The sequence below is a fragment of the Hymenobacter mucosus genome, assembly GCF_900188255.1.
Classification (GTDB): domain Bacteria; phylum Bacteroidota; class Bacteroidia; order Cytophagales; family Hymenobacteraceae; genus Hymenobacter; species Hymenobacter mucosus.
The window spans coordinates 1-56,768 of record NZ_FZNS01000001.1; the positions used below are offsets into that span (position 1 = coordinate 1).

Here is a 56,768-nt window from a genome sequence, read left to right on the forward strand (position 1 = left end):
CTTCGCCCCGGCGCAGGGCGTGCTCAACGAGGGCGGCGGGCGGCAGGTTTAGGTGGGCAGAGACGCCAGGCGCAAAGCCTAACGACGCGAGGCGGGTGGTTACGGCAGATTGCATCATAAAGCCGAAAACAGGGGGTTGGGTGGGAGTTGGAAGTGTAAGGGCGGAGGGTTGGCTACACGCATCGGTAGCCGATTGGGTACGAAAAGTAGCGAAAATTCGCTAACTAACAAATGGTAGTTAGAGCCATGCCTAACAAAGGGGGCCTGCTACTCAGGGTTAGGAAACTTTTGTAGCTTTACCCAACTGCCTTGCAGATATGGCTGCTTGCTTTTCCCTCTCACTTCTTTTTATTGCCTTTCATGCAAACAACCTCCGCTGTTCAGGAGCCACCCGTAATGCGGCAAAGTCACCCGCCTGGCCTCTATTTGTTGTTCTTCACCGAAATGTGGGAGCGGTTCAGCTACTACGGCATGCGCGGCTTGCTGGTGCTGTATCTAACCAAGACTGCCCTCGAAGGAGGACTGGGCATTCCGGAAGCTAGTGCAACGCTCCTGTATGGCTACTTCACCAGTTTTGTTTACTTCACACCTATTATTGGTGGCTGGATAGCTGATAAGTTTATTGGCCAGCGCCGCGCCATTCTCATTGGCGGTTTAACGATGGCAGTTGGGCAGTTTTTCCTGTTCATGCAGCCGTCGTTGTCTACGCAAGCCGCTGCCTTTGGCATGCCCTGGCCTACCATGCTAGGGCTACTGCTGCTAATTTTAGGCAACGGCTTCTTCAAGCCCAATATCTCGACTATTGTGGGTAAGCTCTACCAGCAGGGTGACCCGCTGCGCGACGCTGCCTTCACGATTTTCTACATGGGCATCAACACGGGGGCCTTTATTGCACCACTAGTATGCGGCTTCCTAGCTGAAAACCTGTTTGCTACCAAAGACGCTAGCGGCGCCATCCTCAGCTACGGGTTCCGATATGGTTTCTTGGCTGCTGGTATCGGTATGCTCATTGGTCAGTTGGCATTTAACCTGCTGGGCCGCAAGTACCTCGGCGACGTGGGAATGTACCCCGAGGGCCAGAGCGCGGATTCCACTAAAACCACTGTAAAAGAGCCGCTTACCAAGGAAGAGACCGACCGAATGGCGGTAGTTTTCATCATCACCTTGTTTGTAGTGTTCTTCTGGGCTGGCTTCGAACAAGCTGGTTCTTCGCTTACGCTCTATACAGATAAGTACATCAACCGTGAAGTAGCGGGCTTCCTAATTCCTACCTCATGGTTCCAGTCAGTTAATGCAGGCTTCATCGTACTGCTAGGCGCGCCCGTAGCGGCTCTATGGGTAAGCCTTGGCCGGCGTGGCAAAGACCTGAGTATTCCCGTGAAAATGGGCTTGGGTATGGTGTTGCTCGGGGTAGGCTTCCTATTCATGGTAGGAGCCGTTATGCAACGCGGTGGCGATGTTGCTGATCAGACTATCAAAGCCAGCATTTGGTGGCTGATAGCTACCTACTTCTTTCACACGGTAGGCGAGTTGTGCTTATCGCCGGTAGGCTTGTCCATGGTGTCACGCCTGTCGCCGCCGGCACTTACCTCAATGCTGATGGGCGTGTGGTTTTTGGCTCCCTTCGTGGCGCAGATTGCTGGCGGCTACATCGCTAAGTATGTAGAAGAACTGGGCGCCCTTAAGGTGTTCGGCCTCATTGCTGCCTTCGTAATCTTGGCCGGTCTCATCCTGATTGCCATTGCCAGAAAGCTGTTCCGTATGATGCACGGACGCGGCTAAGCGTCTGCATTACGCACGCAAAGAAGGTCTGCCAGATGCATCTGGCAGACCTTCTTTTTAGAAGCACCCAGCAAGACAAGTAAGGGGGATGTTCAACTTCCTTGCCCAAACCATTCTTTCCGTGTAGTTCTAAGTGCTTGCTGTACATCCAGCATGATATAAAAAAGCAAAAGGCCCGCCGGATTCCTATCCGACGGGCCTTTTTACTAGTTAGCGTACTGACAGGGAAGCTGATTACATCATGCCGCCCATGCCGCCCATGCCGGGAGACACGGCGCCAGCGCCTGCTTTCTCATCTTCTGGCTCATCCGAAATCACGCACTCAGTGGTCAGGAGCAGGCCGGCAATAGAAGCGGCATTCTCCAGGGCCAGACGCGTTACCTTGGTTGGGTCGAGGATACCAGCAGCCATCAGGTTCTCGTAGCGGTCTTCGCGGGCGTTGTAGCCGTAGTCGGCTTGGCCTTCGCGTACTTTCTGCACTACTACCGAGCCTTCACCACCAGCGTTAGCTACGATAGTGCGCAGGGGCGCTTCAATGGCCGTACGAATGATGTTCACGCCAGTACGCTCGTCGCCATTCAGGGTGTCAACGCTTTCCAGCGCATCCAGGGCACGCACTAGGGCTACACCACCACCAGGAACAACACCTTCTTCTACGGCAGCACGGGTAGCGTGCAGGGCATCATCAACGCGGTCTTTCTTTTCCTTCATTTCTACCTCAGTGCTAGCACCGATATAGAGGATAGCCACGCCGCCCGACAGCTTAGCCAGACGCTCTTGCAGCTTCTCTTTGTCGTAGTCAGAAGTAGTAGTGCCGATCTGCGCCTTAATCTCGTTTACGCGGCCGGTGATACCATCCTTGTCGCCACGGCCGTTTACAATGGTCGTGTTGTCTTTGTCGATGATAACTTTCTCAGCCTGACCCAGGTACTCCAGGGTAGCGCTGTCCAGCTTGTAGCCGCGCTCTTCCGAAATTACGGTGCCACCAGTCAGCACAGCAATGTCTTCCAGCATGGCCTTACGACGGTCGCCAAAGCCAGGAGCTTTCACAGCAGCAATTTTCAGCGAGCCGCGCAGCTTGTTTACTACTAGGGTAGCTAGTGCTTCGCCGTCTACATCTTCCGAGATGATAACCAGGGGCTTGCCAGTTTGAACAACCTGCTCCAATACGGGCAGCAACTCCTTCATGGTGCTCACCTTCTTGTCGTAGATGAGGATGTAGGGGTTGTCGAACTCAGCCTCCATTTTCTCCGGATTGGTCACGAAGTAGGGAGACAGGTAGCCACGGTCGAACTGCATGCCTTCCACCGTTTTCACTTCGGTTTCAGTACCACGAGCTTCTTCTACCGTGATAACGCCTTCCTTGCCTACTTTGTCCATGGCGTCAGCAATCATTTTGCCGATTTCCATGTCGTTGTTGGCCGAAATAGCGCCTACCTGGGCAATTTCTGACGAGTTCTCAATTTTTTTAGACTGGGCTTTCAGGTTAGCAACAACAGCCAGTACAGCTTTGTCGATGCCACGCTTCAGGTCCATGGGGTTAGCACCAGCGGCTACGTTTTTCGAGCCAGCGGCATAGATAGCCTGGGCCAATACAGTTGCAGTCGTCGTACCATCACCAGCCTGGTCAGCCGTTTTGGAGGCAACTTCTTTTACCAACTGAGCACCCATGTTTTCAACGGGGTCTGAAAGCTCAATTTCTTTGGCTACTGTTACACCGTCTTTGGTGATGCTTGGGGCGCCGAATTTCTTGTCGATAACCACGTTGCGGCCTTTGGGCCCCAGGGTTACCTTCACAGCGTTTGCTAGCTTATCAACGCCGCGCTTCAGTTTGTCGCGGCCTTCGGTATCGAATTGGATGTTCTTAGCCATCTTGGGTTCGGGTGTTTAGAGTCGGGAGGGGGAAAGCTTACAGTACGGCGAAAATGTCCGACTCCTTCATAATGAGGTAGTCTTGGCCATCAACGGTGATTTCAGTGCCGGCATACTTGCCGTAAAGCACTTGGTCGCCGGCTTTAACCTGGGGCTTAATGGTGGTACCGTTGTCGGCTACCTTGCCTTCGCCTACGGCAACTACTTCGCCACGCTGGGGTTTCTCCTTGGCCGTGTCGGGGATGATGATGCCCGATTTGGTTTTTTCCTCGGCAGCGGCCGGCGCGATGATTACGCGGTCAGCCAGCGGTTTGATGCTAAGCGACATATTGTACGTTTTGGTTGAAAGATTTACTTGAAGTAAGACGGTGACGGCGGTGCTGCACTTCTTATGCCAGCCCTTGCAAACCTGACAGAATGGACACAGGCAGCCGTTTTTCGGTCAGGTTTGCACCTTATCGTTGTCAGACGTGGCAGATAAGAAGGCAGCAAGCATCCGTGACAGCCCGCGCGGCTGTACGCCTGGCAGGCGCTAGGGTTGGACTTGGCGGGGTAGAAAATTCGGGGCTGTATGTTAAGTGTCGCTCTGATTTGAAATTGCCGCTAAAGCAACAAGCCGATAGCTCCAGCTAAGGAACTACCGGCTTGCGCGCCGAAGCAAAAACTAGGTTACTGACCTGGAGCCGGGGCCGGCTGGGTAGTAGCAGGAGTAGTTTGGGGAGTACCTGCTGGAGCAGCAGCACCAGGAGCGGTAGCACCACCGGGGATGGCTGGAGCAGGCGTGGCAGGAATACGCGTTTCCAGAGCCTTCTGCTGGTTTACGCTGCGTACAGGGCCGGATTGGTTGCCATCATCGATAACGTGGCTGCCAAGGCTAAGCACCATCAGGCCGATGGCAAAGCCCCAGGTTAAGCGCTCAAGCAGGTCACCCGTCCGCTTCACACCCATTAGCTGGGCTGCGCCACCCGAGCCAAATTGGCTAGAAATTCCGCCGCCTTTGGGGTTTTGAGCCAGCACCACGAGGCCTAACAGCAGGCATACGAACAGAATCAGAACAATAAGGGCAGCGTACATCTACTCTGAAGGTTGTTTCAATTGTTGAATTAGATCGGCAAAGTACGCCATTTTTTCTGGCTGGCGTTGCATCAGCACCTCATATATTTCAATGGCCTTGTCGGTTTTGCCCTGCTTCACCATGATTTTGGCTAGGCTTTCGGAAGCCAATGTGGGAGCGGGTCGCGTGCTCCGCACCGACAAGTCGTCCTGCTCCGTTGCTGTCGGTGGAGGCGGACCCGTCGTCGTTTTAATACGCGGCTTTGCCTGCAAGAAGCGGTTAATCAAATCAATAGAAGAAGCGGATGGCTTAGGACGATTTGCTTTCAAGTAAGCCAGTAGCAAAGGATCTGGCTCAAAGAACGCATCGGCCGGCAAATTCAGGGTGTACCCATCATGCGGCTCCAAGTCGTACCCGAAGCGGCTGCCAGCACTGAGCGCGTAACCAAGTTGCTCATCGGCTCGGAAGGGAGGAATTTCCGCCCGAGGTAGCTCACCTGTTACTGTCGAAGGCTCATCCTCATCTTCAAGCCCAAGAAGTTGATAACTAGAAGGGGGAGGCAGCGCTGGTTCTACTAAGCCAAACTCGAAGCGTGAGATACCGGCTTCTACAGGTGGGCGGATAGGCGGTGCCGTAGCGGGCAACAGATCGTCCACCACAGGAAACAACTCCAACGCCTGTTCTCCTACGGTAGCAGCTTCCTCGCCTACAGACGTGGTTTGCTCAGATAGTTGGGTGGCTAGGGTTTCAGCAGCGCCATCACCTTCTACTCCTAGGCTAGGTACAACATATGCCGGTTCTTCTTGCTGGTTTACTTCAGTGGTAGGTGCTTCAGCCTCGTGTTGTGCTATTGGCAGTAAGATGACCTCCGTTTCTTCTGAAATGAAGGTAACTGTCTCAATGATAGCCGTTTCTACAGATGTGTCGTCTGTATCGGTGCCAGGCGAGAGAGCAGGTGTATGGTCATTCCGCTGTTCTGGCTGTTCTTGTTCCGACGTTGCGGGTATTACAAGCAGGTCCTCAGAGGCAAGTGGCAGGTAGGCTTTGAATATTTCGTCTGGCTCGGTAAGCGCAGGCTCTGCCAGTTCTGGTTCTGTAGCTGAGGGTGCTAAATGGTCGGCCGCTTCCTGCTCTGGGTCAGCTGCCGGGCGTGACTCGGCAAGCGCTTCATGCGGCGCCGTAGGTGGTTGATCTGCTTCTAGCTCTGTAGCTGCCTCTGGAGTAGCTTTGGCAAGGGTAGTTGCAACTGCCGCGTCATGAACAGATTGTTCGAGCACGGGTGCAGACTCCCGGACTGATGGAGCTGGGGTTTCCAACAACTGACGCAGGAGGTCCCGGTTGGCCGCGTACGTAGCCGCTCGGCGCAAGCGCTGACTCGCTAGCATACTGCCCCGATCATGCGCTGCCTTCGCGAGTAAAACGTGTGCTGTCTGGCAGTACGGAAATGCGGCCGCCAACTGTTCCAGCTCCCGGGTTTCGGCGTCCGAAATCTCGCTTACGTGGTTCAGAATATGTAAAAGCGACGCGCGAGTCATTCAGACTGAAGTTGAGCAGGTGAAATAAGAAAAGAAGCCTAAACCTAAACTGCGGCCGTGCTAACTATGTGTTTTTCAGCGAAGCGCGGGAGCATACCACTATGTCAAGCTCTGCCGTACCCGCTGATAAGGGCGACAAAGGTGGCTATTTTAGCCCGTAACAGCATTGCCCAAACTATATAGCGGCCCGAAATCTTCCGCATTTGGGTGTTGCTTGGCTTCTCTGTTCGCTGGGTGATGAGTGCGTAGTCTACCAGTTGGCTACCGATTTGTTGAACGTATCGGTAATGATATTACGGAATAGCTCCCGCAACGCCGTGGGGTCGTTGTTGATGCTCGTAATGTCGCGAGTGGCTGGGAATGGGCGCGTGGTTTGGAAGGTCTCCTCAAAGTCCTGCTTCGGGTCTTTGGTGTTGGTGAATTTCACACGCACCTGGATAGTCAACTGGTTGGCACCCGCTAAATCTTGACCGTTTTGCTGCTGAATGGCCGCGGGCGCAAAGTCATAGGCAATAATCTGCCCATCAAACTGCAAGTCTCCATCGCGCGGCACGAGCTTGAGCGAGGTATTGCGTTGAAAGTAATCCTTGTATTCTTCCGTGAAGCGCTGGGCTAGAAAGGAAGGACCATTGTTGGCGTTGTTGGCAAACGTCGAGATGGAAATAGTTTTAATGGAGGGGTCGATGTTGGTGCCGTTGAATGAATACACGGCGCATCCACCCAGCAAAGGCAGCAGGAGCACTAGTACGCCCAGCAGCCAGTTACGCTTGTTCCAGGTCATATTGCTTGAGTTTGCGGTACAAGGTGCGCTCCGAGATGCCTAGGTCGTGGGCCGCGTACTTACGCTTGTTGTTGTGCTTTTTCAGCGCCTTAATAATCATCTCCTTTTCCTTGGCTTCAAGGGAAAGGGTTTCCTCTTCCGTCTCGTGCGTAATATCCTCCACCCGATGGGCTTCGTCTTCATAATCAGCCGCATCATCCACGGTTAGTTCCCGGGAGTTGAGGATGTAGTCAGAGGTCGCCCCATCGGTGGGAGCCGGGCGCAGGGGCCGGGCTGCTGCGGGGTTACCGTCGTAAGGTGCTACGCTCACGTTGGTAAACAAGTGGCTGTTTTGGCGCAGGAGCTCCTGCGCTTCCTGGGGGCGCTGCCCACCAGCCAAATCCAGCACTAGCTTCTTGAGGTCCGTCATGTCGCGACGCATGTCGAACAGCACTTTGTAGAGCAAGTCCCGCTCGGAGTATGCGTTGCCAGCTCCATCGGTGGCACTGCCCGCGGCGCTTACCAACATGGGCAGGCGGCTGCTCTGGTCGGCGGGCAGGTAGTTGCGTAAGCGACGCGAATCTACCTCGCGCTCCGTTTCTAGCACCGACATTTGCTCGGCCACATTCTTGAGCTGGCGGATGTTGCCGGGAAAGCGGAAGCGCTGCAATTCTTGTACCGCATCGGATGTGAGACTAATCGGTTTCACCCGATATCGGTCAGCAAAATCGGTAGCAAACTTTCTAAACAATAGATAGATATCATCGCCACGTTCACGTAGTGGTGGAACTGTAATAGGTACCGTGTTGAGACGATAGTACAGGTCTTCGCGGAACCGGCCTTCGCGCACGGCATCCAGTAAATTTACGTTGGTAGCGGCCACCACACGCACGTCCGTCTTCTGCACCTTGGAGGAGCCAACCCGGATGAATTCGCCGTTTTCTAGCACGCGCAATAGGCGGGCCTGGGTGCCCAAGGGCATCTCCCCAATTTCGTCGAGGAAAATGGTGCCGCCGTTCGTGACTTCAAAATAGCCTTTGCGGGCTTCCTGCGCCCCGGTGAAGGAGCCCTTTTCGTGCCCGAAAAGCTCGGAATCAATGGTGCCTTCGGGGATGGCCCCGCAGTTGATGGCGATGAACTGCCCGTGCTTGCGCGGAGACAGGGCGTGAATGATCTTAGAGAAGGATTCTTTACCGGAACCGCTTTCGCCCGTAATGAGCACGGTCATGTCCGTGGGGGCTACTTGGGCCGCCACCTGGATGGCATAGTTCAGCGAAGGTGCATTGCCAATAATGCCGAACCGCTGTTTGATGGATTGTATTTCGGAAGGAGTCAAGGTCGATGATTGGTTTTCGTGGGGAAGACGAAAAGCGGAGGCAGTTTATTTTGGGAGGCCCGGATAAAACATCATCCTGAGCCGTAGCCGAAGGCTCCCGCCGTGCCGATAACTGGTTACCTAATAACCGTTGGCAGTAGCAGAAGGTCGTGCACTAGACTCAGGATGACAGAAAGTTATACCGCCTCGCCCAGCAGGGTATTGGTTGTAGACTCATGCACTAGCACATCTACATAGTCGCCTTTTTGATACTGTTTTTTGGGGAAAATAACGACCTGGTTCTGGCTATTGCGGCCGCTCAGGTGCTCCTTGCTACGCTTGGAAAAGTTCTCGACCAGCACGCGGTGCACCCGGCCTACGCTGCGTAGGTTACGCTCACGGCTATGCTGCTGCTGCAACGCAATGACCTCTGCCAAGCGACGCTTCTTCACTTCCAGCGGAATATCGTCCTCCAGCTTCCGGGCGGCCAGGGTACCGGGGCGCTCGGAGTAGAAGAACATGTATGCCATGTCGTACTTGACGTACTCCATGAGGCTTAGGGTATCCTGGTGTTCTTCCTCATTCTCAGAGCAGAAGCCCGAAATCATATCGGTACTGATGGCACAGTCTTCGCCCAAAATCCGGCGGATAGCCTGCACGCGGTCCTCGTACCAGGGGCGATCGTAGGTGCGGTTCATGAGCTTGAGGACACGGGAGTTACCGCTCTGTGCCGGCAAGTGAATGTACTTGCAGATGTTGTCGTGGCGCGCCATGGTGTACAGCACCTCATCGGTGATGTCCTTGGGGTGAGAGGTGGAGAAGCGCACGCGTAGTTCGGGGCTCACGAGGGCTACACTTTCCAGCAACTGGGCAAAGTTCACGTGTTCCAGACCGTCCTCGGAGGCCCATTTGTAAGAATCTACGTTCTGCCCCAGCAGTGTTACTTCCTTGTACCCTTGAGCAACTAGGTCGCGGGCTTCCTGCACAATGCTGTGGGCGTCCCGGCTTCGCTCACGGCCCCGAGTAAAGGGCACCACGCAGAACGAGCACATATTGTCGCAGCCGCGCATGATGCTGATAAAGGCCGTGATACCGTTGCTGTTGAGGCGTACGGGAGTAATATCGGCGTAGGTCTCCTCCCGGCTCAGCAGCACGTTCACGGCCTTTTGGCCGCCATCTACTTGCTGAATAAGCTGAGGAAGGTCGCGGTACGCATCGGGGCCTACCACTAGGTCTACAATTTTTTCTTCTTCTAAGAACTTGGTTTTCAGGCGCTCGGCCATGCAGCCTAGCACCCCCACTAGTAAACCGGGGTTACGCTTTTTGTGGCCGTTGATTTGCGAGAGACGCATGCGTACCGTTTGCTCGGCCTTCTCCCGGATGGAGCAGGTATTCAGCAGCACCAAGTCAGCTCCTTCTAATTCCTCCGTGGTGTCAAAGCCTTGCTCGTATAGAATGCTCGAGACGATTTCGGAGTCGGAGAAGTTCATCTGGCAGCCGTAGCTCTCAATATAGAGCTTGCGGGTACGGCCCGTGCGGGTAGCCGGATTCACGCGTACCTCACCCGAGGGTTCGTGGGCATGCGTGGTTGCGTCCACGGCCGGCGTGGGTAAGGAGGGAGTATCGAGGAAATCGAGGGTAATCAGTGGTTGGGACATGGGAAAAGCCTCAAGCAGGCGTCAGCTTCACAGTTCGGAGAACGGCAAAGGTAGGGGTTTTAGCCTAAAAAATGACAGAATGGCAGAGCTCAAAGGGGCGGATTTCCGGCCGGGGGCCCTAAGGCAGGTAATCGAGTACGGCGCGCACGTCACTGACTTGGTGAAAGGCGAGACCTTCTAGCTGCGCGGGGTCAACGTACTCAAAAATCCAGTTGGCGTGGTAAGGTACGTGCACAGCCCGCAGCCCCAGCCGTGCTACTGGTAGAATATCAGATTTAAGAGAGTTGCCAATCATGATAAAATCGGCGGCGGTAGCTCCGTAGCGCGCCAGCAGGCGGCTGTAGGTGGCCTCATCCTTTTCACTGACTACCTCCACGTGGTCGAATAAGTCGCCCAAGCCCGAGCGGGCAATCTTACTTTCTTGGTCAAACAAGTCGCCTTTCGTGAGCACCATGAGGCGGTGGCCACGGTGGCGCAGTTCCGTGAGCGCCTCTACCACGCCAGGCAGCGGCTCAATAGGATATCGTAGCAAGTCTTTGCCCATGTCCAGGATTTGCTGAATATCGTGGCCCGTCACTGCACCTTCCGTTAGCTGGATGGCAGTTTCAATCATGGACAGCATAAACGACTTGGCGCCGTAGCCAAACAACTGCATGTTGCGGCGCTGCACATCATTGAGCTGGGTGCTGATGCGAACTACGTCGCCACAATGGGCCAGAATCTCAAACAAGCGGGCCTCCACTTGGTCGAAATGGGGCTGGTTGGGCCAAAGGGTATCGTCAGCGTCGAAGGCAATGAGGAGGGGAGCAGCCATAGCAGGAGCAATAGGAAAAAACGCGGGAAGTACCCCGCAAAGGCGTCAAAGTTATCGAACTTGCCGCCTATGAAACAGCAGATCGACTTAGCTACCTGGAACCGTCGTGAGCATTTTACTTTCTTTTCGAGCTTCGACGAGCCGTTCTTTGGGCTGGTGGCGCCGGTAGAATGCACGCGGGCGCAGGCCGAAGCCAAACGACTTGGGGTGTCCTTCTTCTTGTACTACCTCTACCACTCGGTGCAAGCAGCCAATCAAATACCTGAGTTTCGCTACCGCATTGAAGACGGGCATGTGTACTGCTACGACCGGGTGCACGCCTCCGCTACTATTGGCCGGCCCGACCATACGTTTGGGTTTTCCTTTATTGAACAGCACGATTCGTTGGAGGAATTTGTGGCAGCAGCCAAGGCGGAGGTGGCCGCTGTGCAGGCTAGTACCGGCTTACGTCTGAGCGAAACCACCGCCCGCCCCGACGTGCTGCATTGCTCGGCCCTGCCGTGGGTGCGCTTCAGTGGTCTTACCCATGCCCGTAGCTTCAGCCACCCCGACAGCTGCCCCAAGATTTCGTACGGCCAGACCTACCAAGAAAACGGCGCCACCTGGATGCCCGTATCGGTAAATGTGCACCACGGCCTAGCCGATGGTTACCACGTAGGACAATTTCTTGCGGCCTTCCAGGAGCGGCTAGCGTAGCAAGGCCCACGGGCAAGCCCCAAGCTTGCGTTGCCCTTCGGCCGACGCGAAGGTTGGCGACCTACTCGCGTGTAACGCCCAGCACGGCTAGCAGGGCGCGAGCTTTCAGCAGGCACTCCTCATATTCATGCTCCGGTACAGAGTCGTAAGTGATGGCAGAGCCCACTTGGAAGCTGACATGACCAGTGTCGGACCGGTACTGCAAGCTGCGAATAACCACGTTGAAGTCGAAGTCCCCATTGGGAAGCAGGTAGCCAATGCTGCCGCTGTAAAGGCCTCGGCGGCTGTGCTCGTAGTGCTCAATGAGTTGCATAGCCCGTATTTTCGGGGCCCCCGTCATGGAGCCCATGGGGAAGGTCGCCCGCAGTAGGTCTACTACGTCGGCGGTGGGCTGGGCCTGTGCTTGCACCGAGGAAATCATCTGCCACACGTGCTGAAACGGGTACAAGCCAAATAGCTCCGGTACCTGCACACTGCCGGGCTGAGCCACGCGAGCCAAGTCGTTGCGAACCAGATCCACAATCATCAGGTTTTCAGCCCGCTCTTTCTCGTTATGAAGCAGGGCGAGGCGCTGAGCATCATCCTCGGCCGGAGTGGTGCCGCGCCGGCTAGTGCCTTTGATGGGCTGAGAAAGGAGGGTGCTACCCTCGCGGCGCAGAAACCGCTCGGGTGAGGCGCACAGGAGAAACTGCTGCTGCTGACGGTAGAAACCCGCGAAAGGAGTAGGAGATGCTGCGTTGAGACGAAGAAAGACATCAACGGGGTCAAGGTGTACTCCTTCAGCGGTAAATTCCTGGCACAAGTTAAGTTCGTACACTTCCCCATTGAGGATGTCTTCCTGCACGGCCCGTACAGCCGCCAGGTAATCAGGCCGCGGAAACCGGGGTTGTAGGGCTACCCCAGTTAGCGGGGTAGCAACTGGCAGGGGCGTAGCTATAATCTGTTGGAAAACAGCAGCCGGAGTTAGTGCGTCAGCCGCATCCGGCGCCACATGAATTTCTACAGTATTGGCCTGCCAGCACAGCCAAGCGCTAGCATGGAAGAAGTGCAGCATTGGCCACGCTAGGCCCGTTGGGTGGCTGCTGCTTAGCGCTTCAATTTCATCTTTCACCTCATAGGTGAGGAATCCGCAGCGGGGTGCGGTAGTTGGTTGCTGAAGCCAGGGCCGCAGCTCAGCCAGGGAAGCTGGGCCTGCGCTGGCATCGGTTGCAACGGCTAGCAACTGGCGAAAAGCGCCTTGCGGGTAGGAGAGGCCGCTGGGCTCGAAGTACGCACAATACGTAAACTCGGCGGCCCAGTGTAGGGCCTGGGCACGAAAAGAAACAGGGAGTTCGGAAAGTGGAATTGAAAGCACGTGACAAAAGTACGATGCCGCCGGCCCAGGACCTTGAGGCGCCCCTTCGCAGAAACAAACGGTTGTCCATTACAAACAACACAAGCTGCCGAATCGGATAACGTAATCAGGTAGTAGGATGATTGATTGCCCTTGGTCTAGCGCTGATTAGGGCTGCTGAAGCTCGCGTAAGGCTAGTTTAGCCTTGGTATCGGTGCTATTCTTGTATTCGTGCCGGGGGTAGCTTAGGGCCTTCTGAAAGTACATCTTAGCTGTATTCTTCTGCCCCTCAGCCTGGTATAAGTACCCCAACTGTAAGGCCGATTGTGGGGCAAAGTAATAGGGCGCATTGCCCGCTCGGGCTACGGTTTGGGCATAAAATAGCCGGGCCGAGTCTAAGCGCCCTAGCAAGTGCCAGGCGCGGGCGCGGCGGTAGGGTTCCTCTAGCTGGTTGCGGAGGGGGGTGCTTGTCGTAGGGCGGAAGCCATTGAGGGTATGCAGGGCTTCTCGGTAGTAGCCACCATCAATTTGCAAACGGGCGCGGGTGAGCTGCCTGTTTAGTGGAAGCTTGTCCTCGAAGAAACGGTGGGCATAGTGATCCTCCTCCAAAATAGTGCGCCCACCCGTGCCGATCTGGCGGCGGTACTGCTCGGCTGCCGCGGCATCGCCCCCCAACCAAGCCGCCAAATACAGTTTAAAGGCTGCATCCTTCTGGTAGTGTTGTCCGTGGTATTCCTGTAGAAAGAGCTGATTGGCTCGTAGCGAGGCCGCATATTGCCCCTGGTACAATAGCAGGTCGGCGGCCATGTGGTGCAGGTAGGGAAGGGGCAAGTAGCCCGAACCGGTAGGACGCGCCCGATACGCCGCCAGCGCAGCATCGGTGTGGTGCTGCTTTTTCTGGAGGCTAATAAGTAGGTAGCTAACCAGCAAATTGTCGGGCTGCTGCCGCCGCAGGTTCTCTACTAGGCTCAGAGCGGCCTCCGGTTTCTTGTAATAGGTTTCCTCTAGTACGGCTAAAATTAAGCGAGCTTCTAGTTGAAAGTCATTGGGCTGAGTAGCCGCTAGGCGCAGGTTGTGCAGGCCTGCCTCCACACTGCCCGGCAGGCCTAGCAGCTTCAGAAACCAGCGGTACGACTCAGGCAAGGAGCCGATGAAGAACTGCATCATGCCCAATGTTTTGCGCGCCGGTACGTAGTGGGGGTAGCGCCGTACTACCTGCTGCATCTGCTGGTAGCTCTGGCGCAAATTCCAAGCTCCCTGAGCTTCGTGGCTGAACACTACCTGGGCGGCGGCTTTGTGCAGGCGAATTTCGGCTTGGGCGTATTCAGCCAGGGCACTGCCCTCGGCGGCCTGCTCTAATAAGCGAAGCCGACGGTCTTGGGCAGTTACTATGGCCTCGTAGCGACTGGCGTTCTGGCTGATTAAAAGCTCCGTTATTTCTAAGCAGTCGTAGACCAGCAATGTGCCAGGCGCAGTCGGAGGAGCATCTTGCAGCAGCGCGCGCGCCGGGGCAGGCCGCAGCTTTAACACCTCGGCGTAAGCCCGCGCCTGCATTGTAGTAAACCCAGGCGTAGCAACTCGCTCAAGCTGAGGCTGCACCGCTAGCCCGGAGCGAAAGGACGCGCAGAGTAGTAATATCAACAGCCCAAACAGCCGGCTGGCCCTACGGCCCCTTTCCTTACGCGCTACTGCGGAGAACACACTCATAAACAAAAAAAGAACGGCGCGAGGCCGTTCTTTTTAAAGGGTCAGGAAGTGGTTGCTACGCGTTGCGGGCCTCCACATCGGCCAGCACGCGGCCGCAGTGCTCACATACGATAATCTTCTTGTGGGCAATGATGTCGGCTTGGCGCTGGGGAGGTACTGTGTTGAAGCAGCCGCCGCAGGCATCACGCTTTACCGTTACCACGGCCAGGCCGTTGCGTACGTTGCCGCGGATGCGGGTGTAAGCCGTCAGCAGGCGTTCCTCAATGGGCTGGGAGGCGCCGCCGCGCTCATCCATCAGCTTCTTCTCGTCGGCCTCACTCTCGCTTACGATGACGTCCAACTCGCCTTTCTTGTTTTCGAGGTCCTTTTTACGGTCTTCGAGGCGCTGCTTGGTGCCGGCGATGTCGGTATTTTTGAGTTCGATCTGGTACTGAGCTTCTTTGATTTTCTTCTCAGAAATCTGGATTTCAAGCTTCTGTAGCTCGATTTCCTTGCCAATAGCCTCGTACTCGCGGTTGTTGCGTACGTTCTGCTGCTGCTCTTCGTAGCGCTTAATCAGGCCATCCGCATCCTTGGCGGCTTGCTTGCGCTGCTTGATCTGGTCGTTGAGGGCGGCAATTTCTTCGTCGAACTTGCTCACGCGTACTTCATAGCCGGCAATTTCGTCCTCCAGGTCGCGCACCTCTTCGGGCAGGTCGCCCCGTACGCGCCGGATTTCGTCGAGCTGCGAGTCAATACGCTGCAGGTTCAGAAGGGCTTCCAGCTTGCTAGAAACGGGAGTTTCCGTGGAGGGATTAGAAATCATAACGGACGGGGTTGGTGAGGGTCTCAGCAGTTAAGAGCGCAAAAGTACTCCCAAAGTTGTCGGCAAGCAAATCCCGAAAGATTTCGCCGGTGAATTGCTCGCTCTCAAAATGGCCAACGTCGCAGAGGAGCAGGCGGCCTTCTGCCTGGAAGTATTCGTGATATTTCAGGTCGCCGGTTACGTAGGCGTTGGCACCAGCGGCGCGGGCTTTGCCAATCAGAAAGCTGCCCGCCCCGCCGCAAAGTGCAACGCGGGTGATGGGTTGCCCAAAATCGGTGTGCTTTACTACGGGCACGCCCAGGGCGGCCCGGAGCCGCTGCCGGAACTCCTGTGGGCTCAGATGTTCGGGTAGGTCGCCTACCATGCCCGCGCCGACACCTTGGTGCTCGTTTTCTAGCTTTAGCAGTTCGTAGGCCACTTCCTCGTAGGGATGAGCCTGGCGCAGTGCCCGCAAGGCCGCGCGTTGTAGGTGCAACGGCAGCAGTACCTCCACGCGCTGCTCGTGGGTAGTCTCTGGCTGCAAGGGCGTGCCGGTGTGGGGGTGGGTGCTGGCACCAGGCGTGAATGTTCCGGTGCCATCCATGCGGAAGCTACAGTCAGAATAGTCACCAATCTGGCCCGCACCGGCCTGATACAGGGCATGCAGCACAGCTTCGGTGTGCGTGTGGGGCACGTACGTCACAAGCTTACCCAGAATACCTGTTTTGGGGTCGAGGATACGCAGGTTTTGGAGGCCCAGTTTCTCGGCCAGCTTTCGGTTTACGCCCTGATGTACGTTGTCGAGGTTGGTATGGGCGGCATAAATGGCTACGTCGTGCTTGATGGCCTTGATGAGGGTCTGCTCTACCTCGTTGGCTCCCGTAAGGCGCTTGAGGGGGCGAAATACCACCGGGTGGTGGGCCACTACCACGTTGCAGCCCCGGCGTACCGCTTCATCTACTACGGCTAGCGTGCAGTCGAGAGCAATAAGTACGCCTCGCACCTCCATCTGGGGGTCGCCGCATTGCAGGCCGGCATTGTCATACGATTCTTGGTAGGCGAGGGGAGCAGCGCGCTCGAGCACGCGGGCTAAGTCTTGAACAGTGGGCATCACTACTATACTAGGTGAAAGACGACACAAAGGTGGTAAAGGAAATAGAAGGCTGGCGCGGCAGGAGTAGCCCCCTAACCAGTACGGCTGGTTCGCGTTGTGTTATCGTCGCCTGTCAGCAGTGTACTCTGCAGAATTTCCACATAGTGAGCCACGTTTTCGGCCAATGCCTTCCGCTTGTATTGCATCAAAAACCGAGGATGGTCAAGGATGTGGATTTGCTGGAATAAGCCTAGCTCGTTGTTTAGCTTAGTGAAGTACTGTCCATTGCGGCGGCCAAGGCAGATGGCCGCGTGCTGGGCCAGTCCCACCTCATGCACCTGACGCCGCACCGAGTCCTGGATGCTGGGCCAGAGTGCCGCCGTCACGGCCGGGGAGTCGTAGAAATTATAGTTTAGCCCTTCACGCAGGAGCACCAGAGGGTAGAGTGAGCCCAGAAAAAAATGCTGATAAAAGGCCTGTGGCCCGCCCATGGCTTCAATAACGGCCTGCACAAATTCGCTCGATGGTTCTCGTCGGCGCGGCAAGTCGTTGGCAATTCCCCACGTAGTTAGGGCTACGGGGTCCGTGAAGGCTACACCAGTGCGGCCATTGCCGAGACGGCCAGGGTTAATGCCCAAGAGCGCCACCCGGGGTTGGTTGCCGGTGTAGTAGCGCTGAGCAAATTGCCAAAAAAGCTCCCGTGGGGTAGACTCTTGGTATGGACTGTAAGCATGCACGCTTTCCGGTAGCGGCGTAGCCGGGGTAGGAAATTGCGTTAGGAAGTGTAGGAGCCGGTCGGCGAACATAGAGGTAGGGAGCAGAGTGGAACTGCTTGTACGGGGCAGGTCTCAGGTGGTGCCCATTCAAACCAGCCTAATTCTAACCACGGCCAAGTCGTCCATAGGTACAAGCGAGTACCTGTTTTCTAGCCGTTTAAGCTTGATGTTCAACATTTCACTGCGCTCAGTAAGCTCGTCATCTACCAAGAGATAGTGCGCAATAGCACGGGTGTCGGAAGGAGAGGAATCGGTCGATTGAAAGCTGTCGATGCCATCAGTAGCCAGGCCCAGGTTGGTGCAGGAAGTGGAGTGGAATGACTGCTTGTGTTGAGCCAGCCACTCTTCAAAGTGCTGGCCCAAATGATAAGCTAGGTAGTCGGGCTGGTTGTCCTGCTCAAAGCGGGTGATACGCTCATTAATGGCCACGGTAGCATCGCCCACTGCCAACCCATATACCTCCCCCGTGTTTTGGTCGAGCAGCGCCATGACCAGGGTCGTCAGCAATTCGTTGGTGTCGAGCAGCAGGTAGTTACGCGCCTGCTGAAATTCTCCAAACAGGGCCGCCATAATCTCAACCAGTTCCTGCTGCACGGAGGTAGCTGAGATATCTTCGTGAAATTGCTGGTACTGCCGCTCCTTCACCACTTTGCGAATGATTTTGGCCGCCAGGGTAGAGGCAAAATGACTTTCTCGCCCCATCGTACAGCCGTCCATCACGGCGCATAGCCAACGGCCGCTGCCCATTGGCTGCACCACGCTGAAATCTTCGCAAAAGTCAGCGTGGTATTCTCCTCTCCTGAGGAGCTGATATACTTCCATGCAGATACTACCTTCAAACAGCCGGGCTACTGCAGTAGCGGAGAAAAATCGGGAAACTGATTAGGCCATGAAGTGAAGCAAATATCTGGCTTTTCAGGAGCTTTTATGCCTGCCTCTAACGAGCTTCTTGCGCAATATGTAAGGGCAACCCGCCGGAAGCTTTGCGCAACCCGCTATTTTTGCGGCTCCCGTCGCTTCTTTGCCTGCAATGCCTTCTCTGCTCACGCTTGTGCTCTTACCATTCAGCTGGCTGTATGCCACAGTGATGGCCGTGCGCAATGGGCTATATGCCACGGGCATTAAACCCTCAACTAGCTTTGCGGAGGTGCCCGTTATCAATGTGGGCAACCTGCGGGTGGGAGGCACCGGCAAAACGCCCCACGTAGCGTGGCTAGTGAATTGGCTGCTAGCCCAGGGGCAGCGCCCGGCCATGCTGAGCCGGGGCTATGGGCGTCGTACCCAGGGCTACCGCCTGGCCAGCGCCGCCGATACGGCCGCCACAATAGGCGACGAGCCTCTGCAGCAATGGCGCCACTTCCAAGGGAGCGTGCCGGTAGCCGTATGTGAGGACCGTACCGCAGGCATTCGTCAGCTGCTGCGAGACGCGCCTGCAACCAGCACTCTGGTGCTAGACGACGCCTACCAACACCGGCGGGTACAACCCTCCTTCAACATTCTGCTTACGGAACAGGCCCGACCTTTCTACCAAGATTTTGTGCTACCCGCCGGGCGCCTACGGGAACGCCGTGCCGGGGCCCGCCGGGCCGACTTGGTTGTTGTAACGAAGTGTGAGCCAACACTGTCGGAAGCTAAGCGCCAGGAAATGACGCGCTGCATCCGGCGCTACGCCCGGCCCACTACTGCGGTGCTTTTTTCAACTTACGAATACGGTGCGCCGGTGCCGCTAGCTGCCAACGCCCCGGCAGAAGGCAAGGAAATAGTGCTACTCACTGGCATTGCCCAACCTGCTCCCTTGCGTGAGTTCCTCGAAACGGCGGGCTACCGGATTGTACAGCACGCCCGCTTTTCTGACCATCATACCTTTAGTGTGGCAGAGCTAGAAGCGGTAGCTGCGCAATTACAACCTGGACAAAGCGTTTTCACTACGGAGAAAGACGCCGCCCGCCTGCGCGAACCTGCGCTAGCGGCCGTAGTCGCTCGGTTGCCCCTATTTTACCTCCCCATTCACGTCCGGTTTCTTGCTGATGGTGCCGTCCGTCTGCCCGAACTGCTGATGCCCTACTTTCAGCCCCACGCTGTTGTCTGATTTGCTATTGATTTCGCTTCTTCGGGCCGTGGTGCCCACCTTTTGGCTGACGAGAATGTACCGCCAGGGCCTAGCTGTTGGGGCTACGCTGCTGCTGCTGCTGGGGCTCTTGCCCAATGCCCGCGCCCAGGTGCTCGACGACTCTACCAAAAACCGCTACGGTGCCCGCACCACCTTCATCATTCGGGAGGCCGATGTGCTACGCCAGGATACGGTGGGGCGCATGATTGATACCACGCTTACTCGCCTCCCGCAGGTGCGCTACTGGGTGCACGACTCCACGTTTTACCAAGACCTAGGCAACTTCGGCACTGCTGCTCGTCCGTTGCTCTGGCAGCCTAATCTAGAGTTGGGGGCCCGCCTGGGTCGCAACGTATTCGACCGGTACACCCGTAATTCGGCCACCATTCCTTACTACGATACTCGCTCGCCCTATACTTTCTTTCGCTTTAATCAGGGAAATCCCTACGAGCAAGTATTTGAACTGTCTTACACGCGGAGCCTCAAGAAGGCGTTCAACGTGGGCTTTGCCTACGAGCGGTTTGGTGCCAATAAAGCCCTAGCCGTCTCGAACACTAGGTCGTCGCAGGTAGAGCACAGCAACTTCCTGTTGTTTGTGCGTTACCAGTCGCCAAACGACCGTTATCACATGGTCGCCAACCTGAATACGTCGCGGCATCGGGCAGTTGAACAGGGTGGCATTCAGCCCTTGGCTAGTGACACCCTGGAAAATGGGCGCACCGACTTAAGTAAGCTCTTCGAGTACCAGCGGGAAGTAGTCAACCTAACCAATGCTCTTAACCGCGACGACCGGGATGAATTCCGGCTGACGCATACCTATCGCCTCTTAGGCCGTGGCCTCACCGTGTATCACACCTTCGACTGGCGGCGACAGCAGAATAAATACGTGGATACGAAGTTGGAATCTCCCGGTGGTACCCCACTGTTCTATCCGCAATTTTTAGTCAGCAACGTGGCTACCGATGACCGGACCACGATGCGGCAGGTAGAAAATACTGTGGGCCTTATGGGGCGGACGGCCGCGGTAGAATATCGCCTGTACGGCCGTCAGCGCTACCTCACCCTCACCGATCAGTATCGGCAGGGCAGCACGGAAGGGGTGGAAGTAACCGCTTTCAACATCGACACCTTGCAGCTGTTTGTGGGTGGTACGGCCGCTTTCAGCTACCGGCAGTTCGCCATTGAAACGGCTGGAGAGCTAAAGCCCTCGGCCCAGCTTGACCAAACTGAGTACTGGCTACGCGGGGCTGCTCGCTTGGGACCATTGGTGGGTGAACTGCTGTTGAACAGCTACTCGCCCACCCTCACGCAGCAGCGTTTCAGCGGCAACCACTACGCTTGGGATAACACGGGTGCAACTGCCTTCCGCAACACCAATGTGCAGCAGTTGCGCGTGAGCATTAGCCAGCAACTGGGGGGGCAATACTTGGAGGCATCGGGCACGGCAGCGCGCATCGGAAACTTGGTGTACTATAACCAGTACGGCGTGCCAGCCCAAGCCGACTCGACCAACAACCAACAGCTATTCATTGCGGCTCTGCGCCACCGCTTTCACGTAGGGCATTTTTACTTCGATAATCAAGCAACCTACACCGCCGGGGCTGGCGAAGACAAAGCCCTGCGCATCCCAGCGCTAGTGGCCGAGTCGCGGATTTACTACCAGGGCTACGTATTCAAGCGTGCTCTGTTCGGGCAGGTAGGAATGCAGACCTACTTCCAGTCGCGCTGGAAAGCCTACAATTACAGCCCCAGCACGCAGCAATTTTATCTGCAGGACTACTTCACCATTCGCAACACGCCTCTGGTAGACGTATTCCTGAGTGCCGATATCAAGACACTGAGCATCTTTCTCAAGATGGCGTACATCAACCAGTTTCTTCCGCAGTCCGGTTATTACACCACCCCGTACTATACTGGGCTACCCCGACGGTTCCAATTCGGCATCCGTTGGCAGTTCTTCAACTAATCACTTGGTAGCTTGCTACGGGGGCTAGCAGAAACCCCGCCTGAAGCCTACTTGGCCCATTACCATTCGCTTAGCCACATGCAACCCGAAGGCAAAGAAAAAACCATCCTCAAGCTCAAGCTCAATACTGACCCGCGGTGGGTAGATATTGCCAGCAAAAACATAGAGGATATTCTCGTTGACCATGCTTACTGCGAGCAGAAAGCGGCCAGCACAGGCATTAGCCTAATTGTAAAGTATCCCGAGAAAACGCGCCTCGTGGATGAGCTCACACTTCTGGTAGCCGAGGAGTGGGCCCACTTTGAGCGGGTACTGCTAGAGCTGCGCAAGCGCGGGCACGAACTGGGTCGTCAGCGCCGCGACGAGTACGTGGTGCAGTTGATGACCCACGTGCGCAAAGGTGGAGCCCGCGAACGGCAGCTCATGGACCAGTTGCTGGTAAGTGCCCTGATTGAAGCCCGCAGCTGTGAGCGGTTCAAGCTTTTGTGGAAGCATATTCCTGACCCCGAGCTATCCAAGTTCTACTATGAACTGATGGTGTCGGAGGCAGGACACTTTGTGAGCTACGTGGACTTAGCCAAAGAATATTGCGACCCGAAGGAAGTAGACGTGCGCCTGCAGGAGCTACTCAAGATTGAAGGTGAGATCATCACCAACCTACCCGTCCGCGACGACCGGATGCACTAGTAGTAGTCAAGAGACTGCCAGGAACAAGGGGCGTAGTTCTGGGGTAGCACCAGGACTACGCCCCTTGCTCGTGCAAAGAGACTAGGGAGTGATACCAGGGCTGATAGCATGAGCTACAGCAAAGAGAAGCTTGGGAAAATTTTCTTCAAATGGGACACATACCCAGCAGTAAAAGTACTGTTCTATGGAAAGCAATGATATATTCGCTTCTTCCCTCACTGTACTTGTTCCCGAATGAAGAAACTTCTACTGCTGTTGACTTTAGTAAGTCCAGTGCTAGCGCTGGCACAAGCCCCAACCCCAGATGCCCCTCCTGCAGTGAACTTCTGCGGTATTGACCTAGTGGTGCCGGGCGGCTGCACCCCCGACAATAAGTACCAAGTGCATTGCCAAGGAATGCAGCTGACGTGGATGTACCTAGATTACCCGATGCTGAAAGGCTTTCCTGATCAATTTGTGCGACAGCTTGAAAAAAAGCATAAGCACACGGAAAAGCAGCCGCTTGAGTGCTTTATTCTGGAAACGCCCGCGAAAGGCTATCGGCTGAGCTACCCCACCGAAGCGGGGGGCATGACGTATGAACTGGTAGCGTACGGCATTGCCAAGGGCCAGCCCGTGATGGTACAAGTGACTCTCGAAACCGACCCCGATAAAACGGCCGACCTACCAGCGCTGGCTCAGCAAATCATCCGGCTTCCCAAATAAGAAAAGCCTCGACAAAAGCCGACATCGCCCGAGCGCAGTAGTTGCAAAAAGAGTGGTTGCCACCCGACTTTCAGGTAGGACCTTGCTTTTACAACTACTGCGCTGGGGCGCTGGTGCTGCTTTAGAAAAATACTATTCCTCCGGAGAGAAGTCACGGGAGTTTAGCAGGCCGGGGGGGACGGTAAGCTCGCCAGTGTGCGGGTCGATGACGCCATTGCGCTCATCTTCGATATTGGTGGCTTGCGTGTACACGTCGCCGGCAATAGGCCGGCGGCGCAGTTCCTGCTTGAAGGCACGAATGCGGTTGGTTCGCTCTTCTCCTTCCTGGGGCCCACCATAGTCGGCGAAGCCAAATCCGCCCCATTCACTTACAATAAGGGGCTTTTGACGGCGATAGAAGAAGGCGTCGCCGATTACCAGCGGGAAAGCAGCAACTCCTACTAGCTCACCTCGCACAAGCCGGTCAAGCAAGTCTTGCCAGCGGCCTAGGTCAGGGGTGTAGAGGTGAGCCGTAAGCAAATCGGACTTCAAGCGGCCTTCCTGCGAGATATGCTGCCAGCCGTCGTTGTCCACTACCAGAAACTGCGGGTGCTCAATTTGCATATAGTGGTAAGTATCCACAATGTAGCGTCGTGTCTCGGGGTTGGTGGCAATATCTTGGCAGCCCCAATCCTCGTTATATAAGCTCCAAATAACTACGGAGGGATGTGACTCAATAAGTGCCAATAGGCGGAGTAGTTCGTCGCGGTGGTTCTGCCGGCTCCGGGTGCTTGACGTATGGGGACTAGGTACTTCTACCCACAAGAGCAGCCCCAACTCATCAGCCAAATTATAGATGCGCGGGTCGATGCCAGCAATGTGTACGCGCACCATATTGCAGCCCAGCTTTTGCATGGCGTGCATGTGGCGCTGCATTTCCTCGTATGTGGCCGTACCCGGCTGATAGAGGATGCCATCAAGATACGTGGGTTCATTGTTTAGGTACACGTGCTTGCCCCGGGACTCTATCTTGCGCAGCCCAAAATGCGTTTCGATTTGCGCTTCGTAGCCTTCCGAATCCACTAGTTGGGCAACCAGCAAGTACAGGTTGGGCGTTTCAGGGGACCATAGCTTGGCATCGGGCATTTCCAAAATGACGCGCTGCTGCTTTTGCCCGGCTTCCAGACGTAGTGGAAACTCAGAGGTATATAGGGGAGGAGAACCTTTGGGGGCGCCGCGTTCCGTTACTTTCAGCCGAAGCGTATAACAGCCTGGGTCGTGAATGCGGGTAGTGAAGTTGAATCGAACCAGGTGGTCTTCAATGATGCTGTCGACCCCGAGGCGGGAGCGGAGTCGGTTGCGCTCTACCACTTCCAGCCACACGCTACGCACAGCGCCGGTGTACGTCTGGTACCAGATTCCGCCGCGCTTATAAATGTGCGATTCTTGCTTGCCGCGGGTGATTTCGGCATCCATGGTATCGGCAATCCGCACTGTAAGCCGATTAACTAAGTGGAGATTTTCTTCTCGTAACTCGTAGGAAAACGAGGTGTATTCTCCGTAGTGGACATCCTCGCCTTCAATGGTGCGCAACTGTCGTCCGTTCAGCCAGACTTGGGTTTCGTAGCCGCAGGCCCCGAAAGTGAGTTGGAGCATGGATCGACGCAGGGGCTCTTCTACCTCCGGAAGCGTAAATTCTCGCTCGTACCAAGCCACTACTTTATCTTGCCACGCGGTAGGCTGGGCCTGGCCGCGAGCCTCGGCCATGTGTGCTTCAATGGAGCCCGGCCACTGCGCTACGTATTCATAGTCGTGGCCGAGGTACCACCCTTCGCGCAAGCCTCTATCGTCAGGATCAAGGGCAAAATGCCATTGTCCGTCCAGGAGCGCATGGTTGCTGAGGCGCAGTACGGCACGCGGTAGGGGGTTGGCTATTTCTTCTACAGCCGCCGGTTCTTCCTGGCTGGCTGATAGGCTGTAATTGATGTGCTCTGAATTCATACAAGATGTTTCTGGCCACCGGCCGGGCGAGGAAAGGCATGCAATAGGTACTGGGTACGTCCCTTGTCTAGCTAATGATGCACGTACTGTCGAGAAAGAACTCCGCTGCGCTTCAATGACAAACGCCCCTACCAGCGAAGGCAGAGGCGTTGGGAAGGCTACACACGCGAAGGAGCCTAGGTTTTTTGCTTCTTTTTCTTGGCTGCCGGAAACAGGATATTGTTCAGTATCAAACGGTAGCCAGGCGAGTTAGGGTGCAGGGCTAGGTCGGTAGGCTCCTCTTCTACCATGTGCTGGTAGTCCTCGGGGTCGTGGCCTCCATAAAAGGTCCAGGTGCCTTTGCCCAAGGTGCCGTGCATATAGCGTACCTCTCCAGAAGCCTTGTTCTCACCCATTACTACCACGTCAGCCTTCACCAGAGACTTCCGGAAGGCTGTGGTCTGCCCCATGAACCCTTTGATAGTGCGCTCATGGTTCTGAGAAAGCATGGTGGGCACTGGGTCATACTTAGCCGAGAAGTTGAACAGTTGGAAGTAATCATTATCCTCGTACACCCCGCGTTCCTGGGGTTGCATGTCAATGTCGGAGTACTCGTATTCGTATGGGTCGCGCACGAGCTGGAAGTTCTGGAATGCCAGGGTGCGGTTGAAGTTGAGCTTGCTCTGAGCGGCTGGGTCGGCCGGGTCACCATCGTACATGCTCTCGACCATATCAAGGCCCAAGCCAGCCAAGGCAATGTCGTAGGAGTCAGTAGCCGAACACATAGCAAACATGAAGCCGCCGCCGGCAATAAACTCCTGCATTTTTACCGTCACGGCTCCCTTCATCTGGCTTACTTTTCCAAAGTTATTTCGCTTGGCAGCTGCCTCAGCATCGCGCTGCTGCTGCTGATACCAGGGGCGGTTGCGGTAGTTGCGGTAGAACTTGCCATACTCGCCCGTAAAGTCTTCGTGGTGAAGGTGAAGCCAGTCGTACTTCGGTAGGTCGCCGCGCAATACCTCGTCGTCGTAAATTTCTGTGTAGGGAATTTCGGCGTAGGTGAGCACCATGGTTACCGCATCATCCCAAGGTTGCTTGCCTTTGGGCGTGTACACCGCAATTTTGGGTACCTTCTCCAGCTTCATCACATCCATGTTAGCGTTCGGGTCAGCTATTTCCGAGAGGATGCCGGTGTACTGCGCCTCGGAAATTACTTGGTACGTCACGCCGCGCACGGCCAACTCGTTTTCCGCACCTTGCACTACGTCGCAGGCGAAGGCCCCACCGCGGTAGTTCAGGAGCCAGTCTACTTCCACCTGCTTGCCCAGGAGCCAGTAGGCAGCTCCATACGCTTTCAGGTGCTCCTTCTGGGTGTTATCCATCGGGATAAGAATATGGTTGGCCCAAGCCGATAGGGGCTGACCGCAGCAGATTCCTACTACCAACAGTAAGGCAACAAGACGCGGGAAGTGTATCATATGAGAACGTAAGAAGATTTAAGGCAAGGTTTTTGTCAACCCGGGTCCCACGCAAGGAGCGAAAGCCCAAAACTAACCCACTCGTGCTTGCCTCAACGTCCGGTTAATCCGTGATTCTAAAGGTAACGAAACTGTGCGGCAGTTTAGTCCAAACCGCCTACCTTGCGCGACTCGCTGAGGGCCCAAGCGGCCCCGCACGGACCGCCTCAGCCGGGTCAGGATAATTTGCTCCGTTTGCTTGCTGTCGCCCTTATGCATCTGCTGGAAAACATCAAAGAGGCGTTTCGTTCCATTAACAGCAACCTGCTGCGAACTATCCTCACCGCTCTTATCGTCAGCATTGGCATCATGGCCTTAGTTGGTATTCTCACTGCCATTGATGCCATGAAGTATAAGCTCAATAGCACCTTCGCTAGCCTAGGGGCTAACTCGTTTGAAATCAAGGCGAAAGGGTATAACAACCGCTCGCGTAGGGGAGGCGTGCAGGGCAAAACGTACCCGGTTCTCACGTATTTGCAAGCCCGCCAGTACAAGGACCGGCTCGGCGACAATGCCAAGGTGGGACTATCTGCTTTTATAGCTGGTGCCGTAGAGGTGAAGGCGAACGGGGAAAAAACCAACCCCAATATGCAAGTAGTGGCCGGTGACGAAAACTACTTGCTAATTCAAAGCTATAATCTGAGTGCGGGCCGCTCCTTTTCCACTAGTGAGTTACATGCGGGCAACAATGTAGCCATCGTTGGCACGGAGATTAAGGACAAGCTGTTCCCAAACCAAAGCCCCATAGATAAGTACATCTATCTGCTGGGACGGCGTTTTCAGGTTATTGGCGAGTTGGAGAAGAGCGGTAGCACGATGGGTGGCGGTGGTGCCGACCGTTTGGTACTTATCCCGCTGGAAACCGGCAATCAACTACCCCGGCAGCGGGCCCTTACCTACGACGTAAAAACGGCTACGCTTGACCCTTCCATGCTCACGTATCTCACGGGAGAAGCAACGGGCATTATGCGCGCCGTACGCCACGACCAACTAGGCCAGGAAGATAGCTTCGAGGTAGAAAGCAGCGAATCCTTAGCGGGTAAGCTAGATGATCTGTCAGGCAAAGTGCGTAAAGGAGGAAGTGTGCTAGCCTTCATTACATTGCTCGGCGCTAGTATTGCCCTCATGAATATCATGATGGTTTCTGTGACGGAGCGAACCCGCGAAATAGGCATCCGAAAGGCACTTGGCGCTACTGCTCAACAAATTCGCCAGCAGTTTCTTATTGAGGCAATTGTCATCTGTTTGATGGGAGGCATTCTAGGTGTACTACTAGGCGTTGCCGGAGGAAACCTGATTCCGTTGCTGATGCCGGGCGCAGGAGGCTTCTTTGTGCCTTGGTTATGGATGGGAGTAGGTATTGCTATTTGCATGTTGGTAGGGCTCATATCAGGTTATTACCCAGCTAGCAAAGCTGCTGCCCTTGACCCAATCGAGAGTTTGCGCTTCGAATAGAGGTAGTCCGCGGTTTGGTTTGTCCTCGCCCTTTCTGCGCCCAGCCGCAGATGGTACTTGCGCCTGTACTATGCAACCTGAAGTAAGGAGCAAGAAAATAAACCGACTTTCCTTAGGAGTCGAGGAAAGTCAACTACTAGCATTGTTCAAACGGTAAGCTACAATAGTAAGGAGATAGGAGCGTGCCCATATTAGATCCCGCTACATGTTAGTGGCGAGCGGTACCCGAGAAGGCCCATATCAGTAGGCCGCGTCCTCATTAGCAGTACATTCTTGTTTGACTATAGAGAAGCTATCTGGTAATTGGTAAGTGCCGTACGTAGGAAGTTACCAACCGCTGAGCACTAGCGCAGGTAGTAAACGCGTGTTGCGATAAGCCATATCTCGAAAGGTTGAAACTATAGCTCGCTTGTAGGAGCAGCATGACTCTCCTGGCTGTTACCCTCAGCAAAGCACTGCGCCGGCTAGCTCCTCTAGCTGCCACGCTGCCTTAGCGCGAGTAGACGTCCTCGAATTCATGATAGGGTCGGCCCGCAGTTCGGTTCCGGGAAGGATAACGTAAGACTAGTTTATGGTCCGTGAGTTCTTTGACTACGACCGTAACCGAGCTGTAGGTAAAGGTGTCGGAACTCAGGTACGTGAGCTTGTCGCCGCCCAGCGGGGAGTTATCCTTCACGTCGTAGAAGAGGATGGAGTCCTTGGAAATGACGGTGTAAAAATAGAGAGCAGCGGGAGAGGAGTCCGACTTTTGGGTCAGCAACTTGCCCTCGGCGTCATACTCATAGTCTACCAATTCTTTAAGCGTCCAGCGGCCTTCGATGGAAGGTTTGGGCTTGCTTTCTTCTTTCTTACAGGCGGCGGTGAGCAGCGTCAGGCTCAACAGCAGGAGGGATAAGAAACGGGGCATGAAAATGCGTTAGAAGTGTTCGGTGTTTAGAGAGAACCCGTAAAGGTTACGCGAATGGTCGTAGCGCGTGGATCTAGCTTATCCTCAGCACGGATAGAATCGCTCTCCCATTGAATAATGAACCGGTCTGGTGAGGGAAAGCGAATGGTGCCCATTGTGCCGCTATTCCAGAGTTGCTTTTTACTTCTTCAACTGCATCTGCAGCAACTGGATGAGGCAGGAGCTATTCAGGTAGCTCGTTTTTGATGGAAGCATTGGGGCGGTGAGTGAAGTTGTTTCGGAATAGAAAGTAGCAGATGATTGAGAGTATAATGAGGGAGAGCAGATTGCGAAGCACAGCCCAATAGTTAGGGGCACTGTCCGCCAGAGTCGGTACTTGACGGAGAATGAGGTAAACGTTCCAAGTGAAGAAGGCTAAAAACAGCGCCTTGGCATATGGTTTACCTGCCCTGATTCCGAAGCCCAGCCATGCTAAGAAGACTGGGGTTAGAATTAAAATGGCAAAGGCGATACTAGTGAGAACGTTGTCTCCTTTACGAGTAACAACCAGGACTATAAGCTTGAAAGAGGTGTAGTAATTAGATGCTAGGTTCAGTGTGGTTAGACCGAAGTACAGATAGGAGGCGATAACATTATCTCGGCGTAATGTTAATTTCATAAACAGGCGTCTAAATAGGTTACTTCTTCACTTGCATTTCCAACAGCTGGATGATGTGCTCCTTATCCTGCACCTGAATCCGAAGCGCCTCCTTCTCGAAGGCTGTAGCCTCTTCCAACCGCTTCGCGTCCGCTACCTGAATAACATCTCGCCTTTGCCGAGTAGAAGCCAAGTGGGGTTTACCTTATCAATTGAAATAGCAACTGTAGCAACGAACTCAGCAAGCGGTTTTGAGCCCTTATCAATGTAGTTGCGTATGGCTGAGTCACTGACACCAAGCTTCGTACTGAAGCTTCGAACATTCATTCATAGAGTATCTATTAGAATTCTTATACTCTGACTTTATAGCGCTTTGTCTCATTTATGCTCTTTGTGTAGAGTAATAATGTTCCTTTTGTAGCGTGTGCTTGTACATGTTCACCGCACAAGTAAGGAACCAGTTGGTGAAACCGCTCAAACACGCTGACGCTATACGTTACCTCTTGTTCAGCATTGCCGACCGATACCAGAGCTGATGCAGTAGCGTCAGACCCTCCAGCACCAGCTCCCGCTCCTCGGCCCAACTCCAGTGAATGTGGGGCGAGGGCGTCAGCAGTTCCAGCAGATCATCCGCCCGGTACGGGACCGACGCCTGCTGGGGCAAGTGGGTGAGTAGAAACTCGCGCGCCTGCTCAAGCGGACTCTCGCTGCCGGCGTCGCCCGCCTGCGTGGCCTCTTCCAGGCGCTGGCCGAGGGTCTGTAAGCGGGAAAGAAGCAAGTCAGGTTCCATCAGCAAAGCCATACATACACGTTTCAAATCTACTCTTTTTCCCCATTGCTGTGACGGAAAAGCAGAAATACTATGCCCTGCTCTTGCAGTCACCCTCAACACATAGCAGGGCGTCGACAAGCAAGAACCTGTCAACACACGTACCGGGCAACAGCTCGGAAAGGGGGGAGGATTTGGGGCGGGTCCCTGCATTACGGTACTTAGCCCTACTTAGTGCTGCTAACGAAAACGGCCTCTACGCATTGTAGAGGCATTTTTTGTTAAGCACCGTTAAGTATAAATGCAAAAAAGCCGTCCCCACCCGGAAACGGCTTTTCCACAATCGGAGCGCGGAGAAAATTCCCACCCAACTCCGGTCCGATTCTGACCCTGGACTTAGTGGCGGAACAAAAGTTCGCGGTACTTTACCAGAGGCCAGTCCTCATCGGCAACCATCAGCTCCAGCTTATCAACCGAGCGGCGGATGGTGTCGAAATGTGATTTGACAGTATCGCAATAGGCCACAGCCCGCTCGCGTGTATCGTCAATTTTGTTAGCCACTTTGCGGGCGTTGGTCATCTCGTCCACCTGGGTTTTGATGGTGAAGATGTGCCGCGAAATAGCCTTAATAGTATTCAGCGTTACTTCTGAATTCTCATCATCCAAGCCGAGCTCACGCAAGCCCCGAATGTTGGTAATCAGTTTGGTTTGGTAAGCAACAGCAGTAGGTATGATATGGTTTACGGCCAAGTCACCCATTACGCGGCTTTCGATCTGAATTTTCTTGATGTAGTCCTCCAGCAAAATCTCATGGCGAGCGTGCAACTCAATGTGAGAGAAGATGTGGTGACGCTCGAACAGGACGGCAGCCTCGTCTTGTACGAAAGCATCCAGGGCCTGCGGTGTCGTTGGTACGTTAGCTAAGCCGCGCTTAGCTGCCTCATCTTTCCACTCGTCCGAATAGCCATTGCCTTCGAAACGAATGTTCTTCGAGCTAATTACGTACTCGCGCAGAACTTCTACAATAGCTACTTCCTTTTTCTTGCCCTGGTCAATGAGTTTATCAACCGATGTCTTGAAATCGATAAGTTGCTCAGCAACAATAGCATTGAGCGTAGTCATGGCCGACGAGCAGTTCGCCGATGAGCCTACTGCACGCAACTCGAACTTGTTGCCAGTGAAGGCGAAGGGTGACGTACGGTTACGGTCCGTATTGTCGAGTAGAATAGCTGGAATCTTATCGATGCCGAGCTTTAAGTAAATGTTGTCTCCTTTATCGAGGGGTACCTTGGCCGTGCGCTCCAGTTCGTCTAGTACTGAATCCAGCATTGAGCCCACGAAAACCGACATGATGGCCGGCGGTGCTTCGTTGGCACCTAGACGGTGGTCGTTGGAAGCGGAGGCAATGCTGGCGCGCAGCAACTCTCCGTAACGGTGTACGGCCTTGATGGTGGTGATAAAGAAAGCCAGGAACTGCAGGTTTTCCTTCGGACGACGACCAGGAGCTAACAGGTTTACACCCGTATCAGTGCTCATCGCCCAGTTGTTGTGCTTACCCGATCCATTAACACCCGCGAACGGCTTCTCGTGCAGCAGGACTTTGAAGTTGTGCTTGTCGGCTACGCGCTCCATGATGTCCATCAGCAGTTGGTTGTGGTCAACAGCGAGGTTAGCATCTTCGAACGTAGGAGCGCACTCAAACTGGTGCGGTGCTACTTCGTTGTGGCGCGTGCGCAGTGGAATACCAAGTTTGTTAGACTCTTCTTCGAAGTCCAGCATGTAGGCATGCACCCGAGCAGGAATAGAGCCGAAGTAGTGGTCCTCTAACTGCTGGCCTTTGGCGGGGGCGTGACCAAACAAGGTCCGGCCCGTCATTACCAAGTCAGGGCGAGCAGCGTACAGGGCCTTATCTACCAGGAAGTACTCTTGCTCGATGCCCAGCGTAGTGTGTACACGCTGCACATCTTTATCAAAGTACTGGCACACATCTACGGCTGCCTTTTCTAAAGCGGCCAGCGACTTCAGCAATGGTGCTTTGTAGTCGAGCGCTTCGCCGGTGTAGGCAACAAATATTGTGGGGATGCACAGCGTTTTGGCGCTGGCTGTTTCAATAATAAAGGCAGGTGAGGTAGGATCCCAAGCAGTGTAGCCGCGGGCCTCAAAAGTGTTACGAATGCCACCGTTCGGGAACGAAGAAGCATCTGGCTCTTGCTGCACGAGCGCCGACCCTTTGAAGTTCTCAATTGGACGCCCGTCGGAGTTCAGATCGAAGAACGAGTCATGCTTCTCCGCCGTGGCCCCAGTCAATGGCTGAAACCAGTGCGTGTAGTGCGTGGCTCCTTTAGCCATGGCCCAAGTCTTCATAGCCGATGCTACGGCATCTGCTACGGAGCGCTCAACAGGAGAACCCTGCTTGATAGCTGCCTGCAGCTTCTTGAAATACTCGCCAGGCATGGTAGCCCGCATCGCATCGAGGTTGAAGACGTTTTTACCGAAAGCGTCGGAACGACGTTCGCCGGTGATGTCGACGGCCAGCGGCTGGCGCTGGTCTACTAATTCGAGAGCTTTAAAGCGAAGAATTGCCATGTATGAGGTAAGCGTGACACTCGGTGGGGTTGAGTATGAGCAAAGGTAGAGGTGCTACTCTTAATTTTCCAAACTGGCCTTTAATTTTTACCCATGCTTTTCGACAAACTGTGGCTTTTTCACTGCTACCCCCTGTTTTTAGAAGGCTATTGCCGTAATATTCTATCTATTTTATCTTGCACAGCTAAATGTAGCATCTATCTGCCGCTGTTGCTGGTGGCTAGAGAATCATAGCGTCTTGTCGTACTAGTAGCCGTCGGCAATATAGTAACTGTTTTGTGCTGCTTCAGGTATCGGCGCGTAGGGCGTAAGCAACTACGGAGTTGGTTCCGTTACTTTTGCTGCTGTGAGAAACCGCTTTGCGTTTCAGCCGCGCTACTTTCTATTCTGGCTGATCTACTTCGTCCTTACCAAGGCCCTGTTTCTGCTTTACCATAGCACGCAAACCAAGGGCTTACTGCCAGAAGTTGTGGCGAGCATCTTCGGCTATGGGCTCCGGCTTGATGCGTCGGCTACTGCTTACCTGAGTGCTATTCCTTTCGGACTATTTATTGTTGGCAGCTTAGCAGGCCCTCGGTTTCCGCTAGAGCGCCTCATCCGTTTCTTTACGGCTGTGGCGGCCATTGTAGTAACTGTGCTGACCGTAGCCGACCTGGAATTGTACCGGGCTTGGGGCTTCCGGCTTGATGCTACGCCCTTACAATACTTGAATACGCCAGGAGAAATGGCAGCGTCGGCTGGTAGTGCTCCAGTCGCACTGTTGCTTCTGCTCCTGGTGGGGCTGCTGGTTGTAGGATGGGTGCTGTACACGAAGGTAGTAGGTAGGATACCGGTGCTACCTGCTGGGTTTGGACGCGGCCGGGCTGCATTGGCAGGCGTGCTCTACATGGCCTTATTAGTGCTTCCTCTGCGAGGTGGGGTGCAGCAGATTCCCGTCAACCAGAGCGACGTGTACTTCTCAAACCGGCCCTTTGCGAATCATGCTGCTGTCAACGTTGCTTGGAACGTTGTCAACTCGTTATTCCTGCAAAATGCCGGCCCTAATCCTTACCAGTTCTTGCCTGACACAACGGCTACGCGGGTAGTACAGGCGCTGTATACTCCTGCTGCTACCCGTAGTGATTCTGTTAGCTTGTTGCGTACGCCGCGGCCCAATGTGTTGTTTATCATCCTTGAAAGCTTTACGGGTAAGCTAGTAGGCCACCTGGGCGGCGAGCAAGGCGTGACGCCAACGCTCGATAGTCTGGCCCGCACGGGCGTGAGCTTTCGCCACCTATATGCTGCCGGCGACCGAAGCCAAAAAGGGCTGGTGGCCTTGTTGTCGGGCTACCCGAACCAGCCCGCCACCAGTATCATTAAGTATCCTCGCAAAACGGAGCGGCTGCCTCATTTGTGTCAATCACTCAAAGCTGCGGGCTATAGTTCAGCCTACTACCATGGGGGAGAATTGGCGTTTGCCAATATGAAAAGCTACCTCGTAACGGCAGGGTACGAACGATTTACGGAACGCTCTGATTTTGCCAGGCAGGAGCAAAACTCCAAATGGGGTGCCCACGACCACGTGCTACTGGCCCGAATGCTGCGCGAACTGCCTCAGCAACGCCAGCCATTCTTTGTGACGGCGTTTACCCTTAGCAGCCACGAACCCTTCGATGTGCCCATGCCTCCCCGCTACCTGGGTACCGACGAAGCTGCTCAGTTTCGCAACTCTATATATTATACGGACCACGTACTAGGGCAATTTCTGGCGCGTGCGCAGCAGCAGCCATGGTGGGCCACTACCTTAGTAGTACTGGTGGCCGACCACGGGCATGCCCAGCCCAATGATACGCCACCCCACGCTCCGGAGAAATTTCAGATTCCGTTGTTGCTGACGGGTGGGGCGCTGCGTCCTGACGCGGCAGGGCGCTCCATAGAAACCATCGGCAGCCAAACCGACGTAGCGGCTACCTTGCTACACCAGCTCCAGCTACCTGCCACCAACTTTACCTGGAGCCGGGACTTGCTAAGTCCCGCCCCTGCGGCGGCCCCAGGTGGTTTCGCATTCTACTGCTTCACCGATGGCTTCGGAATAGTGAGCCCAACCGGCTGCGTAACCTACGACAACGTAGCGCGTCAAGTGATTGAGCGGCCTGCGCACCTACCCGCTACCCAGTTGCAGCTAGGCCAGGCCTATGAGCAGAAGTCATTCGGCGACTTTCTTTCCAAATAAAGCATGGAGGCTTCCCTTCCAGAACTTTTGTTTGTGTACAACGCTAATGCAGGGGCACTCAATGGCCTACTAGATACCTTACACAAGACTCTATCTCCATCTACTTACGCGTGTTCCCTGTGCGCCGTCACATACGGCGCAGCGCGCATGCGGCCAGAGTGGCGAGAGTTTCTACAAAGCCTACCCGTCAGTGCTACCTTTCTCCATCGCAATGAATTAGCGCAACAGCACCCATCTTTGTTGGCACACGCGCTACCTGCCGTGTTTTACCGGGCTACCAGCGCCGCGCCCTGGCAGTCGTTTCTTACGGCTGCCGAGTTGCAACGGATTAGCTTGGCTGCGCTTATGCAGCTTGTTCAGAAACGCCTGGCAACTATTAGGGCTGAGGCTATTCAGCAATGAACACGCCCATACGTCCCATTTGGTAATCGCGCATGGCTTCCATAATCTGAGACGTCGTGTTCATCACGTAGGGCCCTTGTTGCACCACAGGCTCGTGCAGGGGCGGTGCACTAGCCAGCAGCACCAAGCTCTCAGCAGTAGCGCGTAGCTGAATAGTGTTGCCATCGGGGCTAAGGTTCACTAGCGTTTGGGCAAGCGCTGATACGCCGTTCACGCTTACTTCCCCACGTATGATATAGAGCAGAATGGTATGACCAGCCGGCACTTCGGGCGTATACGCGCCCAGCGCCGCCAGCCGAATCAGCCCTAGCCGCAACTGGGGCAATAGGGAGTGTACTGGCCCGCGCAACTCCTCCCACGGCCCTGCTATCACTGTTAGCAGCCCTTGCCCAGCATCCAGCTCTTTGGTAGGGAGTGCGTTGGCGGGCACGTTATGGTAGCGAGGCTGCTCCATCTTCCGGGCAGCGGGTAGGTTTAGCCAAAGCTGCACTAGCTCCAACGTGCCCCCATTGCGCCGGAATCTTGGGGTAGTATTTTCGGCGTGAATAATGCCACGGGCGGCAGCCATCCACTGAATACCGCCAGCGCCTACTATTCCTCGGTTGCCACGACTATCTTGGTGTTCTACTTCACCGGCTAGCACAAGCGTTACGGTTTCAAAGCCCCGGTGCGGATGCGGCCCAAATGGCAACCCGCCGTTGTCGGGCGGGAATACCTTGGGCCCGATATGATGAAGCAGCAGAAACGGATCTAGGGCGGGTAGCTTTTCCGAGGGCAACGGCTGCATAATGGCGAGTTCCTGGGCTTGATTGAACGTGGCAGGTACAAGTTGTAGAACGGAGTGCAAGGAGTTAGGCATTAGAAAAACAAGCAAGGGAAGTAGACACTGGCACTAAACTATACGCCTTGTTCTTGGGTTATAGCCGTCCGTTTTGGCGCACAGCCTGCTACTTGGCACTTCTCTAGCAAAGCCGCTTGGTAGCACCTACAACTTCGCGTCTGATCGTTGTATCTTTGCGGTCTTGTTTATGGATACCAGAAAAGTTGCCTTTTACACGCTGGGCTGCAAGCTCAACTTCTCCGAAACGTCGGCCATTGGTCGGCAGTTTGAGGAGCACGGCTTCGTGAAAACCTCTTTTGAGGATGCAGCCGATATTTACGTCATTAACACCTGCTCCGTCACGGACCATGCTGACCGCAAGTGCCGTAAGGTAGTGAAGGAAGCCTTGAAGCATAACCCCGAGGCTTTCGTTGCTATTGTAGGCTGCTATGCCCAGCTTAAGCCTCAGGAAATTGCCGAGATTCCGGGCGTGCACGCCGTCCTAGGTGCGGCCGAGAAGTTTCAGCTGGTAGAAACGTTAGCAGGATTTCAGAAGCCCGCCGCCGGACAGCCGGGCCACGTGTTTGCCTCCCCCATATCGGAGGCCACAGAATTCCACGCGGCTCACAGCTACGGAGACCGGACGCGTACCTTCCTGAAGGTTCAGGACGGATGCGACTATTCCTGCTCGTTTTGCACCATTCCGCTTGCCCGCGGAAAAAGCCGTTCTAACTCAGTGCAAAGCGTAGTAGAGCGCGTGCAGGAATTGGCCACAACGGGCGTAAAGGAAATTGTCCTGACGGGGGTAAACCTGGGTGACTTCGGCTTGCAGGGCCCCGAACGGGAGCGGAAAGAGAACTTCTACGATTTGGTTCGGGCCCTTGATGAGGTAGATGGCATTGAGCGGTTCCGCATTAGCTCGTGCGAACCCAATTTGCTTTCCGATGAGATTATTCGGTTCGTGGCTCGCTCCAAACGATTCATGCCCCACTTCCACATTCCGTTGCAGTCGGGGTCCAACAAGATTCTGGGCCTGATGCGCCGCCGCTACCGCCGGGAATTGTACCAGGAGCGCGTAGCGCTTATCAAGGAAGTGATGCCACATGCCTGCATCGGCGTTGATGTGATTGTGGGATTCCCTGGGGAAACGGAGGCTGAGTTTCAGGAAACCTACCAGTTCCTAAACGATTTGGATGTAAGTTACCTGCACGTCTTTCCATACTCTGAGCGGGAGAATACGTTGGCCCCTTCGCTACCCGGCCGGGTGCAAGACCGGGTGCGCCACGAGCGGACCACACAATTGCGTAGCTTATCGGAAAAGAAAAAACGCTACTTCTACGAGCAGCACGTGGGTATGGAAACGCAAGTTCTCTTTGAGGATGACGTAACCAATGGGCAGATGGAAGGCTTCACACCCAACTACATCCGCGTAACGGCCAAATATGATCCGCTGCTGGTGGGCGATACGAAGCGTTTGCGGCTCATTAGTCTAAACCCTCATACTCTTATGGAGGCGGAAGAGGTTGGCATTGAAGTGTTTCACCACTAGCCAAGTCCTACCAAGTCAGTTTCAAACAAAAGCCCTTACTACGCAGTGTAGCAAGGGCTTTTGTTTGAAACAGGTTCTATTGCACTTCATTCTAACGGGCTAGCTGGCGTTGCATCAGGTCCATCATTTGTTGCATAAGCCGTTGTTGTTCCTGCAAATGCTGGTTCCGTAGCTCAGCTAGGGCTAATTGATGGGCCATTTGCTGAGTATAGAGTGCCGTTTGCCAGCTAGTGTCTGATGCGGTAGCCGCAGATGCTGTGGCTGGAGCCATTGCTGGTATTTCGGCAGCAATGGGTGGGGTTGGTACGGGAGGAGTAACCGGCTCGGAGCTAACAGGATTTGGCGCTGCAGGTTGGGGTGTTGGTAAAGGTTGGCTGCTGATTGGGGTTTCCTCTATTTTGGAGGGCGATACATCTGGCTTTTTTTCCTCAACAGCTTGCACCGGCACTTCCGTGGGGGCTACCATCGGGGCAACGGGAGTAGAGCTAGGTGTAGCATAAAGCATGGGGCCTGTTCCTTGTAGAAGCCAGTCCTTAGATACATTTGGATATATTTCAAAAACTTTGCACAAAAGGTCAAAACCAGGTTTATTCCGCTCATCTACAAGATGTTGGATCACCGTGGCGGTTTTATCTAATGAAGCAGCAAAGGCATTTTTAGATATACCCAAATATGAAATAAGCTGAGTGAAGCGTTGCCCAACTGTTTCTTCAACTGCCATAGCCCAAATGATTTCCTAGATGTTTGATGCAAATATACAAACAAATGGTTAATACGCTATGCTTTCTATTTATGTTCCCCTTATGGGTATGATTCTTTGCTTGATTAAGCACCTGTTAATTCACACAAGCAGACGACTAGCTGTATCACAGAAATGCACAGGCAGCACACACAGGAACAAGTGTATTCTCTCCGGATTTGGCAAGAGCAGCACGGAGGGGCATGGTGCTGCTTACGCTTTTAAGAAATGGTAACACGTATAAATGCGGCTAAGTATAGCCTCCAACGTACGTGACCAATATCTAGCTTCTATCAAGAATACTGGAGCTATGCCTTTTCGCAGCTACATAGAGTCAAGTGATAGGTACAGCGTATCCGAAAAAGAACCCCAAGAAGAACATCATTTTGTATGGAAAGTCGTGCAGATCGTGGTTTTGTAAGCCAATGCAACCCTTTTGTTCGCTTGAGGATCTACTATCTGCGTTACTAAATTCCACCCGTGATGAAGCACCTACTTGCCTCCTCCTTATTACTGGTTACATTTCTTTCTTGCCAGAAAGAAGAAATACCAGATGCTAACCTTAACGTCTATCCCCAAACGTGGCAGCTAGCTAAAATGACGGGGAATTTTCCAGTTTTTGTTAAAACAGGCTCTGATCTTCCTTTTCAAGAAACGTATGTTTTCCAGGCAGACAGTACCTTTACTAGGACCCGACAACAAGGTGGTCAGGTGATAGAGGTCAGCGGTACATTTTCCGCACGTAGCTACACGGACGGGCCCCATCTAACGCTCACTTACCCGGCGGATAACAACCTCATCAATAATTGTACCGCTGAGCCAAAAGAGACGCTAATCTTCCAAGCGGAAAACAAGACGCTGACGAGCTCGTCGCAACCCTGTGATGGTCCTTTGCTCGAGTATACTATGTCCAATAGATAGTACTCAACTTCCGGCGCAACAGCCTGACTACCTACGAAAGCACTTGAGACAAAGACCAGGGGCAACGAAATCACATCCACCTACGCTGGAACGCAGCGTTAGACGGCTGTTCTAAACCAAGCCACTAGCCCAGGCGCGCGCTCTGCTAATCTGGTCGAAGCGCTGAATTTCAAAGCGTACATCAGGAGATGCCTGATGATACATTGACGCAATAGTTAGGCGGTTAAGAGTATCGCTAGACTCTAACAAGGCAAAGCGCTGTAAACCAATAGTGTCTAAGGGGAGCAATATCTTCTCGTGAGTCCATTGCAAATCTCGGGGACGGACCGCCCCCAACAGACGGTCGTCGGCAATCCACCCCTTAACTTGAAGCTGACGGCCTAGTTGCAACGCCTGGGTAAGGGAGGCGCGGAAGTCCGTACTGTTGGCGAATCCAAGCCAGTGAGTTTCGAGGGTAGGAGAGGGTACCTCGTGAATGTAAACGTTTAGGTAAGGGAAAGAGAGAGCGGAACGCATGAATAAGGGCACTAGTGCGTTTGAGAGGCCTAGGTGCAGGCTTCTGTAAGCAGAAAATGAAGTTGCTTGGTACGTAAACTATCTGAAACAGATACGTAAACTTGCTAATAATGAATCAATTGCTAGTGCTTCGGGCTCTTAATCAAGAGCCCGAAGCACTAGCAGGTTGCGGCAATACTACACGGAATAATGCTAGTGGCATAGCGCTGGACTTGCACTATGCGCGGCTCTAATAGCCTTCATTCTAAGGAAATCTTTTTGGCCTGTGGGGCACCTGTGGCAGCCAGTACGTTGGGTAAGATATCTTTGAAAAGCCCATACTACGTTGCGCTAGTAAAGAGCTAGTGTGGTTGCGCGGCAATGGTAGAAGAGAGGACTGTTCTTAGGTGGCCTCTGCACACCCAGGGGAAGCAAATTATTCTTGTAAGGTCTGCCAAGCAGTAAATGCTGCGTGCATAGCCAAGCTGTCTATTCAACTCCTCATTCCGTGAGTGCTACAGAACAGTGCACAGTATTTTAATCAGCGACTCTTGCGCTAAAAGCCACGTAGCGGGCGCAAGCACGGGCGTAGGGGAAGCAACGGGAGAAAGTAGCGTGGTAACGCGAGAAATCTGATTGATAACCAATGGCTTGCTTGGCACAGAGTCGCCCGTTCGGTTGATATGAGGCCATTCGTCGTGCGGCCATTGCAGGAGAAAATACTCACTCTGATCGGTAAGCCGGGCTAGGCGGGCCGTGGCGTAAGGAGTGGAAGGAGAAAGGGCTCGGGTTTGGCTTAGTAGGCCCCGCAGCACTACGCTGCGGCTGTGTGCGGAACTGAGGGTAGAAGCTGGCATGTCGCGAAGTGACGCAACGGAACGCTGAAGCAGTAGGGGCACGGTATTCTGTGTTTGTACCTTCGTCAACGCCGCTTTGAGTAGCAATCAGGAAATAGTATTACTGGGTAAGAGGGTGAGAAAAGAACTCTTGGGCAGAAAAGATAGTAGCGCGCAGAGCTGCCAAGCAGCGCGCAAGCAGGGAGGAGAGGTACGGTACATAGGCTAAAAATTGTGCTAACGGATGCAGACGAGCTTAGGATGCGTTAGAAGCGCGGTAGCTCACAAAAAGCTTCGCTACCGTTGCGCAGCAAAGCTCTTCGTGAGCTACTTACCTCATTTTTTAACTTCAACTGTTCAGGCGAAAGGCACTAAAGCGGAGAGCAAAATAGTTGTCACCTGCTGCCACCGGGTGTAAGACCACGGGTGAGAAGCAGGCACGTAGGGCTGCGCAGCTTCCCGTTTGGCCGTGGCTACCCAGGATAGTAGAACGTGGCGGGAAGGCAGGGGATGCTCAAGCGTGATACTGTCGGGCCAACAGGTGTCGGGCCATTCCTGCAAGAAGTACTCCGCCTGGTCGGCAATGCGGGCTAGCCGGGAGGCAGCGTACGGGTCGGCGTAGCGGATGTGGCGAGCGGCCCGATACAAGTCGCGGAGGGCTGCCCGGGCCGGCGGGAAGTGGGGGGTGCTTCCGGGCGGCAACAGGTAGGTTGGTCTCATGTGAGGCCACCTACGAAGTCGGTTTCCAGGCTGGATTGCCAGTTTTAGCAGAAAAAAAGATAAAGTGCGCAAATGGCTAAACGGGGAATTTTATAGCCAGTATGCGTGTTTTTGGCCGTTTTTTACGCCGGCAGTTGCCGCGGCAATTCGGTTTCGTCGGGGAGTACTTCCGCGCCGGTACCGTGGTCGGGGGCAATACGTTTCCAGGTTGCCTGCTTAAGCTCGTCGAGGCGCAGAAGGGCTTCCTGAACTGTCGCATGTTCGCGCAGCCTGTCGAGGGCGCCTGTCTTGCGCACTACTTTCAGCAATTGCTCGAGCACAACTGGCAGGATCCAGCCTACTACGTTAGAAGCTAAAACTCCACGAAGCCCCAGGCGCACCAGCAAACGGGCCGTCATCCGTTCTAACAGCAACGCACGGGCAGCGGGCAGGGCCTTATCGGCAAGAAAATCGCGCACCAGTTGCAGATTTCCCTTTTGCACTTCCGCCCGTAACACTTCCTGCACGGCATCGAGGGCCGAGCGGGCAGCCTTCTGAAACAAACGGCCAGTTTGCCAGGCCGCCAAGCCGGTTAGATGTCCAGCAGTGCGCAAAAAGTGGGGCAGGAGGGAAATCTTCTTCATGGTACCTCATGGAACGCAAAACTGAGCCTGCGGATACATTAGCCCCCGGTTTCCTTACCTAGGATGGCTAAAGCAGGTAGGCTATACCGCGGCTGCCTACGTACTAGGTGAACTAGATTCGTGGCTAGTAAGTCACTTTACCCACCTTTCCTTTTGCAGATGCATAGTATTCTTATCCGCCAGCCTGGTGGCCCCGATGTGCTGGAACTTGGCACCCAACCCGTGCCTGAGCCTGCCGCCCATGAAGTGCTATTACAAGTACACGCCGCTGGCGTAAACCGCCCCGACGTGCTGCTCCGCCAGGGCAAATACCGGGGAAGTGGCGACGTAACGGGTACAGTACCGGGTTTAGAGGTAGCCGGCATTGTTACGCAATGCGGGGCAGATGTAACGCGCTGGCAGCCCGGTGATGCCGTGTGTGCTCTGCTGGCGTCGGGTGGATATGCTGAGTATGCAGTTGTGGATGCGCGCCATTGCTTGCCCGTGCCGACGGGCTGGACCATGACGGAGGCGGCTTCGCTACCCGAAACAGTGTATACGGTGTGGCACAATGTGTTTCAGCGCGGGGCTCTGCAACCCGGCGAAACGCTTTTAGTGCATGGCGGCAGCAGCGGCATTGGCATCACGGCCGTGCAACTTGCTCATGCCCTGGGTAGCCGAGTGGTGGCCACCGTTGGCAGCTCCGACAAACAGGCCGCCGTGCAGGGATTGGGGGCCGATACGGTGATTAACTACCGGGAGCAGGATTTTGAGCAAGTGCTAGCCGCCGCTGGTGGGGTAGACGTGGTGCTGGACATGGTTGGGGGCGACTACACCGCCAAAAACTTGCGGCTACTACGCGACGACGGGCGCCTAGTGTTCATAAATGCCATGCAAGGTGGGCCGGCGGCCTTCAACGCGTTGGAGATAATGGCGCGGCGACTTACCATCACCGGCAGCACCCTGCGGCCCCGCTCCGCCGACTTTAAGGCGGCGCTTGCCAGGGCCGTTGAGCAGCACGTGTGGCCGCTGCTGGCGGCCGGTAAATTTCGGCCGGTCATCTTTCAAACGTTTCCGCTGGGTAATGCGGCGGCGGCGCATCAATTGCTGGAAAGCAGTACCCACATAGGCAAAATTGTGCTGCAAACGGGGGCATAGATCTTTATGGCTTACAAGAAATATGTAAATAATACAATGGTATCTAAAAAAATAGCGACTCGTACATAAGAAAAGCTGCCCATGTACCGTGGTGGCTCGTGCGGCTGCGTTTGTGGCAGCATGGCGTTCTGCTCTTACCTGACCACCTGTGCATGAAGACTGCCTTACTCTTGGGGGCTACGGGCCTCGTTGGCGACTACCTGCTGCGGCAGCTACTCCTCGACCAGCGGTTCGGAGCCGTTAAAGTATTTACCCGCCGAACTACGGGCTACCAAAATCCGAAGCTTGAGGAGCACATCGTCGACTTTGACCAGCCTCAGCAGTGGAACCACTTGCTCAGTGGCGACGTGCTCTTTTCCACATTGGGTACTACCCTCAAGCAAGCGGGCAGCCAAGAAGCCCAGTACAGGATAGACTACACCTATCAGTACCAGGCCGCACAGGCCGCCGCCGAGAATGGGGTGGACACGTATGTGCTGGTTTCATCGGCGGGGGCCGATGCAGATTCGCTTATTTTTTACAGCCGCATGAAGGGGGAGCTGGAGCGTGACGTGCGCAAGCTGCCGTTTCGGCGCATCCGCGTGCTACAGCCCGGTATGCTGGCCGGCCACCGCAAGGAGCCGCGCACGGGCGAAAAAATTGGGCTGGTGCTAGGTAGTATATTCACTCAGCTGCCTCTCCTAAAGCAATACCGCCCCATTCACGGCCGCGTAGTAGCCCAGGCCATGATTAACGCCGCCCTGGACGAGACCCCCGGCGTGAAGACCGATACTTTAGAAGGTGTATTCACACGCGCTGGAGCCTAGGCTTTCTGTTCTTATAGTCCCACAAAAAAGCCGGCCCTTGCGCCGGCTTTTTTTATGAGAAAAACAAACCGCTAGGCCCGCTTCCATTTGATAGAGCAGCCAATGGCTTTGGTGGAGTTAACAGTTGCTGGCTTGCCCGCCAGAATATCCGTCATGGCATTTTCCAGATACTTGGTTTTTACCAGCGTAGCATCTTCCGAATTGTCGTCGATGGCGCCAATGTAGCGCACCACAAAGTCGGCGCCTTGGCGGGCAACGACATACAGGTGGGGCGTGCGGGTAGCACCGTACTGCTTCGCAATTTGCTGCGTTTCGTCTTGCAGGTAGGGAAAGCCATACTGCTTGGCCTTAGCTCGTTTCTGCATCTCGGCGAAGGAGTCGCCGGGGGCCACGCTTGGGTCGTTGGGGTTGATGGCAACTACCGGGTAGCCCTGCGAGGCATACTTTTGGTGAAGAGCCAGAATGCGGCTTTCGTAAGCTTGGGCGTAGGGGCAGGTGTTGCAAGTGAAGACCACAATGTAGCCCTTGGCTGCCTTGTTATCGGCCAACGACACCAGCTTGCCATCCACATTCTTAAGCTTGAAATCAACTACTTTATCGCCCACCTGGTAACCCACTACGTCGGGGCGGAGCATGATAAAGCTGCTTAGTGCCAGCACCAGATACGCCGCCAGCAAAGGAAGAATCTTTTTCATGAGATGATGGAAAAAAAGGTGAATGCTAAACCATGAAAGTAGGTGCGCGGCGTATCCAAAGGCGATAAAATTTCAGCTCGTGCCGTTGCCTATGCCTAGCCGCGTATTACAAAAACGCCTGCAATTGTTTTTGCAACTCCTCGGCAGTGAATTCCTTTTCAAAAGTGGCTCGTTTGCTTTTGGCATTGTTTACCAGCATAGTGAAGGGCAGTGCCCCGCTCCATTTGGCGTCTATCTTGTTAAGATACGTATTAGGGTCGGGTTCATTGAGCAACACTACTTCCGACTTGAGCCCCCGCTTCAGCACAAAGGGTTTTACTTTCTTATCCAGCTGGGAAGCGTAATCCATGCTTACTAGCAGCACCTTCACTTTCTGCTTGGCGTAGGTAGTGGTGAGTTGGTCGAAGTAAGGAAGCTCCTTAACGCAGGGGGCACACCACGTGGCCCAGAAGTTCACCACGTACGTGGTGTCGGTGGCGCGACTCAGGCGCTTTTGCAGTTCTGGGAGCTTAATTACCTCTACTTGCTGGGCCTGGCTAGGTAGGGCCAGGAAACAAATGGCGGCTGAAAAAAGAAGAGTAAGTCGGTTCATGTGAAGGTGAGCTAGTTGAGATAAAGACAAGGTAAAGGCTAGGAAGTTGCGGCCCAGCTCTGAGGCTTCTTCCCCAACGAAGTAGCCCCTAATAACGCGTATCCTGTTTCACGCCGTTGCTCGCTCTACTAAGGGCCAGATGCCAGCGTAGCGGGTGGCGCAAAATCAACGCTGGGGCTTACTTCTCCGCAGCCCAACAAAGAAAGCCTCGTACCTTTGCCAACAAGCAACTTTACCAACCCCTACGCAGTTTCTGCTACGCATAATCTGCCTGCCGTATGAGCCTGACTTCCAAAATCTACTGCCCCAGCCTCACCGAATACAAACGCCGCCTCGCCCGGGAAGTAAAAATCGGGGAGTTGCCCATGGGAGGGCTCAACCCCATTCGGGTGCAGAGCATGACCACCGTGGATACCATGGACACGCTGGGCTCGGTGGAACAGACCCTGCGCATGGTAGAGGCCGGCTGCGAGTATGTGCGCATCACGGCCCCCAGCGTGAAGGAGGCGCAAAACCTGCTGGAAATCAAGAAGGAACTGCGTAAGCGCGGCTGCAACGTGCCTCTCATTGCCGATATTCACTTCACGCCCAACGCCGCGGAACTAGCCGCCCGCATTGTGGAGAAAGTGCGCGTGAACCCCGGCAACTACGCCGATAAAAAGAAGTTCGACGTCATTGAGTACACCGATGCTACCTACGCGGCCGAGGTAGACCGCATCCGGGAGCGTTTTCGGCCCCTGGTGCAGATCTGCAAGCAGTACGGCACGGCAATGCGCATCGGCACCAACCACGGCTCCCTGTCCGACCGGATCCTGTCGCGCTACGGCGATACGCCCTTGGGTATGGTAGAGTCGGCGCTGGAATTTCTGCGTCTGTGCGAAGAAGAGAACTACTACGACGTGGTGCTGAGCATGAAAGCCTCCAACACGCAGGTAATGGTACAGGCTTACCGCTTGCTGGTGCAGAAGCTTGACGAGGAAGGCTTGCAGCCCTACCCGCTACACCTGGGCGTAACGGAAGCCGGCGAGGCCGAGGACGGCCGCATCAAGTCGGCCGTGGGCATCGGCACGCTGCTGGAAGACGGCCTAGGGGATACCGTGCGCGTGAGCCTCACCGAAGCGCCCGAAGCCGAAGCGCCCGTTGCCAAAGCGCTCATTGACCGCTACACCACCCGTGCTGCCGATGCCAAGCCCATTGCCCCGCTCACGGAAGACTTTGCAACGGCGGGGGCTGCTGCGGCCTCCGGTGCCCACGTATTCAATGCTGATCTGATTAGCAACGACGCCAATCTGTCGCCGATTGATCCTTTCCAGTACCACCGTCGGGCTACCCGCGAGGTCCTGAACCTTGGGGGCCAGAATGTGCCCCGCGTGCTGGTAGACCTCTCGCGCCTGCCCTCACTGGAGTACGCCGACCTGCGGGCTGCCGGCCACCTGTACTCAGCCTTCCTCGACAAGTTTCAGATGAATGACCTAGGCGCCGACTACGTGTATTCGGGCCAGCGCCCGGTGCCGTTTATGCTGCCCAACGGCCTGAAAGAGGTGCTTGACTTCTCGGCTTGGGTTGATGGCGGCCAGCGCCCCGATCATTACCCGGCATTTACGCCCGCCGAGTACGCAGTGGCCAGTGCCAAGCATCCGGAGCTGAACTTCGTGTTTCAGACCCTGGATTCGCTGACGCCTGCTACCCTCGACCACCTGCGGGAAGACCCCACGGCCGTTGTAATTCTGCGCACCGACAATGCCCACGCCATGCCGGAAATTCGACGGGCCTTCTTCCGCCTGATTCATAGTGGCGTCACCAACCCCGTTATCATCAGCCGCCAGTACCCTGAGCTAACGCCTGAACAGACTCAACTCTACGCCGCTACTGACGTGGGAGGTCTGCTCCTGGATGGCCTGGGCGATGGCGTAGTGCTCAGCACGGAACTACTGCCAGAGCGTAGCAAAGCCGAGTGGCTCCAGACCCTAGACCAGCTCAACCAACTCAGTTTTGGGATTCTGCAGGCGGCCCGCACGCGCATGTCTAAAACGGAGTACATCAGCTGCCCCAGCTGCGGCCGTACCTTGTTCGACCTCCAGGAAACCACTGCCATGATCCGCAAGCGCACCGACCACCTAAAGGGCGTGAAAATTGGCATCATGGGCTGCATCGTGAATGGCCCTGGCGAAATGGCCGACGCCGATTACGGCTACGTGGGCGTGGGCAAGGGTAAAATTGCTCTCTACCGCGGCCAGGAAGTCATTAAGAAATCCGTGCCCGAAGAGCAAGCCGTAGACCAGCTCATCGACCTCATGCGCGAGGACGGCAAGTGGATTGAACCTATGCGACTAGAGGAATCGGTGGTCGGGTAGTACAAGCAAAAGCGCGTTCATGATGCATGCGGAAATGATGCGACAGGCTATGGAAATAGCCGGCATCAAGATGAGAGTACATTCTGAACCGTTACGAGACGAGAATAAAGAGGTGCTTCGCCGAATTGGTTTGCCGGAAGAAGCACAACAGTTCTTTGTAGCCTTTTCTTTCAACATAGATCTTGAAATCGGAGAGCTACACTATGACCAGGCAAATTGCTTCAAGAAAAATCTTGAGTGGGAGGATGGTTTCCAACGAGCCCTTCGCGCGGGTTTGCTAGTGATAGGCAGCGGATCAACGGGTGATCCAATTGCCCTGGATATTCAAGATCTGCAGGCTGGCTATCTGTTTCATGATTATTTCTGGGAACAGGAGGCGGAAGACCCAAGAAAGTTCTTCATTAAGATGAACTGCTCGTTAGGCCAGCTCTTTTTGAATTCGGTATCTGTGGAGGAATACCCAGTAGATGCGTACGAAGCCGCTGCATATATGGGCTCTGAGTTCACTGGTCACGAAGACTTGGAGGATGATCGTTAAAGCATCCGCGCCGCTTATCCGTCTGCTTCCCCATGAAACTACGCGTTATCTTAACGGGGGCTACCGGCATGGTAGGAGAGGGTGTACTGCTGGAGTGCTTGAACAGCCCCAAAGTGGAGCAGGTGCTCTCCCTTAGCCGCAAGCCCAGCGGCCGCCAGCACCCCAAGCTGCGGGAAATCCTGCACGCCGATTTCCACAACCTCTCACCAATCCAAGACCAGCTTGCGGGCTACAGCGCTTGTTTTTTCTGCCTGGGCGCCTCGTCCGTGGGTATGAAGGAGGCGGAGTACCGCCGCCTGACCTACGACCTCACCCTGCATTTCGCCCACATACTACTGCCCCGCAACCCCGACCTCACGTTCTGCTTCGTGTCAGGGGCGGGTACGGATGGCACCTTGAAAAGCGGGCAGATGTGGGCGCGGGTAAAGGGCGAAACGGAAAATGCCTTGCTACAACTGGGCTTCGCGCACGCCTACATGTTTCGGCCGGCTTTTATGCGCGCTACCCCCGGGCAGAAGCATGTGAAAGGCTACTACCATTTGATTGGGTGGCTATATCCGGTGTTACGGACGGTAGCACCCAAGTACGTTTCTAAGCTATCAGAGCTAGGGAAGGCCATGATTCGGGTGGCGCAACGCGGCTACTCCAGGTCAGTTCTGGAGGTGCCCGACATCGTGAAACTGGCTAAGGGATAGGCCACGCAAGCGCCAAAAGCGTAAAACCACAGGAGTAGCCTGGGTAGTGCGTAGGGTCCTCTTCTTATTTTATTGGAGTGGGTTCTGGGCGGTACCGTTACGTATATCTGTATGGCCTCCCGTTTGCTAACCTTGCCTGAGTTGGGCTTGCTGCTTTATATGCTGCGCGGCAAACCGCACGTAGAGCACCTTTTAGCGGTATTGCCCACGGCCCAGGTAGAAGACCTGACCGATGGTGGCGTGGGAAGCATCCGGTTCGTGAGCACAAAGCTGCGCCGCCGCTTGGGTAGCTCCATTGCGGAACTGTGGTACTCGGATGAGGATGGGGTAGCCGTGCTGGCCTCGCTTTACCTAGATGAGGAAGGCGAGCTATACGAACTGGATAGCTGGAAAGTAGACGGTTCTCCTTTGCGGCGCATACCCGTTTTCTGACCGCCGTACGCTTGCCACTGTGGTTCTAGGGATTAGTGCTGAGCGGAACCCCATGAGCCAAGCGAGTAGGAGCTAAGCCGTCGGCTTTAGGGATAGAACTAGTCACCATTCGGCAAGTAATAAGTTGAGCTTGGTCGGGAGCTGGAACAATTCCCGGATATTTGGTAGAATTTTCCTGCCCTTTATTCGCTTTTCCGCTTGAGTCGGACGCCCGCCCCTGCTTCACCACTGGCCCTGGTACTGCCCTGTTACAACCCGCCCGCCGGTTGGACTGCCAACATTGTATCCAGCTTAGCCCGGTTCGAAGCTCTATTGCCTACCGAAGCCCGCCCTGTGCACCTCTACCTCGTCAACGATGGTAGCGCCGCCGTTACCGACGACGACGTGCACTTCCTGCGGGCCAGCCTGCCCCACTTCACCTACCTCACGTATTCCCTAAATAAAGGCAAGGGCTACGCCTTGCGCACGGGCATCAGTCAGGTAACGGAGCCGATGTGCCTGTTCACCGACATCGACTTTCCGTACGAGGAAACCAGCATGGCTACGGTGCTCGAAGCCCTGCGGACGGGCCAGTGCGATGTAGCCGTGGGCACCCGCGACGAAGCGTACTACGCCAAAGTGCCAGCCGGCCGGGTGTTCATTTCCAAGATGCTACGCCGCAGCACGGGCCTTTTACTAGGTTTGCCAGTTTCGGATACGCAGTGCGGGCTCAAGGGCTTCAACGAACAGGGAAGACACGTATTCCTGCGCGGAAAAATCGACCGGTACCTGTTTGACTTAGAGTTTATCTTTCTGGCTTCGCGGCCTGGCGCCCGCTTGCGGGTGCGGCCAGTGCCGGTACGTCTCAAGCCAGGCGTTATCTTTTCGCGCATGAATCCGAAGATTCTGCTCAACGAAAGTGGGAGCTTCCTCAAAATTCTGCTGGCCCGATTTATATGAGTATGCAAGTGCGCAATCAGCGGAGCCGGCACTGGCTAACGCTGGTCGTGGTGTTGGCCGTTGGGCTGCTGGGTAGTGCGCTGTTTGCGCCCATTGTGGAGCATCCAGGGGGCTACCTCTTCAGTAGTATTGATGATGGTATCAAGAACTACTACACCGCGGCGTGGTATGTGCAGCACGACACTGCGTGGTGGTTCAGCGGTATGAATTATCCCTTCGGTGAACACGTGGTGTTCACCGATAACCAGCCGCCGCTGGCCTATGTCTTAGGGGTGTTCCACCGCCAGGGTGTGGCCTTGGATGTGGTAGCGGTGTTCAACGTGCTGATGCTGCTGGCCCAACTATTGAGCGTGCCGCCGCTGCTGGCACTGTTGCGGCGCTGCCGCCTGCCCGCATGGTATGCGGCCTTGGCTACTGGGCTCATTGTATTGCTGGCGCCTCAGCTAGAGCGCATGCTGGGCCACTACGCGCTGTCGTACTCCTGCGTCATTCCCTTGCTCTGGTATGCGCTGGTGCGGGCCACTGAAACCACTACGCGCCGGCCGGGCTTGTGGTATGCTGCCTACGCCACGCTCACCACGGTATTCGGTTTTCTGCATCCCTACTACTTAGCTATCAGCGCCTTGCTTTTGCTGGCGCACAGTGCTGTAGCGTGGTGGCAGCGGCCTAAGGCGCTGCGCGGTCGGCCGTCTGTCGGTTTTTGGTTGCGGGTGCTGGCCACGGTAGCTGTGCCGATGGTGCTGTTTCAGGCGTCATTGGCACTGACGGACCCTTTCGCCGCCGATCGGCCCACCAATCCCTACGGCTTCTTTGCTTACAGTTCTTCGGTGTGGAGTGTGTTCTTCCCGGTTGAAACGCCAGTGCGCGAAGCGTGGCAGCGTGTCTTCCACACCCCCGATCCTAGCTGGGAAGGCCAGGCGTATGTGGGCCTCGTGGCTACTCTTATCACCCTGGCTACTCTGGTACGGGTAGGGCAGCGGCTGCGGCGCCGGCAGTGGCGCCGACTCCGATGGCCGGCCCTGCCGCCAGTGCTGCGCGTAAGCCTTTGGGCCGGGCTATTGATTCTACTTTTTTCCATGGGCTGGCCGTTTCGGTGGGGCTTAGAAGGGCTGCTGAACTTCCTTGGGCCCATCCGGCAGTTTCGCTCTATTGGGCGCTTTGCCTGGATCTTCTACTACTTCTACTCCGTGTACGCTGCGTATGCGCTCTACCAAGGCTTCCGTTGGTTGCGCCAGCGTGGCCGTAAGGAGGTAGCTACCGGCGTATTAAGCGCCTGTTTGCTGCTGTGGGCCGTGGAGGGCGTCTTCAACACGGCCCACAAATCCTACCGTATTCTGCATCCTGAGCGCGGAAGAGGCCGCACGCTGAGCGCTACTTCCACCACCTACCCCCAGCGGCTGCGGCAAGCTGGTCGCCAAGCCCAAGAGTTTCAGGCTCTGGTGCCACTGCCGTTTTACCTCTTGGGCAGCGAGGTATTCTCAATTGGTCACGGCGACAAAAGCTCATACGAGAGCATGCGTGCTTCGCTGGAGATGGGAATGCCGCTGGCCGCCACTATGCTGTCTCGCACGCCGCTGTATCAGGCCCAAGCTACCGGTCAACTGCTGAGCCACCCAGCCATCGACAAGCCCGTGTTAGCTCACTACCCCGACCAACGGCCTTTGCTGGTGCTCGTAGCGGCCGGGGAAGAGCTAGATTCAACAGAAGCTTCACTGCTTGCCCGGGCCCATATTTTCTACCGCGATTCCACTGTATGGTTGGCCGAGCTACCCATAAGCCAGCTGGAAAACCGGCCCGCACTTACCGCCTCCTTCCGGCAGCAACGCGCTCAGCTAATAGCCCGCCCCGGTTACTGGGCGTCGGCCTCGGCTCCGCAGATAGTGCACCTAGGCTTCGATACGCCCGCCCAGGAGCCTTCCTTTAGCGGGGCCGACAAGCTGCCAGCATTCCAAGGCGGTAGCGCCCAGGGGCTGCGCAAGAACGGATTCTTTCTGCTGAATCAGCCGCAGCAGCAAGCTGGCTGGTACGAAGCCTCCATTTGGGCCTATGCCCGCACCACCGACCTGCCCACCCTGCATGGCAGCCTGCTTAGTGCTACCGGTGCCGTGCTCGATAGTGCGCAGGCCCACACGAAATATAGCCCCGATATTCTAGGCGACTGGGTGCGGCTGACCGTGCGACTGCGCGTGCGCCAGCCCGGTCAGCGCCTGCGCTTCTGGATGCGCGGCCGAAAAGTGTGGTTTGATGAGTTTGAGCTGCGCCCCGCCGCCGTCACTAGTTGGCGGCAGCCTACGCCCTCGGCCCCGTTGGTGCGCAACAACTATCCTCTCATAGCCCCACCTTTCCCCGCCGAGCTGCCAAAAGACCGGCGGAAGTAGCCACGCCCGCTACTTACACTTTTCCTTGCGGCGCGTGTCGATGATGTGGGCAATTTTCCAGCCGTCTGTGAGCTTCACGAGTTGGAAGCAGTTGTATCCACAATGGCTGAAGGTGCTACCCAGGTAAAATTCATACGGCGTCCACACGCTAGCCAAGTTGGCATCAATCAAAACCTTATCGAAGGTGATGCGCTCATCCCAAACTTCCTTGTGCGGGCTTCCTACTGCTTTTACAAACTCCGTTGGGCTTTCCGGTCGGAGCACCGTTTGGCCATTGCGGGAGCTGAGCGTGTGAAACACAGCACCTGGCGCTAGGGTACGGCGCACGGCTGCGCTATCGGCGCGGCGCATACCATCGAAAAACGCCTGAATGGTTTTCTGCACGGCTGCCGTTTCGGAAGCGGGCGTTTGAGCCGTTACGGCGGTAGCCGACCCTACGATCAGCGCAAAAACAAGACGAGTATGGAACATAAAAGGAGGGTAGGAATGGAAAGTACTAGGTAGAACTAGGGATGTGGTGCCCCCGCCAAGTGCTTGGGCGGCGCCAGTGGATAAAATTATGTTATTCTGCTCCCCAACGCACCCATTGGGTTAATTTTGCGGTTTGCAATTGACCTGCGTCTCCCTGCCATCCCGTTTCTGCATGACTTTTCGCCGCACCTTCGACCTGCTTGCTCATCTTGCTACCACCACGCCCCAGGCCGACTGCCTGGTGGCAAAAAAAGACGGTAGCTGGCAACCACTGAGCGCGCAGCGCGTGCAGGAGCTCAGCAACCAGGTTAGCTTGGGTTTGCGCCAGCTGGGCGTTGAGCCAGGTGACAAGGTCGCCATCATTTCCACCAACCGCCCTGAGTGGGTTATTGCTGATTTTGGCATTGCTCAGCTGGGAGCCGTAAGCGTACCAATGTACCCCACCATTACGGTGGAGGACTACCGCCACATATTTCAGGATGCCGGCGTGCGGGTAGTACTGGTGGAAAACAAGAAGCTGTTGAGCCGGGTGCAGGAAGCCGTGGCGGGCATGACACCTGGGCCGGAGCACATTTTCTCGTTCGATGAACTGCCCGAGGTCGGTAATTTCCAGAGCTTGCTAGTCCTGGGTAAGTCCGCCGAGGTAACCGAGTTGGAGACGCTGAAAGCCGCCGTGCAGCCCGACGACTTACTTACGCTAATTTATACTTCGGGCACTACGGGCCGGCCCAAGGGTGTGATGCTCAGCCACCGTAACATCCTTTATAATTGCGAGAACCTAACGGGTTATCTGCCGCTGCCTGCCGGCAATAAGGCGTTGAGCTTCCTGCCCCTCAGCCATATTTTTGAGCGCACGGCCACCTACCTCTACCTGCAGTTAGGTTTCAGTGTATGGTACGCTGAGAGCGTAGAGCGCATAGCCGACAACCTGCGCGAAGTGCAGCCCCAGGTATTTACCACGGTGCCACGCCTGCTAGAAAAAATCTATGATAAGATTGTGGCGAAAGGCCAGGAGCTGACGGGGGCAAAGAAAAAGCTGTTCTTCTGGGCGCTAGACTTAGGCTTGCGCTACGATACGCAGCAGAACCAAGGCATGTGGTATAACGCCCAGTTGGCACTAGCTAACAAGCTAGTGTTCAGCAAGTGGCGCGAGGCTATGGGAGGTAAAATCTGCTATATCGTGAGTGGGGGTGGTGCCTTGCAGCCGCGCCTGGCTCGAGTGTTCTGGGCCGCCGGTATTCGGGTAATGGAAGGCTATGGCATGACGGAAACGGCCCCTGTTATTGCTGCTAGCCAGCCCGTGCCCGAGGGCAACCTGATTGGGGCGGTAGGCCCCGTAATTCCAGGCGTGGAAGTGAAAATTGCCGCCGACGGTGAAATTCTGACTCGCTCGCCTTCCGTGATGCAGGGCTACTACAATCGACCCGATCTGACCCAGGAAGTTATTGATTCCGATGGCTGGCTGCATACCGGCGACATCGGGGAGTTTATTGCGGGTCGCTTCCTGAAAATCACGGACCGCAAGAAGGAGATGTTTAAAACTTCCAACGGTAAGTACGTGGCTCCGCAGCCCTTGGAATCTAAGCTAGCCGAGTCGCCGTTGGTAGAGCAGGTAATGGTAGTAGGTGAGGGGCAGAAGTTTGCCGCGGCGCTGTTAGTGCCCGCTTTTACCGAGCTGCGCGCCTGGGCTCAGAAACGTGGCTTGCCTACTGACCTTTCCGATGCGGCCTTGGCGGCTCACGCTCAGGTGCAACAGCTCTATGACCAGTTAGTACAGCAGGCCAATGCTGCCTTCGCCCAATGGGAACAAATCAAAAAGGTAGTGCTGCTGCCGGAGCTGTGGAGCGTAGAATCGGGTGAGTTGACTCCCACTATGAAAGTAAAGCGTAAGATCATCAGCCAAAATAACCAACAGCGCATCGAAGCCATTTACCAGTAGCTAGGTAGAGGGTGTTAGGAAAGAAGATACGTGCATATTGCCCGCTCTAAGCAGTGATAACCTTGCGTATAATGCTTGAGTTAGCAGCTCATTATCAGTGCGTTTAGGCCTTCGGGTACTATCGATAGAGCTAGACGCTGAGACGCGGTAGTAGCCAAAATAAATGCCGTTCTTTTTGCCTGAAAAACAAATCTTTCTGCCCTGGCAGATGTTATTTTCGCACATCCACAATTCATCTTCTCATGCGCAAAGACCTGTTTAACCTGGCCCCCGTGTTCGGATACTTCTTCCGCAAGAACGACCCGAACCGCCACACCAATTTTAACCTGCGCACCATGCACTTCATCAACAAGCTGAGCATGGCCATGTTCTTGGTGGGGTTCATTGTACTGCTGTACCGCTGGTTCCTTCGCTAACTTGTAGCGTTTTCTATAGAAGACCGTTGTGCTCCGCTGGGTAGCATGGCGGTCTTTCCTGTTATTAGCCCTCTGACTTGTATGAACATCGAAGATTTCCGTGACTACTGCCTGTTGAAAGCAGGCGTAACCGAAGAAACTCCCTTTGGCCCCGATACGCTTGTGTTCAAAGTGGTAGGCAAAGTCTTCGCCCTCACTGATATCAATACCTTTGGCAGCGTTAATCTGAAGTGTGACCCCGAGCGGGCCGTGGAGCTACGCGAGCAGCACGACTACGTGCTTCCGGGCTTTCACATGAATAAAAAGCATTGGAATACCATTCTAATGGGCACTGGCGTTCCGGCTCATCATTTTCGCGAGCTAATTGATCATTCTTACGACTTGGTACGCGCATCCCTGCCTAAAAAGCAGCGGGAACAACTAGCCGCTGCTGAGCAGGAGTAAACTACGGGTTACTCGTGCCAAGGCCTGTAAGCTAACTTCCGCCACGGCTCAGAGATTCTCATAATAGCCATCTGGATTTCTCGACTGCGCTATTCCGTACGAATAAAAAGGCCCGTTGGAATACTCCAACGGGCCTTTTTTACTAAGAGTCTGCCAGATTACACGACCACGTTTACCATACGGCCGGGTACTACAATCACCTTCTTGGCTTCCTTGCCTTCAGCAAATCGGGCCAGGATATCCGTAGCGCGCACAGCGGCCTCAATTTCAGCGGCCGTGGCGGTAGCCGGGAACTGTAGCTGCTCCCGCACCTTGCCATTGATGGCTACGGGATAGTTCACCGTGTCTTCTACCAAGTATTCCTCCTTAAACTCAGGGTAGGCAACGGAACTGATGCTACCGGCTTCGTGGCCTAGTTTCTGCCACAGCTCCTCCGCCAAGTGCGGGGCGTAGGGCGAGATAAGAACAACGAGCGGCTCTAGAATAGCGCGGTTGTGCGTGTTCAGGGTCGTCAGCTCGTTCACCGTAATCATGAGGGCGCTGACGGTGGTATTGAACGAGAACTTCTCAATGTCTTCCTCTACCTTCTTGATGGCCTTGTGCAAAGCCTTCAGTTCGGCGGGTTTAGGCGCTTCATCAGTTACGGCGAAGTCGCCATCCTGGGGGTGGTAGAGGCGCCAGAGCTTCTTGAGGAAGCCCGCTACGCCGCTCATGCCATTGGTATTCCATGGCTTGAATTGCTCCAGCGGCCCCAGGAACATCTCGTACAAACGCAGCGCATCAGCCCCAAACTTCTCGATGAGCGTGTCGGGGTTCACTACGTTGTAGAGCGACTTTGACATTTTTTCCACTAACGTACCGCAAACGTAGGTGCCGTCATCCTCCAGAATGAACTCGGCCGTGGAATATTCTGCCCTCCACTTCTTAAAAGCCTCTAAGTTGAGTATGTCGTTGTCGACAATGTTAACATCGACATGTAGCTCGGTCGTTTTGTATTCGTCCTTTTTGCCAGCACTTACAAAAGTATTGGTGCCCTGAATACGATAAATAAGATTTGAGCGGCCCAGGATCATGCCCTGGTTAATGAGCTTCTGAAAGGGCTCATGCGCAGTTACCAAGCCGAGGTCCTTGAGGAAGA

Annotated in this window: 53 protein-coding genes (1 of these 53 running past the window's edge); 22 read left to right on the forward strand and 31 right to left on the reverse strand. The window is 55.0% G+C overall.

Features of this window, described 5'->3' with window-relative positions; genetic code table 11:
• The first annotated feature begins 360 nt into the window (after positions 1–360).
• Positions 361–1,782 (forward strand): peptide MFS transporter, encoded by a 1,422-nt coding sequence (locus CHB83_RS00005; protein ID WP_089331244.1) that lies wholly within the window; start codon positions 361–363, stop codon positions 1,780–1,782.
• 234 nt (positions 1,783–2,016) lie between these two features.
• Here CHB83_RS00005 and groL read toward each other — a convergent pair whose 3' ends face one another.
• The 8 genes from groL to CHB83_RS00045 all read right to left on the reverse strand — a co-directional run bounded on the left by groL (position 2,017) and on the right by CHB83_RS00045 (position 10,790).
• Complete coding sequence (groL, locus tag CHB83_RS00010) at positions 2,017–3,654, reverse strand: chaperonin GroEL (RefSeq protein WP_045687496.1); 1,638 nt, start codon at positions 3,652–3,654, stop codon at positions 2,017–2,019.
• Positions 3,655–3,691: 37 nt separating this feature from the next.
• Positions 3,692–3,982: a co-chaperone GroES gene (gene groES / locus CHB83_RS00015; protein ID WP_045687497.1), complete on the reverse strand. Its 291-nt coding sequence runs from the start codon at positions 3,980–3,982 to the stop codon at positions 3,692–3,694.
• Between the two features lie 341 nt (positions 3,983–4,323).
• Entirely contained in the window at positions 4,324–4,728 is a 405-nt protein-coding gene (gene secG, locus CHB83_RS00020; RefSeq protein ID WP_045687498.1) for a preprotein translocase subunit SecG, read from the reverse strand.
• Entirely contained in the window at positions 4,729–6,243 is a 1,515-nt protein-coding gene (locus tag CHB83_RS00025) for a hypothetical protein (protein ID WP_143436938.1), read from the reverse strand.
• Positions 6,244–6,493: 250 nt separating this feature from the next.
• Positions 6,494–7,024 (reverse strand): LptE family protein, encoded by a 531-nt coding sequence (locus tag CHB83_RS00030; RefSeq protein ID WP_089331246.1) that lies wholly within the window; start codon positions 7,022–7,024, stop codon positions 6,494–6,496.
• Entirely contained in the window at positions 7,005–8,339 is a 1,335-nt protein-coding gene (locus tag CHB83_RS00035; RefSeq protein WP_089331247.1) for a sigma-54 interaction domain-containing protein, read from the reverse strand. Before CHB83_RS00035 ends, CHB83_RS00030 begins: the two co-directional genes overlap by 20 nt.
• 176 nt (positions 8,340–8,515) lie before the next feature.
• Complete coding sequence (miaB, locus tag CHB83_RS00040; protein ID WP_045687502.1) at positions 8,516–9,976, reverse strand: tRNA (N6-isopentenyl adenosine(37)-C2)-methylthiotransferase MiaB; 1,461 nt, start codon at positions 9,974–9,976, stop codon at positions 8,516–8,518.
• Positions 9,977–10,094: 118 nt separating this feature from the next.
• Positions 10,095–10,790, reverse strand: a complete 696-nt coding sequence (locus CHB83_RS00045) for an HAD family hydrolase (RefSeq protein ID WP_089331248.1) — start codon at positions 10,788–10,790, stop codon at positions 10,095–10,097.
• Positions 10,791–10,859: 69 nt separating this feature from the next.
• Here CHB83_RS00045 and CHB83_RS00050 point away from each other — a divergent pair, with 69 nt between their 5' ends.
• Entirely contained in the window at positions 10,860–11,486 is a 627-nt protein-coding gene (locus tag CHB83_RS00050) for a chloramphenicol acetyltransferase (protein ID WP_045687504.1), read from the forward strand.
• Between the two features lie 61 nt (positions 11,487–11,547).
• On the opposite strand, the gene pabB is transcribed toward CHB83_RS00050, so the two are convergent.
• The 6 genes from pabB to CHB83_RS00080 form a co-directional block, all read right to left on the reverse strand.
• The gene (gene pabB / locus CHB83_RS00055; RefSeq protein WP_089331249.1) at positions 11,548–12,840 is read right to left on the reverse strand and encodes an aminodeoxychorismate synthase component I; all 1,293 of its coding nucleotides are present in this window, start codon (positions 12,838–12,840) and stop codon (positions 11,548–11,550) included.
• Between the two features lie 147 nt (positions 12,841–12,987).
• On the reverse strand, positions 12,988–14,526 hold the full coding sequence (locus tag CHB83_RS00060) for a tetratricopeptide repeat protein (protein WP_143436939.1): 1,539 nt from the start codon (positions 14,524–14,526) through the stop codon (positions 12,988–12,990).
• 55 nt (positions 14,527–14,581) lie between these two features.
• Positions 14,582–15,331 (reverse strand): zinc ribbon domain-containing protein, encoded by a 750-nt coding sequence (locus CHB83_RS00065; RefSeq protein WP_045687507.1) that lies wholly within the window; start codon positions 15,329–15,331, stop codon positions 14,582–14,584.
• Positions 15,321–16,421 carry a Nif3-like dinuclear metal center hexameric protein gene (locus tag CHB83_RS00070; RefSeq protein WP_045687508.1) on the reverse strand — a complete coding sequence of 367 codons (1,101 nt, stop codon included), beginning with the start codon at positions 16,419–16,421 and terminating at the stop codon, positions 15,321–15,323. The genes CHB83_RS00065 and CHB83_RS00070 overlap by 11 nt, the downstream gene beginning before the upstream one ends.
• Before the next feature lie 74 nt (positions 16,422–16,495).
• Positions 16,496–17,209, reverse strand: a complete 714-nt coding sequence (locus CHB83_RS00075) for a uracil-DNA glycosylase family protein (protein ID WP_045687509.1) — start codon at positions 17,207–17,209, stop codon at positions 16,496–16,498.
• 57 nt (positions 17,210–17,266) lie between these two features.
• Positions 17,267–18,001: a protein phosphatase 2C domain-containing protein gene (locus CHB83_RS00080; RefSeq protein WP_045687510.1), complete on the reverse strand. Its 735-nt coding sequence runs from the start codon at positions 17,999–18,001 to the stop codon at positions 17,267–17,269.
• A gap of 208 nt (positions 18,002–18,209) precedes the next feature.
• Between CHB83_RS00080 and lpxK the strand changes: the two genes are divergently transcribed.
• The 4 genes from lpxK (at position 18,210) to CHB83_RS00100 (ending at position 22,647) form a co-directional block, all read left to right on the forward strand.
• Positions 18,210–19,268: a tetraacyldisaccharide 4'-kinase gene (gene lpxK / locus CHB83_RS00085; protein ID WP_089331251.1), complete on the forward strand. Its 1,059-nt coding sequence runs from the start codon at positions 18,210–18,212 to the stop codon at positions 19,266–19,268.
• Positions 19,261–21,255, forward strand: a complete 1,995-nt coding sequence (locus CHB83_RS00090; protein ID WP_179225415.1) for a putative porin — start codon at positions 19,261–19,263, stop codon at positions 21,253–21,255. Before lpxK ends, CHB83_RS00090 begins: the two co-directional genes overlap by 8 nt.
• Before the next feature lie 78 nt (positions 21,256–21,333).
• On the forward strand, positions 21,334–21,942 hold the full coding sequence (gene miaE, locus CHB83_RS00095; protein WP_045687513.1) for a tRNA-(ms[2]io[6]A)-hydroxylase: 609 nt from the start codon (positions 21,334–21,336) through the stop codon (positions 21,940–21,942).
• Between the two features lie 234 nt (positions 21,943–22,176).
• A complete protein-coding gene (locus CHB83_RS00100) occupies positions 22,177–22,647 on the forward strand; it encodes a hypothetical protein (protein WP_045687514.1) in 471 nt (156 codons plus the stop codon).
• Between the two features lie 132 nt (positions 22,648–22,779).
• Here the strand turns inward: CHB83_RS00100 and CHB83_RS00105 are convergent, their stop codons facing one another.
• Both CHB83_RS00105 and CHB83_RS00110 read right to left on the reverse strand, forming a co-directional pair.
• Positions 22,780–24,627, reverse strand: a complete 1,848-nt coding sequence (locus CHB83_RS00105) for a sugar-binding domain-containing protein (RefSeq protein ID WP_089331253.1) — start codon at positions 24,625–24,627, stop codon at positions 22,780–22,782.
• A gap of 176 nt (positions 24,628–24,803) precedes the next feature.
• Positions 24,804–26,084 (reverse strand): asparagine synthetase B, encoded by a 1,281-nt coding sequence (locus CHB83_RS00110; RefSeq protein WP_394340132.1) that lies wholly within the window; start codon positions 26,082–26,084, stop codon positions 24,804–24,806.
• A gap of 252 nt (positions 26,085–26,336) precedes the next feature.
• Here CHB83_RS00110 and CHB83_RS00115 point away from each other — a divergent pair, with 252 nt between their 5' ends.
• Positions 26,337–27,578 (forward strand): ABC transporter permease, encoded by a 1,242-nt coding sequence (locus tag CHB83_RS00115; RefSeq protein WP_045689459.1) that lies wholly within the window; start codon positions 26,337–26,339, stop codon positions 27,576–27,578.
• A 490-nt stretch (positions 27,579–28,068) separates the two neighbouring features.
• On the opposite strand, the gene CHB83_RS00120 is transcribed toward CHB83_RS00115, so the two are convergent.
• The 5 genes from CHB83_RS00120 to CHB83_RS00135 all read right to left on the reverse strand — a co-directional run bounded on the left by CHB83_RS00120 (position 28,069) and on the right by CHB83_RS00135 (position 32,477).
• Positions 28,069–28,485 (reverse strand): hypothetical protein, encoded by a 417-nt coding sequence (locus CHB83_RS00120; protein WP_045689460.1) that lies wholly within the window; start codon positions 28,483–28,485, stop codon positions 28,069–28,071.
• A 223-nt stretch (positions 28,486–28,708) separates the two neighbouring features.
• Entirely contained in the window at positions 28,709–29,143 is a 435-nt protein-coding gene (locus tag CHB83_RS00125; RefSeq protein WP_089331254.1) for a hypothetical protein, read from the reverse strand.
• A 19-nt stretch (positions 29,144–29,162) separates the two neighbouring features.
• Positions 29,163–29,315, reverse strand: coding sequence for a hypothetical protein (locus CHB83_RS23715; protein ID WP_161806862.1), 153 nt, complete (start codon positions 29,313–29,315; stop codon positions 29,163–29,165).
• A 303-nt stretch (positions 29,316–29,618) separates the two neighbouring features.
• Positions 29,619–29,912 (reverse strand): hypothetical protein, encoded by a 294-nt coding sequence (locus CHB83_RS00130; protein WP_089331255.1) that lies wholly within the window; start codon positions 29,910–29,912, stop codon positions 29,619–29,621.
• A 375-nt stretch (positions 29,913–30,287) separates the two neighbouring features.
• Positions 30,288–32,477: a glutamine synthetase III family protein gene (locus tag CHB83_RS00135; RefSeq protein ID WP_089331256.1), complete on the reverse strand. Its 2,190-nt coding sequence runs from the start codon at positions 32,475–32,477 to the stop codon at positions 30,288–30,290.
• A gap of 346 nt (positions 32,478–32,823) precedes the next feature.
• On the opposite strand from CHB83_RS00135, the gene CHB83_RS00140 reads away from it, so the two are divergent.
• Both CHB83_RS00140 and CHB83_RS00145 read left to right on the forward strand, forming a co-directional pair.
• On the forward strand, positions 32,824–34,689 hold the full coding sequence (locus CHB83_RS00140) for an LTA synthase family protein (RefSeq protein ID WP_089331257.1): 1,866 nt from the start codon (positions 32,824–32,826) through the stop codon (positions 34,687–34,689).
• A 3-nt stretch (positions 34,690–34,692) separates the two neighbouring features.
• Positions 34,693–35,091: a hypothetical protein gene (locus CHB83_RS00145; protein WP_089331258.1), complete on the forward strand. Its 399-nt coding sequence runs from the start codon at positions 34,693–34,695 to the stop codon at positions 35,089–35,091.
• Here the strand turns inward: CHB83_RS00145 and CHB83_RS00150 are convergent.
• The gene (locus tag CHB83_RS00150) at positions 35,078–35,950 is read right to left on the reverse strand and encodes a pirin family protein (RefSeq protein ID WP_089331259.1); all 873 of its coding nucleotides are present in this window, start codon (positions 35,948–35,950) and stop codon (positions 35,078–35,080) included. The genes CHB83_RS00145 and CHB83_RS00150 overlap by 14 nt on opposite strands.
• 169 nt (positions 35,951–36,119) lie before the next feature.
• On the opposite strand from CHB83_RS00150, the gene mtaB reads away from it, so the two are divergent.
• The gene (gene mtaB / locus CHB83_RS00155) at positions 36,120–37,460 is read left to right on the forward strand and encodes a tRNA (N(6)-L-threonylcarbamoyladenosine(37)-C(2))-methylthiotransferase MtaB (protein WP_089331260.1); all 1,341 of its coding nucleotides are present in this window, start codon (positions 36,120–36,122) and stop codon (positions 37,458–37,460) included.
• 91 nt (positions 37,461–37,551) lie between these two features.
• Here the strand turns inward: mtaB and CHB83_RS23420 are convergent, their stop codons facing one another.
• Positions 37,552–38,181 (reverse strand): hypothetical protein, encoded by a 630-nt coding sequence (locus tag CHB83_RS23420; RefSeq protein WP_143436941.1) that lies wholly within the window; start codon positions 38,179–38,181, stop codon positions 37,552–37,554.
• Positions 38,182–38,682: 501 nt separating this feature from the next.
• On the opposite strand from CHB83_RS23420, the gene CHB83_RS00165 reads away from it, so the two are divergent.
• Positions 38,683–39,120, forward strand: a complete 438-nt coding sequence (locus CHB83_RS00165; RefSeq protein WP_045689467.1) for a hypothetical protein — start codon at positions 38,683–38,685, stop codon at positions 39,118–39,120.
• A gap of 111 nt (positions 39,121–39,231) precedes the next feature.
• Here the strand turns inward: CHB83_RS00165 and CHB83_RS00170 are convergent, their stop codons facing one another.
• From CHB83_RS00170 to CHB83_RS00185, 4 genes are all read right to left on the reverse strand, one after another.
• Positions 39,232–39,636 carry a hypothetical protein gene (locus CHB83_RS00170; protein ID WP_045689468.1) on the reverse strand — a complete coding sequence of 135 codons (405 nt, stop codon included), beginning with the start codon at positions 39,634–39,636 and terminating at the stop codon, positions 39,232–39,234.
• 494 nt (positions 39,637–40,130) lie between these two features.
• Complete coding sequence (locus CHB83_RS00175; RefSeq protein ID WP_143436942.1) at positions 40,131–40,472, reverse strand: hypothetical protein; 342 nt, start codon at positions 40,470–40,472, stop codon at positions 40,131–40,133.
• Positions 40,473–40,808: 336 nt separating this feature from the next.
• Complete coding sequence (locus tag CHB83_RS00180; RefSeq protein ID WP_055562248.1) at positions 40,809–41,171, reverse strand: hypothetical protein; 363 nt, start codon at positions 41,169–41,171, stop codon at positions 40,809–40,811.
• 122 nt (positions 41,172–41,293) lie between these two features.
• Positions 41,294–41,794 (reverse strand): hypothetical protein, encoded by a 501-nt coding sequence (locus CHB83_RS00185; RefSeq protein WP_045689471.1) that lies wholly within the window; start codon positions 41,792–41,794, stop codon positions 41,294–41,296.
• Between the two features lie 159 nt (positions 41,795–41,953).
• Between CHB83_RS00185 and CHB83_RS00190 the strand changes: the two genes are divergently transcribed.
• Together CHB83_RS00190 and CHB83_RS00195 are read left to right on the forward strand one after the other, a co-directional pair.
• The gene (locus tag CHB83_RS00190; RefSeq protein ID WP_089331262.1) at positions 41,954–42,931 is read left to right on the forward strand and encodes an NAD(P)H-quinone oxidoreductase; all 978 of its coding nucleotides are present in this window, start codon (positions 41,954–41,956) and stop codon (positions 42,929–42,931) included.
• A 152-nt stretch (positions 42,932–43,083) separates the two neighbouring features.
• Complete coding sequence (locus CHB83_RS00195) at positions 43,084–43,737, forward strand: NAD(P)H-binding protein (RefSeq protein ID WP_045689473.1); 654 nt, start codon at positions 43,084–43,086, stop codon at positions 43,735–43,737.
• 71 nt (positions 43,738–43,808) lie between these two features.
• Here the strand turns inward: CHB83_RS00195 and CHB83_RS00200 are convergent, their stop codons facing one another.
• Positions 43,809–44,432: a thioredoxin family protein gene (locus tag CHB83_RS00200; RefSeq protein ID WP_089331263.1), complete on the reverse strand. Its 624-nt coding sequence runs from the start codon at positions 44,430–44,432 to the stop codon at positions 43,809–43,811.
• Positions 44,433–44,538: 106 nt separating this feature from the next.
• Positions 44,539–45,024, reverse strand: a complete 486-nt coding sequence (locus CHB83_RS00205; protein WP_089331264.1) for a TlpA disulfide reductase family protein — start codon at positions 45,022–45,024, stop codon at positions 44,539–44,541.
• 278 nt (positions 45,025–45,302) lie between these two features.
• Between CHB83_RS00205 and ispG the strand changes: the two genes are divergently transcribed.
• The 6 genes from ispG (at position 45,303) to CHB83_RS00235 (ending at position 52,360) form a co-directional block, all read left to right on the forward strand.
• Positions 45,303–47,378, forward strand: a complete 2,076-nt coding sequence (gene ispG, locus CHB83_RS00210) for a (E)-4-hydroxy-3-methylbut-2-enyl-diphosphate synthase (RefSeq protein WP_089331265.1) — start codon at positions 45,303–45,305, stop codon at positions 47,376–47,378.
• 19 nt (positions 47,379–47,397) lie between these two features.
• Positions 47,398–47,916: a hypothetical protein gene (locus tag CHB83_RS00215; RefSeq protein ID WP_089331266.1), complete on the forward strand. Its 519-nt coding sequence runs from the start codon at positions 47,398–47,400 to the stop codon at positions 47,914–47,916.
• Positions 47,917–47,948: 32 nt separating this feature from the next.
• On the forward strand, positions 47,949–48,611 hold the full coding sequence (locus CHB83_RS00220) for a Rossmann-fold NAD(P)-binding domain-containing protein (RefSeq protein WP_089331267.1): 663 nt from the start codon (positions 47,949–47,951) through the stop codon (positions 48,609–48,611).
• Between the two features lie 111 nt (positions 48,612–48,722).
• Positions 48,723–49,043, forward strand: a complete 321-nt coding sequence (locus CHB83_RS00225) for a DUF6984 family protein (RefSeq protein ID WP_089331268.1) — start codon at positions 48,723–48,725, stop codon at positions 49,041–49,043.
• 198 nt (positions 49,044–49,241) lie between these two features.
• Positions 49,242–49,982, forward strand: a complete 741-nt coding sequence (locus CHB83_RS00230; protein WP_052695371.1) for a glycosyltransferase — start codon at positions 49,242–49,244, stop codon at positions 49,980–49,982.
• Positions 49,979–52,360, forward strand: a complete 2,382-nt coding sequence (locus tag CHB83_RS00235) for a hypothetical protein (RefSeq protein ID WP_143436943.1) — start codon at positions 49,979–49,981, stop codon at positions 52,358–52,360. The genes CHB83_RS00230 and CHB83_RS00235 overlap by 4 nt, the downstream gene beginning before the upstream one ends.
• A gap of 9 nt (positions 52,361–52,369) precedes the next feature.
• On the opposite strand, the gene CHB83_RS00240 is transcribed toward CHB83_RS00235, so the two are convergent.
• Positions 52,370–52,831: a nuclear transport factor 2 family protein gene (locus tag CHB83_RS00240; protein ID WP_089331269.1), complete on the reverse strand. Its 462-nt coding sequence runs from the start codon at positions 52,829–52,831 to the stop codon at positions 52,370–52,372.
• 172 nt (positions 52,832–53,003) lie between these two features.
• Here CHB83_RS00240 and CHB83_RS00245 point away from each other — a divergent pair, with 172 nt between their 5' ends.
• The 3 genes from CHB83_RS00245 to CHB83_RS00250 all read left to right on the forward strand — a co-directional run bounded on the left by CHB83_RS00245 (position 53,004) and on the right by CHB83_RS00250 (position 55,630).
• Complete coding sequence (locus CHB83_RS00245) at positions 53,004–54,770, forward strand: AMP-dependent synthetase/ligase (RefSeq protein ID WP_089331270.1); 1,767 nt, start codon at positions 53,004–53,006, stop codon at positions 54,768–54,770.
• A 242-nt stretch (positions 54,771–55,012) separates the two neighbouring features.
• Positions 55,013–55,186 (forward strand): DUF6728 family protein, encoded by a 174-nt coding sequence (locus CHB83_RS23720; RefSeq protein WP_173664779.1) that lies wholly within the window; start codon positions 55,013–55,015, stop codon positions 55,184–55,186.
• Positions 55,187–55,267: 81 nt separating this feature from the next.
• Positions 55,268–55,630 carry an MmcQ/YjbR family DNA-binding protein gene (locus CHB83_RS00250; RefSeq protein WP_089331271.1) on the forward strand — a complete coding sequence of 121 codons (363 nt, stop codon included), beginning with the start codon at positions 55,268–55,270 and terminating at the stop codon, positions 55,628–55,630.
• A 158-nt stretch (positions 55,631–55,788) separates the two neighbouring features.
• On the opposite strand, the gene leuS is transcribed toward CHB83_RS00250, so the two are convergent.
• On the reverse strand, positions 55,789–56,768 hold the 3' portion of the coding sequence (gene leuS, locus CHB83_RS00255; RefSeq protein WP_089331272.1) for a leucine--tRNA ligase. 1,798 nt of this gene lie beyond the right edge of the window; 980 of the gene's 2,778 nt are visible here — the last part of the coding sequence; its start codon lies off the right edge, out of view — the gene reads right to left on this strand; it ends in the stop codon at positions 55,789–55,791.

Bases quoted from the DNA above. Each gene is read 5' to 3' on its own strand.
- CHB83_RS00195 (WP_045689473.1), top strand. From the start codon at position 43,084: ATGAAGACTGCCTTACTCTTGGGGGCTACGGGCCTCGTTGGCGACTAC.
- CHB83_RS00215 (WP_089331266.1), top strand. From the start codon at position 47,398: ATGATGCATGCGGAAATGATGCGACAGGCTATGGAAATAGCCGGCATC.
- miaB (WP_045687502.1), bottom strand. From the start codon at position 9,976: ATGTCCCAACCACTGATTACCCTCGATTTCCTCGATACTCCCTCCTTA.
- CHB83_RS00245 (WP_089331270.1), top strand. From the start codon at position 53,004: ATGACTTTTCGCCGCACCTTCGACCTGCTTGCTCATCTTGCTACCACC.
- ispG (WP_089331265.1), top strand. From the start codon at position 45,303: ATGAGCCTGACTTCCAAAATCTACTGCCCCAGCCTCACCGAATACAAA.
- CHB83_RS00185 (WP_045689471.1), bottom strand. From the start codon at position 41,794: ATGAAGAAGATTTCCCTCCTGCCCCACTTTTTGCGCACTGCTGGACAT.
- miaE (WP_045687513.1), top strand. From the start codon at position 21,334: ATGCAACCCGAAGGCAAAGAAAAAACCATCCTCAAGCTCAAGCTCAAT.
- CHB83_RS00130 (WP_089331255.1), bottom strand. From the start codon at position 29,912: ATGGAACCTGACTTGCTTCTTTCCCGCTTACAGACCCTCGGCCAGCGC.
- CHB83_RS00070 (WP_045687508.1), bottom strand. From the start codon at position 16,421: ATGCCCACTGTTCAAGACTTAGCCCGCGTGCTCGAGCGCGCTGCTCCC.
- groL (WP_045687496.1), bottom strand. From the start codon at position 3,654: ATGGCTAAGAACATCCAATTCGATACCGAAGGCCGCGACAAACTGAAG.
- CHB83_RS00165 (WP_045689467.1), top strand. From the start codon at position 38,683: ATGAAGCACCTACTTGCCTCCTCCTTATTACTGGTTACATTTCTTTCT.
- CHB83_RS23420 (WP_143436941.1), bottom strand. From the start codon at position 38,181: ATGGCAGTTGAAGAAACAGTTGGGCAACGCTTCACTCAGCTTATTTCA.
- CHB83_RS00180 (WP_055562248.1), bottom strand. From the start codon at position 41,171: ATGAGACCAACCTACCTGTTGCCGCCCGGAAGCACCCCCCACTTCCCG.
- CHB83_RS00120 (WP_045689460.1), bottom strand. From the start codon at position 28,485: ATGCCCCGTTTCTTATCCCTCCTGCTGTTGAGCCTGACGCTGCTCACC.
- CHB83_RS00135 (WP_089331256.1), bottom strand. From the start codon at position 32,477: ATGGCAATTCTTCGCTTTAAAGCTCTCGAATTAGTAGACCAGCGCCAG.
- CHB83_RS00075 (WP_045687509.1), bottom strand. From the start codon at position 17,209: ATGTTCGCCGACCGGCTCCTACACTTCCTAACGCAATTTCCTACCCCG.
- CHB83_RS00030 (WP_089331246.1), bottom strand. From the start codon at position 7,024: ATGACCTGGAACAAGCGTAACTGGCTGCTGGGCGTACTAGTGCTCCTG.
- CHB83_RS00100 (WP_045687514.1), top strand. From the start codon at position 22,177: ATGAAGAAACTTCTACTGCTGTTGACTTTAGTAAGTCCAGTGCTAGCG.
- CHB83_RS00220 (WP_089331267.1), top strand. From the start codon at position 47,949: ATGAAACTACGCGTTATCTTAACGGGGGCTACCGGCATGGTAGGAGAG.
- CHB83_RS00045 (WP_089331248.1), bottom strand. From the start codon at position 10,790: ATGGCTGCTCCCCTCCTCATTGCCTTCGACGCTGACGATACCCTTTGG.
- CHB83_RS23720 (WP_173664779.1), top strand. From the start codon at position 55,013: ATGCGCAAAGACCTGTTTAACCTGGCCCCCGTGTTCGGATACTTCTTC.
- CHB83_RS00200 (WP_089331263.1), bottom strand. From the start codon at position 44,432: ATGAAAAAGATTCTTCCTTTGCTGGCGGCGTATCTGGTGCTGGCACTA.
- CHB83_RS00205 (WP_089331264.1), bottom strand. From the start codon at position 45,024: ATGAACCGACTTACTCTTCTTTTTTCAGCCGCCATTTGTTTCCTGGCC.
- lpxK (WP_089331251.1), top strand. From the start codon at position 18,210: ATGCCTTCTCTGCTCACGCTTGTGCTCTTACCATTCAGCTGGCTGTAT.
- CHB83_RS00080 (WP_045687510.1), bottom strand. From the start codon at position 18,001: ATGGAAGTATATCAGCTCCTCAGGAGAGGAGAATACCACGCTGACTTT.
- CHB83_RS00060 (WP_143436939.1), bottom strand. From the start codon at position 14,526: ATGAGTGTGTTCTCCGCAGTAGCGCGTAAGGAAAGGGGCCGTAGGGCC.
- CHB83_RS00025 (WP_143436938.1), bottom strand. From the start codon at position 6,243: ATGACTCGCGCGTCGCTTTTACATATTCTGAACCACGTAAGCGAGATT.
- CHB83_RS00235 (WP_143436943.1), top strand. From the start codon at position 49,979: ATGAGTATGCAAGTGCGCAATCAGCGGAGCCGGCACTGGCTAACGCTG.
- CHB83_RS00170 (WP_045689468.1), bottom strand. From the start codon at position 39,636: ATGCGTTCCGCTCTCTCTTTCCCTTACCTAAACGTTTACATTCACGAG.
- secG (WP_045687498.1), bottom strand. From the start codon at position 4,728: ATGTACGCTGCCCTTATTGTTCTGATTCTGTTCGTATGCCTGCTGTTA.
- CHB83_RS00145 (WP_089331258.1), top strand. From the start codon at position 34,693: ATGGAGGCTTCCCTTCCAGAACTTTTGTTTGTGTACAACGCTAATGCA.
- CHB83_RS00150 (WP_089331259.1), bottom strand. From the start codon at position 35,950: ATGCCTAACTCCTTGCACTCCGTTCTACAACTTGTACCTGCCACGTTC.
- CHB83_RS00125 (WP_089331254.1), bottom strand. From the start codon at position 29,143: ATGAAATTAACATTACGCCGAGATAATGTTATCGCCTCCTATCTGTAC.
- CHB83_RS00105 (WP_089331253.1), bottom strand. From the start codon at position 24,627: ATGAATTCAGAGCACATCAATTACAGCCTATCAGCCAGCCAGGAAGAA.
- CHB83_RS00175 (WP_143436942.1), bottom strand. From the start codon at position 40,472: ATGCCAGCTTCTACCCTCAGTTCCGCACACAGCCGCAGCGTAGTGCTG.
- CHB83_RS00110 (WP_394340132.1), bottom strand. From the start codon at position 26,084: ATGATACACTTCCCGCGTCTTGTTGCCTTACTGTTGGTAGTAGGAATC.
- CHB83_RS00250 (WP_089331271.1), top strand. From the start codon at position 55,268: ATGAACATCGAAGATTTCCGTGACTACTGCCTGTTGAAAGCAGGCGTA.
- CHB83_RS00115 (WP_045689459.1), top strand. From the start codon at position 26,337: ATGCATCTGCTGGAAAACATCAAAGAGGCGTTTCGTTCCATTAACAGC.
- groES (WP_045687497.1), bottom strand. From the start codon at position 3,982: ATGTCGCTTAGCATCAAACCGCTGGCTGACCGCGTAATCATCGCGCCG.
- mtaB (WP_089331260.1), top strand. From the start codon at position 36,120: ATGGATACCAGAAAAGTTGCCTTTTACACGCTGGGCTGCAAGCTCAAC.
- CHB83_RS00190 (WP_089331262.1), top strand. From the start codon at position 41,954: ATGCATAGTATTCTTATCCGCCAGCCTGGTGGCCCCGATGTGCTGGAA.
- CHB83_RS00240 (WP_089331269.1), bottom strand. From the start codon at position 52,831: ATGTTCCATACTCGTCTTGTTTTTGCGCTGATCGTAGGGTCGGCTACC.
- CHB83_RS00050 (WP_045687504.1), top strand. From the start codon at position 10,860: ATGAAACAGCAGATCGACTTAGCTACCTGGAACCGTCGTGAGCATTTT.
- CHB83_RS00065 (WP_045687507.1), bottom strand. From the start codon at position 15,331: ATGATTTCTAATCCCTCCACGGAAACTCCCGTTTCTAGCAAGCTGGAA.
- CHB83_RS00225 (WP_089331268.1), top strand. From the start codon at position 48,723: ATGGCCTCCCGTTTGCTAACCTTGCCTGAGTTGGGCTTGCTGCTTTAT.
- CHB83_RS00005 (WP_089331244.1), top strand. From the start codon at position 361: ATGCAAACAACCTCCGCTGTTCAGGAGCCACCCGTAATGCGGCAAAGT.